The sequence below is a fragment of the Fulvivirga sp. M361 genome (genome assembly GCF_007097395.1).
Lineage (GTDB): Bacteria > Bacteroidota > Bacteroidia > Cytophagales > Cyclobacteriaceae > Fulvivirga.
Window position 1 is genome coordinate 1 of sequence record NZ_VKDC01000031.1, and the last position, 57671, is coordinate 57671.

At 40.8% G+C, this 57671-nt stretch carries 45 protein-coding genes (1 of these 45 running past the window's edge); 15 read left to right on the forward strand and 30 right to left on the reverse strand.

The annotated features are described in order from the left end of the window. Positions 1–859 precede the first annotated feature (859 nt). The 5 genes from FNH22_RS24370 to FNH22_RS24390 all read left to right on the forward strand — a co-directional run bounded on the left by FNH22_RS24370 (position 860) and on the right by FNH22_RS24390 (position 6419). On the forward strand, positions 860–1483 hold the full coding sequence (locus FNH22_RS24370; RefSeq protein ID WP_370513196.1) for a cell division protein: 624 nt from the start codon (positions 860–862) through the stop codon (positions 1481–1483). 797 nt (positions 1484–2280) lie between these two features. Then, complete coding sequence (locus FNH22_RS24375) at positions 2281–2679, forward strand: hypothetical protein (protein ID WP_143401117.1); 399 nt, start codon at positions 2281–2283, stop codon at positions 2677–2679. Between the two features lie 1195 nt (positions 2680–3874). Continuing rightward, the gene (locus FNH22_RS24380) at positions 3875–4087 is read left to right on the forward strand and encodes a hypothetical protein (protein WP_143401118.1); all 213 of its coding nucleotides are present in this window, start codon (positions 3875–3877) and stop codon (positions 4085–4087) included. Continuing rightward, on the forward strand, positions 4084–5493 hold the full coding sequence (locus tag FNH22_RS24385) for a hypothetical protein (RefSeq protein WP_143401119.1): 1410 nt from the start codon (positions 4084–4086) through the stop codon (positions 5491–5493). The genes FNH22_RS24380 and FNH22_RS24385 overlap by 4 nt, the downstream gene beginning before the upstream one ends. Further along, complete coding sequence (locus FNH22_RS24390; RefSeq protein ID WP_143401120.1) at positions 5490–6419, forward strand: hypothetical protein; 930 nt, start codon at positions 5490–5492, stop codon at positions 6417–6419. The genes FNH22_RS24385 and FNH22_RS24390 overlap by 4 nt, the downstream gene beginning before the upstream one ends. 260 nt (positions 6420–6679) lie before the next feature. On the opposite strand, the gene FNH22_RS24395 is transcribed toward FNH22_RS24390, so the two are convergent. Next, positions 6680–7702: an OmpH family outer membrane protein gene (locus FNH22_RS24395; RefSeq protein WP_143401121.1), complete on the reverse strand. Its 1023-nt coding sequence runs from the start codon at positions 7700–7702 to the stop codon at positions 6680–6682. Between the two features lie 761 nt (positions 7703–8463). Between FNH22_RS24395 and FNH22_RS24400 the strand changes: the two genes are divergently transcribed. After that, positions 8464–9333, forward strand: a complete 870-nt coding sequence (locus FNH22_RS24400) for a DUF2971 domain-containing protein (protein ID WP_143401122.1) — start codon at positions 8464–8466, stop codon at positions 9331–9333. Between the two features lie 68 nt (positions 9334–9401). On the opposite strand, the gene FNH22_RS24405 is transcribed toward FNH22_RS24400, so the two are convergent. Next, positions 9402–9608, reverse strand: coding sequence for a helix-turn-helix transcriptional regulator (locus FNH22_RS24405; protein WP_143401123.1), 207 nt, complete (start codon positions 9606–9608; stop codon positions 9402–9404). A gap of 297 nt (positions 9609–9905) precedes the next feature. Between FNH22_RS24405 and FNH22_RS24410 the strand changes: the two genes are divergently transcribed. Beyond that, the gene (locus FNH22_RS24410) at positions 9906–10118 is read left to right on the forward strand and encodes a SymE family type I addiction module toxin (RefSeq protein WP_143401124.1); all 213 of its coding nucleotides are present in this window, start codon (positions 9906–9908) and stop codon (positions 10116–10118) included. 45 nt (positions 10119–10163) lie between these two features. Next, a complete protein-coding gene (locus FNH22_RS24415) occupies positions 10164–10601 on the forward strand; it encodes a hypothetical protein (RefSeq protein WP_143401125.1) in 438 nt (145 codons plus the stop codon). 20 nt (positions 10602–10621) lie between these two features. Here the strand turns inward: FNH22_RS24415 and FNH22_RS24420 are convergent, their stop codons facing one another. Both FNH22_RS24420 and FNH22_RS24425 read right to left on the reverse strand, forming a co-directional pair. Then, positions 10622–10816, reverse strand: coding sequence for a hypothetical protein (locus FNH22_RS24420; RefSeq protein WP_143401126.1), 195 nt, complete (start codon positions 10814–10816; stop codon positions 10622–10624). 491 nt (positions 10817–11307) lie between these two features. Next, on the reverse strand, positions 11308–11943 hold the full coding sequence (locus tag FNH22_RS24425) for a hypothetical protein (RefSeq protein ID WP_143401127.1): 636 nt from the start codon (positions 11941–11943) through the stop codon (positions 11308–11310). 146 nt (positions 11944–12089) lie between these two features. Here FNH22_RS24425 and FNH22_RS24430 point away from each other — a divergent pair, with 146 nt between their 5' ends. Beyond that, the gene (locus FNH22_RS24430) at positions 12090–12299 is read left to right on the forward strand and encodes a hypothetical protein (RefSeq protein WP_143401128.1); all 210 of its coding nucleotides are present in this window, start codon (positions 12090–12092) and stop codon (positions 12297–12299) included. 448 nt (positions 12300–12747) lie between these two features. Here FNH22_RS24430 and FNH22_RS24435 read toward each other — a convergent pair whose 3' ends face one another. The 4 genes from FNH22_RS24435 to FNH22_RS24450 all read right to left on the reverse strand — a co-directional run bounded on the left by FNH22_RS24435 (position 12748) and on the right by FNH22_RS24450 (position 14988). Continuing rightward, positions 12748–13119, reverse strand: a complete 372-nt coding sequence (locus tag FNH22_RS24435; protein ID WP_143401129.1) for a type II toxin-antitoxin system HigA family antitoxin — start codon at positions 13117–13119, stop codon at positions 12748–12750. A 2-nt stretch (positions 13120–13121) separates the two neighbouring features. Then, entirely contained in the window at positions 13122–13418 is a 297-nt protein-coding gene (locus FNH22_RS24440; protein WP_143401130.1) for a type II toxin-antitoxin system HigB family toxin, read from the reverse strand. A gap of 103 nt (positions 13419–13521) precedes the next feature. Further along, entirely contained in the window at positions 13522–13704 is a 183-nt protein-coding gene (locus tag FNH22_RS24445; RefSeq protein WP_143401131.1) for a hypothetical protein, read from the reverse strand. Positions 13705–14037: 333 nt separating this feature from the next. Beyond that, positions 14038–14988: a HEPN domain-containing protein gene (locus FNH22_RS24450; RefSeq protein WP_143401132.1), complete on the reverse strand. Its 951-nt coding sequence runs from the start codon at positions 14986–14988 to the stop codon at positions 14038–14040. A 1267-nt stretch (positions 14989–16255) separates the two neighbouring features. Between FNH22_RS24450 and FNH22_RS24455 the strand changes: the two genes are divergently transcribed. Further along, positions 16256–17896 carry an arylsulfatase gene (locus FNH22_RS24455; protein ID WP_143401133.1) on the forward strand — a complete coding sequence of 547 codons (1641 nt, stop codon included), beginning with the start codon at positions 16256–16258 and terminating at the stop codon, positions 17894–17896. A 36-nt stretch (positions 17897–17932) separates the two neighbouring features. On the opposite strand, the gene FNH22_RS24460 is transcribed toward FNH22_RS24455, so the two are convergent. The 9 genes from FNH22_RS24460 to FNH22_RS24500 all read right to left on the reverse strand — a co-directional run bounded on the left by FNH22_RS24460 (position 17933) and on the right by FNH22_RS24500 (position 32361). Beyond that, a complete protein-coding gene (locus FNH22_RS24460; protein WP_221420346.1) occupies positions 17933–20635 on the reverse strand; it encodes an ABC transporter permease in 2703 nt (900 codons plus the stop codon). Then, positions 20593–20928, reverse strand: a complete 336-nt coding sequence (locus FNH22_RS24465; protein ID WP_143401134.1) for a PadR family transcriptional regulator — start codon at positions 20926–20928, stop codon at positions 20593–20595. Before FNH22_RS24465 ends, FNH22_RS24460 begins: the two co-directional genes overlap by 43 nt. 231 nt (positions 20929–21159) lie before the next feature. Continuing rightward, on the reverse strand, positions 21160–21891 hold the full coding sequence (locus FNH22_RS24470) for a sulfite exporter TauE/SafE family protein (protein ID WP_221420348.1): 732 nt from the start codon (positions 21889–21891) through the stop codon (positions 21160–21162). A gap of 70 nt (positions 21892–21961) precedes the next feature. Next, on the reverse strand, positions 21962–23065 hold the full coding sequence (locus tag FNH22_RS24475) for a Gfo/Idh/MocA family protein (RefSeq protein WP_143401136.1): 1104 nt from the start codon (positions 23063–23065) through the stop codon (positions 21962–21964). Positions 23066–23122: 57 nt separating this feature from the next. Continuing rightward, positions 23123–23467, reverse strand: a complete 345-nt coding sequence (locus FNH22_RS24480) for a rhodanese-like domain-containing protein (protein WP_143401137.1) — start codon at positions 23465–23467, stop codon at positions 23123–23125. A gap of 217 nt (positions 23468–23684) precedes the next feature. Beyond that, positions 23685–24101 (reverse strand): hypothetical protein, encoded by a 417-nt coding sequence (locus FNH22_RS24485; RefSeq protein ID WP_143401138.1) that lies wholly within the window; start codon positions 24099–24101, stop codon positions 23685–23687. A gap of 552 nt (positions 24102–24653) precedes the next feature. Next, on the reverse strand, positions 24654–26372 hold the full coding sequence (locus FNH22_RS24490; RefSeq protein WP_143401139.1) for a sodium:solute symporter: 1719 nt from the start codon (positions 26370–26372) through the stop codon (positions 24654–24656). A 124-nt stretch (positions 26373–26496) separates the two neighbouring features. After that, on the reverse strand, positions 26497–29010 hold the full coding sequence (locus FNH22_RS24495) for a PIG-L family deacetylase (protein WP_143401140.1): 2514 nt from the start codon (positions 29008–29010) through the stop codon (positions 26497–26499). A 369-nt stretch (positions 29011–29379) separates the two neighbouring features. Beyond that, the gene (locus FNH22_RS24500; RefSeq protein ID WP_143401141.1) at positions 29380–32361 is read right to left on the reverse strand and encodes a DNA polymerase III subunit alpha; all 2982 of its coding nucleotides are present in this window, start codon (positions 32359–32361) and stop codon (positions 29380–29382) included. A gap of 353 nt (positions 32362–32714) precedes the next feature. Between FNH22_RS24500 and FNH22_RS24505 the strand changes: the two genes are divergently transcribed. Then, positions 32715–33542 carry a universal stress protein gene (locus FNH22_RS24505; RefSeq protein ID WP_185154386.1) on the forward strand — a complete coding sequence of 276 codons (828 nt, stop codon included), beginning with the start codon at positions 32715–32717 and terminating at the stop codon, positions 33540–33542. Between the two features lie 326 nt (positions 33543–33868). Here FNH22_RS24505 and FNH22_RS24510 read toward each other — a convergent pair whose 3' ends face one another. Both FNH22_RS24510 and FNH22_RS24515 read right to left on the reverse strand, forming a co-directional pair. Next, the gene (locus tag FNH22_RS24510; protein ID WP_143401143.1) at positions 33869–35095 is read right to left on the reverse strand and encodes a DUF3999 family protein; all 1227 of its coding nucleotides are present in this window, start codon (positions 35093–35095) and stop codon (positions 33869–33871) included. Then, positions 35082–37385, reverse strand: a complete 2304-nt coding sequence (locus tag FNH22_RS24515; protein WP_143401144.1) for a DUF2339 domain-containing protein — start codon at positions 37383–37385, stop codon at positions 35082–35084. Before FNH22_RS24515 ends, FNH22_RS24510 begins: the two co-directional genes overlap by 14 nt. 218 nt (positions 37386–37603) lie before the next feature. On the opposite strand from FNH22_RS24515, the gene FNH22_RS24520 reads away from it, so the two are divergent. Further along, entirely contained in the window at positions 37604–37903 is a 300-nt protein-coding gene (locus tag FNH22_RS24520) for a hypothetical protein (RefSeq protein WP_143401145.1), read from the forward strand. Between the two features lie 43 nt (positions 37904–37946). Here the strand turns inward: FNH22_RS24520 and FNH22_RS24525 are convergent, their stop codons facing one another. The 3 genes from FNH22_RS24525 to FNH22_RS24535 form a co-directional block, all read right to left on the reverse strand. Beyond that, the gene (locus FNH22_RS24525) at positions 37947–38963 is read right to left on the reverse strand and encodes a LacI family DNA-binding transcriptional regulator (protein WP_185154387.1); all 1017 of its coding nucleotides are present in this window, start codon (positions 38961–38963) and stop codon (positions 37947–37949) included. Between the two features lie 211 nt (positions 38964–39174). Continuing rightward, on the reverse strand, positions 39175–40326 hold the full coding sequence (gene galK, locus FNH22_RS24530; protein WP_143401147.1) for a galactokinase: 1152 nt from the start codon (positions 40324–40326) through the stop codon (positions 39175–39177). A 1-nt stretch (position 40327) separates the two neighbouring features. Beyond that, complete coding sequence (locus tag FNH22_RS24535; protein WP_143401148.1) at positions 40328–42166, reverse strand: sodium/sugar symporter; 1839 nt, start codon at positions 42164–42166, stop codon at positions 40328–40330. 220 nt (positions 42167–42386) lie between these two features. Between FNH22_RS24535 and FNH22_RS24540 the strand changes: the two genes are divergently transcribed. Next, positions 42387–43088, forward strand: coding sequence for an NUDIX domain-containing protein (locus FNH22_RS24540; RefSeq protein ID WP_143401149.1), 702 nt, complete (start codon positions 42387–42389; stop codon positions 43086–43088). 143 nt (positions 43089–43231) lie between these two features. Further along, positions 43232–46183, forward strand: coding sequence for a gliding motility-associated C-terminal domain-containing protein (locus FNH22_RS24545; RefSeq protein ID WP_143401150.1), 2952 nt, complete (start codon positions 43232–43234; stop codon positions 46181–46183). 23 nt (positions 46184–46206) lie between these two features. On the opposite strand, the gene FNH22_RS24550 is transcribed toward FNH22_RS24545, so the two are convergent. Beyond that, positions 46207–47214 (reverse strand): homocysteine S-methyltransferase family protein, encoded by a 1008-nt coding sequence (locus FNH22_RS24550; RefSeq protein WP_143401151.1) that lies wholly within the window; start codon positions 47212–47214, stop codon positions 46207–46209. 183 nt (positions 47215–47397) lie between these two features. Between FNH22_RS24550 and FNH22_RS24555 the strand changes: the two genes are divergently transcribed. Beyond that, complete coding sequence (locus FNH22_RS24555) at positions 47398–48291, forward strand: Ppx/GppA phosphatase family protein (protein ID WP_143401152.1); 894 nt, start codon at positions 47398–47400, stop codon at positions 48289–48291. A 27-nt stretch (positions 48292–48318) separates the two neighbouring features. On the opposite strand, the gene FNH22_RS24560 is transcribed toward FNH22_RS24555, so the two are convergent. The 7 genes from FNH22_RS24560 to FNH22_RS24590 all read right to left on the reverse strand — a co-directional run. Continuing rightward, positions 48319–49302, reverse strand: a complete 984-nt coding sequence (locus FNH22_RS24560; protein WP_143401153.1) for an ABC transporter ATP-binding protein — start codon at positions 49300–49302, stop codon at positions 48319–48321. 220 nt (positions 49303–49522) lie between these two features. Beyond that, on the reverse strand, positions 49523–51484 hold the full coding sequence (gene gyrB, locus FNH22_RS24565) for a DNA topoisomerase (ATP-hydrolyzing) subunit B (RefSeq protein WP_143401154.1): 1962 nt from the start codon (positions 51482–51484) through the stop codon (positions 49523–49525). Positions 51485–51724: 240 nt separating this feature from the next. Continuing rightward, positions 51725–53236 carry a DUF4301 family protein gene (locus tag FNH22_RS24570; RefSeq protein WP_143401155.1) on the reverse strand — a complete coding sequence of 504 codons (1512 nt, stop codon included), beginning with the start codon at positions 53234–53236 and terminating at the stop codon, positions 51725–51727. 167 nt (positions 53237–53403) lie between these two features. Further along, positions 53404–53769, reverse strand: a complete 366-nt coding sequence (locus FNH22_RS24575) for a CoA-binding protein (protein ID WP_143401156.1) — start codon at positions 53767–53769, stop codon at positions 53404–53406. A 41-nt stretch (positions 53770–53810) separates the two neighbouring features. Continuing rightward, positions 53811–55397, reverse strand: a complete 1587-nt coding sequence (locus tag FNH22_RS24580) for an NAD(P)/FAD-dependent oxidoreductase (RefSeq protein WP_143401157.1) — start codon at positions 55395–55397, stop codon at positions 53811–53813. Positions 55398–55415: 18 nt separating this feature from the next. Next, positions 55416–57221: a toxin-antitoxin system YwqK family antitoxin gene (locus FNH22_RS24585; RefSeq protein ID WP_143401158.1), complete on the reverse strand. Its 1806-nt coding sequence runs from the start codon at positions 57219–57221 to the stop codon at positions 55416–55418. Positions 57222–57333: 112 nt separating this feature from the next. Next, positions 57334–57671 carry the 3' portion of a tryptophan 2,3-dioxygenase family protein gene (locus tag FNH22_RS24590; protein WP_143401159.1) on the reverse strand. The gene runs 634 nt beyond the window's last position, so only the last 338 of its 972 coding nucleotides appear in the window; its start codon lies off the right edge, out of view — the gene reads right to left on this strand; its stop codon occupies positions 57334–57336.

Here is a 57671-nt window from a genome sequence, read left to right on the forward strand (position 1 = left end):
ATGACCAGGGTGCAGTCCCACAAACGCAAGGACCTCTATCAACTTTTACCCAACAACTGGAAAAATACCCGCTAAGTTAAGATGCCATCACCAAAATCAACAGATGGGTTCTTCGGATGGATACTGAGGAATGGCGTGCGAAACGACCAATAAACTTCATAAAGAGTAGACATAATAAACAAAGTATAAGTGAACCCCCGGCAACCACACCGGGGAAAGCCGAATCACCCGGATGGACTGAGGCAAATGCAAGGGGCCAAGCCGGTTTAAGGTGCGAAGGCAGGAGGGAGGCTAAAAAGGCTTGGATTCATTTCACCCTTGTATTTCCCGAATCAACAGCCGGAACTTTGCTTGATCTCGTGTGGGAGTTCTAATGAAAAAGATCAAGGCTTGTAACTAGGTATGACCAAAAAAGATCCCTCATGAAGGAGGGAACGTGCGAAAACCAAACTCTAGCCAGCAAAACTGGATATGAAAGAAATAGCACCAGCCATGGTACACGCGATAGTGGTACTTTATGGCAAACCGAGGGCGAACGATGGCATAGACATAGCCACCGCCCACACGAAAGCAGAAAATACAATCTGAATCTCTCATAATGCAAGGATTAAAGCCCCCTAAAAAGGGAGCTGAGAGATACATAACTCATACCAAAGCACCCGGATGTGAAAATCCCTAATACCACCCAAAGAGGTGCTACGGACGCTGAATGAACAATGCGGATACCGCACCCCAAAACACCACCAGCCGAGCAAACGAACACGAAACAAATAGCTACAAAACATAATACATAAAGAGTAAAGTGACACCCCGGCAACCGCACCGGGGAAAGCCGGATCACCCGGTTGGACTGAGGCAAATGCAAGGGGCCAAGCCGGTTTACGGCGCGATGGCAGGAGGGAGGCTAAAAAGGCTTGGATTCATTTTACCCTTGTATTTCCCGAACCAACAACCGGAACTTTGCTTTGACCTGTGTGTGGGAATGACAGATAAATGTACTTTTGGAAGCCAAGTGCCAGTCATTGTTCTACATACTGAAATACATGCACCTATTGATCGATGTTTCGATTTATCAAGAAGTATTGATCTACACAAGATTTCTACTGAACATACCAATGAGGAAGCAATTGATGGCGTTACATCTGGTTTGATCAGCTTAAATGAATCTGTGACGTGGAAAGCCAAGCATTTTGGAGTTTATCAGACTCTAACTACACAAATCACTGAATTTGACAATCCTAAATTCTTTGTTGATGAGATGACAAAAGGAGCATTTAATGGCTTTAGGCATGAACACCATTTTAAGACCGTCGAAAATGGCACACTGATGACTGATAGGTTCGATTATCAATCACCTTTAGGAGTTCTTGGCAAACTAGTTGATATGATTGTGTTAAAACAATACATGACTGATCTCTTGATCAAAAGGAACCTGACTATAAAAGAATTTGCCGAATCAGATAAATGGACGCTAGTTTTGTGAATGATACCAACATTATGTTAAATAGAACCTCATGAGCGTAGGGCCGCCAAAATACCGGGCGTGGGTAGGCTTGAGGGCAGATAGTGATTATTTTGGCAAGATTTTTTGCTTACTTTTTTATCGACTGAAAAAAGTAAGAGCCTGCCCGGCTCAAGGGCACTGCGAACACGATTAAAAGACAACTAGCCAGTGAGCACTTCTTGACAGTTCAGCAAAGCAACTCAACAGATCACGGATATCCGCTGCGTTACTTCCGATGACGACCTGTGATTAAGATTATGCTTAAAGAATAAAGCGCAGGCAACAAGTGTTTTAACGGCAAATCGTAAGCCCTGAGAATCGCATATTTAAAGTCAACCCGTACAATCGTACAGAATACTGGAAAATAGAACGTTATGGATTTGACGTTAAATCTCTTGTTGTTCAGGGTTTGCCGCATCACGCCTTAGCGTGACAAAGCGCGTTGGGGAAAAACTTTATATAGCCGTATGGTCAGGGCAAGCTGTGGGGTAAGCCTCGCGCGCTGGCCAGGCGGCTATTTAATATAACAACTAATAAAGAGTAAAGTGACACCCCGGCAACCGCACCGGGGAAAGCCGGATCACCCGGTTGGACTGAGGCAAATGCAAGGGGCCAAGCCGGTTTACGGCGCGATGGCAGGAGGGAGGCTAAAAAGGCTTGGATTCATTTTACCCTTGTATTTCCCGAACCAACAACCGGAACTTTGCTTTGACCTGTGTGTGGGAATATATTTGATTAACGATTACATTTAGCTGCCCGACTAAAGAGTAAAAATTATGAGTACGTTTTTTGATCAAATTGAAGAGCTTAATAGGATTCCCGAATTCAATCTTAAGTATGTTCAGACAGTTCTAAAGCTAATAATCAGCAAAGTATTGGATTTGGATGAGGTTGATGTAGGTGTATTCAATGATGGACACGGGACTTTTGGGTCACTTATAACTTTCACTGTAGATGATTTTGAAACCGTTGTGATTGATCTACGATGTTCTTCAAATAGTTATTATCTCACAATAAATGATAATTCGGAGAATCCAGGAACTGGAACTTTTAGGTACTGTCTATCAGATAATCCTGCTTTGATTGAAACTATACCTGAAGGGTTGAGGGAATTTATGGAAATGGTTGCGTTCGAAAGAGAGGAAACTGTTCTAAGACCAAAAACTTTGCAATAGTAACATTATGTTAAATAGAATCTCCCATAAGCGCAGGCCCGCCAAAATACCGGGCGTGGGTAGGCTGGTGGGTTGATAGTGATTATTTTGGCTAGGGTTTTTGAATACTTTTGGGCCAATGCCAAAAGTATTTGCCTGCCCGGCACGAGGGCACTGCGAACACAATTATAACACAGCTGACCTGTGAGCACTTCTTGACCGTTCAGCAAAGCGACTCAACAGATCCCGGATATCCGCTGTGCTACTTCCGGGATGACGATCTGTGAGTAAGATTATGCTTAAAGAATAAAGCGCAGGTAACAAGTGTCTTAGCGGCAAATCGTAAAGCCATGAGAATCGCGTATTTTGAATCAACCCGTACAATCTACAGAATACTGGAAAATAGAACGCTAAGCATTTGACGATAAATCTCTTGTTCAGGGTTGGCCCATCACGCCCAAGCGTGACAAAGCGCGTTGGAAAAAACTTTATATAGCCGTATGGTCAGGGCAAGCTGTGGGGTAAGCCTAGCGCGCTGGCCAGGCGGCTATTTAGACATAACAACAAATTATATAACAGGATTGGACGCAAACTTTATTAGAAGGACAATTGGCTGGACGATCTCGCCAAGCGGAAATGTCAACTTGAAAAACGAAACCTTTATTTAACATAATATCGAATTATATTTAACAAGTAGCGTTGGCCAATGGGTGAAATCTCTTGAGATGATTTTCGAGAATTATCCCAGCGATACGAAATCTCCTTAACATAAGATCTGTACCGATATACAACTCTACAGCGCACAGGCTGCCCACAGTTATATATCTGATCTTATATTAAATACTCGTTCCTCGTATTACAGAGATTTCTGGATGTTTGTTATATAATGTATTCGTGTTATGTTAAATAGCTTTGGCGCTTTTCGTAGGGTTATTTTTTCCTAACCCGGAGAAAAGCCATGGGTTGGCATAAAGTTTTTGGAGCAAGGGAATTCTGCCAGCAGGAGGGAAGGGCTGAAACACTCTTTTAGCATTTTTGGATTGCGCCGTGGGCTAGAGGGAATGGTAAATGGGTGTGGAAGCTTTGGGCTGATTAGGCCAACTTATTCGATTGATTCACTTCGAAAAATACCCAAGGTTGGGTATGGTGTCAGTTTCAAAAATCCAATACCTTCAGTCATGATTCAATCTAATATTTATTAACTAAACTAATTTTTATGTCTGTTTTTATTGTAATCATTGATAAAACCGAAAACCCATGGAGAGTCCTTGATAAGGATTTTGAAGAATGCCCTACTGATAAAGTATTCTATGATGATATCTATGATATGGATCCTGTTGAAATTCTAAATGAATGTGATCCTGTTGAAATCGAAAGTAACGCAACTGGTGCTGAAAGTCATGGGACACCTATTGAAATTGAGGAATGATGAGAGCATTGGTTATCACAACTTTCCTTCTATTTTTCCTATCAAATTTGGCCGGTCAATCCAAACTAACAAGAAGTTTTAAAAGCATAAAAGATGTTGTGAAGCTTGACACCAGAGCCGATATAGATAGCGTCGTACAAATAGGCCTTTTTTCAGCCCCTAAGGCTTCATCATATAGTGTGGTCTCTACCTCTGTTAAAAAGGGCATTTATGAACTTTCTGAAAAAGGACAGAAAGCATTTATAGAAGCGGCTAATTCAAAAGTAGCCGATGAAAAGAAATTAGTCGAGACATTAGGTAAGACAATAGTTTCAATTCCATCACCTAAACCATTTCATGTTGAAAAAACCAAGTTTATTAAGAAGCTGGAAATAGATGTTCGTGACATGCTTAGAGGCACTAAAAGAGTTGGAAGAATCGAGGAGCTTTATATTAAACTGAAATTGGATGACACTTCAAATATTACGTTTTTAGGATTCAACAATATAGCAACAAAATATGAGGTAGTAGACTTTGGCAAAATCGGCTTAACCAGAAGTCAGAATTTCACGATTAATGCAGGTCTTGAGGTAGCAGGAACTGGTTCTACTTCCAACACAACGACATCCACGGCAGCTAAGAAAACTGTAATTGATGGTGATACAGTTGATATCTCAGATGGAGTGACCGGTGTTGGCACCACTGGCTCTTCAAATACTTCTAATCTTGGTGCCTCCTATGCATTGGGGAGAACTATCACAGAAGAACGTGATGTAAAGCGCAGACGAATTGTACTAAAAGGTACGATAAATAAATATGAGGCTATTATTTATCAAGAAGGGGCTCCCTCTGTTAACCTGAATGATAAAATCAGTATTGAACTTCTATTTGAAACTGTGAATAACGAATCCGAATTCATTTTGAATTTCTCGGGTCTGTACAATTCTGATGGAACCGTAAGAAAGGGAGCAGACACAATTCAGTATAAGATATCCTATGGTTATTTAACTACTCCTACACAAAAAGTCGATTCTATTTCATTAGAGTATGAGTTCATTTATCGTGAAGTCGCGAATAATAAGGGTAAAAAGTCTTTGGGTGAATGGGACGATGAAGTAGTTTTTCTAAAGACAACCAACAGGGATTCAACAAGAACGAAGTATAAGTTCATTTCAAAAGGAGAACTAAAGGCAGATTCATGGAGAATTAAAGATGGCTCAAGTAATTACTTATACGCCAAATACTTTGGAAGGACTTACCAACTGAAGTTTACAAGCTTAAAGGATGCAACCAGTTTTCTTATGTGGTTGTATCAAACGCAGTACACCTCATTTAATGGAACTAGACTTTTGAAAGGAACTAGGAAATCAACAGCATCTCCACTCGTCCCATCAGACATTCCCAACTTCATAGTTAAAAAAGAATGAAACACCTAATTTTCATCGCATTATGCCTTCTAGGTACATTTTCCATTTTAGCTGCTGGTAAGTGTGATGGTTTGAAAATAGTAAATTATGATTCCCCTGATACATTGAAAATTGAAGGTGAAACAATTGTTTTTGAAATCGGATGCCTAGATTCGCTCCTAGAGAAGAATAAAATTGATTTTAAATCAATCCGTCTGTCTATTGGAGAAGTTTCGTTATCTCAAATCATTCCATTTAGATTGAATAATGATGATAAAGACTTATTGAAATTCAATCTCCAACAAAGCAACCTTACAAGAGAAGAGCTAATAGCCCTGTACAAGCTTCCTAGTCAATATTGTAAAAAGGCTTCAAAGAAATTAGCTTGGCTAAAGTCAGAATATCTATCTCTGACAATCGGAAAAGAAAGTCAACTTATTTATCAAACCCCACGAACTCTTGTATTAAACAATCAGAGATACTGGGCATACAGCGTACCAAGAAGTGCAGCTTTCTGGGCAGGCTGCTTAATTATTTTCGGCACGATGTACCTTCTAATTACATTGAATAGTCCACTCTTAAAGGATCCTAAAAGCCGTCTTGCAATTACAAATAGTTCTTTTAGTTTAGGTTTGTCACAGTTTACATTCTGGGTTCTAATCGTAATGGTCTCATTCATATTCCTTAGTACTCAATTTGAGGATGTCAAGGTGCTTAATGAAACGGCAGTGGTATTTCTTACTATTAGCAGCACCACTACAATTGTATCAAGATCCGTTTCTAATAGCCAGATGAAGCAGGATTCATCGCCTAATAAACAAAATACAGTTGATTATAGAACAAGCTTTGGATCCTTCTTCAAAGATATATCTAGCGATGATAATGGAATTAGTATTCATCGCCTTCAGACCATATTTTTCAATATCGCATTCGCCCTCTTTTTTTGAGATCAGTTTATTTTAATTATTCATTCCCAGTTTTTACTACTGAAGAATTTCTACTTCTAGGTGTTAGTAATGGAACATATACTTTTCTCAAAAATTCTGAACAGCAATGAATAAAATTACCTCAAGTTCTTCTTGTACGTATTAAAATCCGATGATATGACGATCTGCCATAGGGGAAGCTTTAAACACATTTCGAACTTGAAAATTAAAGTTTTCCAAAAAGCTATTCCTGAACTGAGTAAGTATTCGTTGGTAAACATTCAATTATAGAAAACCACATCTGAGTTATCACAGAAGTTTAATCCCCATTTAGGTTTCATCAGCTCGATGTGTTCTTGTTTCACTCTCTCAAATGTGGATGCTCCAGAATAAGTATCGATCACTATCCAGTACTTCGGAGAGTCGGCTGACATTGAACTGACAATAAAAATGTCTGTTAGCCATGTCATATGTTGAGAATCCATATAATTACGAAGAAAAGACGAGTATGACTTCAAAATGTCTGATTCCTCGTAACTACAAACAAGGATAATGTTCTCATTTGTAACATCGCGTTCGCCTTTTTTCGTCAATTCATGGATAAGAGCTTTATCGTTATCAGGAATAGTATCGGCTGTTACCTCATCAATTCGCAATAATATTTCTTGAACATAACTTAATTTGAGGCCATAGAACGTGTTTATTTTCTCATCAACTTGAACGATCCTTTTAGATAGAAGATCATTGGTTCTAATCAACGAATCAAATCCTTGAATAACATCATTCCTTTCCATATAATTTGAAAGACTATCTTGGTTCACCTTATTCATGAGATTCCTTTCCAGATCTTGTAAACGAATGTTATTATCATTCATAATAGCTATCATGGAATCTATTCGATTGTTGACTAAACTCAGCTTGGAAGATAGGATTCCGAAACTTGCATTAAATTGTTGATCTAATCGCCTAAATGTTCGCCCCATTTCATCAATGCCATCTGAGTTCTTTTCAATTTGTCCAATTTGCGTTTCACTCAATTCTTCTAAATTCCTCGTTAAATCTTCTTTGACTTTTTGTATTCGTTTTTTCGATTCATCCTGAAAATTCTGCAGATCTTGTTGTGAATCCTTCATTTGATTATCCAAGTAGCTAATTGTTGAATGATACTCGTCCATCAGAACATAACCTATTGCCAGTATCGCTGAAAATGAAACAATGAGAGCAATTGCTAGTATAATAGCATATCTAGAATTTCTTTTCTTGATTTTCAATAATTCTTTATCCGGATAATTTTCTTCGTTCATGATGTGGTTATCTTGTCTGTTTTTATTCCTTTAGCTAGACCAAAACAAGGTGCATTGTTCAACGAAATCTCAGCTTTAACAATGTCCTGTTTTTTAAAATGATATTTGGAAACACTGGTTGCGTTCAGGCAACTCCAACATCGTATGAAGACAACTAGGGAGATCAAAAAAGAGGTGGGTAAGAAGCTAAGAGGAATCAGCTTATAATCTAGACTGCTGAAACTAAACAATACGACTGAGGTTAAGAAACTAATTATCATGAAACAACCTAAAATCTTAATGAGTCTCTTGGTATTATTTTCGACCTCATTGACATATTCGAGATCAAAATCTGATTTAGTTTCGGACATTATAGGATTAATTTGGTAGAATTATTTCATAAAGGTCACCTTTGAAAGTCTTCTTAATTACGAAATTAACTGATCTGATACTACTTAAAAATACCCAAGGTTGGGTATTTATTCATGGGTAAAGATGGCTTGTGCTGTGAGTCAAAGTAAAGAGTTCAGTTAATTTCATTGTGTTATGTTAAATGGCTTAGGAGCTTTTTGCAGGGTTATTTTTTTCTAACCCGGAGAAAAGCCGGGGGTGGGTATAAAGTTTTTGGAGCCGAGGAATTCTACCAACGGGAGGGAAGGGCTGGAACACTCTTTTGGCATTTTTGGATTGTGTGGTGGGTTAGAGAGAATGGCAAATGGGTGTGGGAATATTACGTAATCCTTATTAGTTTTATAAAGTCTAGTAAGAGCATCAAATCGAGTATGGGAATTCACAATATTCCAGATTTATATAGAAGTGATGATATAATTTATCATTACACTAATACTAAGGTTGCCTTATTGCACATTCTGCCAGATAAGACGCTTCGGTTAAGTCCTCGAAATACATCAAATGACCCAATTGAGAATACGGGCTTATTTTATTCTTTCTCGGGTGGAAAGGATGTTGATGGCACTGTATATGAATCTGTCGCATATGAGATTAAAAATGAAGTGAAAAGTGAAGTGGATAGAGCCAAGCAGCTTTGTCTATGCAAAAATCATAAAATGGAGAATGAACAAGGTATCAGATATCTTCCATTTGAAAAGTACGGATTTGCAAAACCTAGAATGTGGGATCAATATGGTGATCATTACCAAGGCGTGTGTTTGGCATTATCAAAGACCGAATTGATTAAATATGCAGACTCTAAGTCTATTATGCCTAGGGACATTGAATATATTACCTATAATGATTTTGAAACTAGGCATCGTTCACTTGACATCACTAGATTAAAATCCATCGGTCGTGACGCTTATCAAAATGAATATGCTGAATTTATAAGAACTAGACTTTGTCAAAAACACAAAGATTATGTAGGAGAAAATGAATTTAGATTCATCTCCTTTGCTAAAGGCTCTTATGAATATATCAATATTCAGAATGCACTAAAAGGCGTTATTATGACAGATTTGGGCTTGAATCGAAAACTATTTCATGCTATGCAAGATGAACTTAGTCCATATGAAGATGTCCATTTCAGTATTATGTCTTTCTCTGAGTCAGGTGTTTCAATTAAAGATACAATCAATCATTTTGAACCAAGTGAGTCTGTAAAGAAAGTCTTTGAAGAATTGCAACGTAACAATTAGAATCCCAATATTATACACTGATGGGGTGTGATAAGTTACCTATCAAAACGCTACGCTCTATCAGGAACCTAACCTCCCGTACTCACCAACAACTCCCTGATATCCACCTCTAAAATCTCCGCCATTCGCCTCAAATCCTTCAAATGAGGCTGAGACTTATTATTGCAAATAGCGGTCATTGCAGTGGTGCTAATGCCCATCTGCTCGGCTAACCATTTCTGCGATTTCCCTTGAATGACGAGTACTTCCTTAACTCTGTTGATTCGATCTTCCATAACGCTATAATACCCGAAAATAGGCATTAAAATGATTGAAAACGCAAGTTTGACTTAGATATTCATAAGCTGTACTTACGTTTATATAAGAAATAATTTAATTTTCTCTTGACTTTATTGAAGTTGAACTTATCTTTGTATAAGATTTACTTCCATAAACAAATTTACTATGCCAAAGTCAATAACACTACCAGCTCACCACCAAGTCAATCAAAAAATGGTGGAAAGGCTATCCAATTTCATCACAGCACTCGAAAAAGAACTAAAAGAAAATATCGAACCTCTAAATTGAAAGTTATGCCCGCACCCAAAAAACAATCAAATAGAAGACCGGAAATCCGAAGTTTGAAAATCCAACCCAAAAGAAGGATTAACAAGTACAGTGAAATAGACGTACCGGAGATCAAACTCTGTGGTAGCTGGTTGGAGAAATTAGGTTTTGTTTATGGTCAAAGAGTACTAATCACAACGATGGATCGACTGTTAGTTATTCGGTTAGAGGAAGAATAGAATGTAAAGTATCAAATTTCTAATTTTAGAGGAAAGACCTAGCAGATGTCAGATATAAGGAAACCAGTTAAACAATTTGTTGAGCAGGAACTAACCAAAGCCAGTTTGGAGGTTTTTAGCAGTGAAAGAGAGAGTAGGGGAGTTGACTTCATTGCAAAGACTCCCTCTAGAAAATACCACGAACTCTTTTTACAACCTATCAATCTGGACTTTACCAGAAGTGTTAAAATACCGAAAGGTGATTTAGGTGAACCAAAAGACAACCTTTGGATTGCGCTGGTATTTGTTATGAAAGAGATCGAGCCTGTTCTGCATCTTATTCCTTCGAAGGTTCTGGAAAACCCTGATAACTACATTTTCTTCAATCATGAGCAAGATGAACGGTTTAGCCACCTTTCGAATTGGGAAATTAAAGTATTCCAGAAAAGTATAGGTGAACTCAGTAAGTATTCGCTAACTAACATGGCCTCAAGGCTTGATTAAGGTATGACCAAAAAAATCCCTCATGAAAGAGGGAGAGAAGAAAAGCCTAACTCAAGCCACAAAAAACGAATGCACAGGCGATGATACCAACCATAACGAACGCTGTAGCTCACCCTGAACGCCAGCCGCTGACGGAAGAGACCATACACCCAGCCCTGCTTCACTTTGAAACGAAACAGGTACTCATCATCAAATAAGAAATTTGTATCTGGCATAATGGTAAGAATTAAAGACCCCTAAAAAGGGAGCTGTGAAACACATAACTCATACCAAAGCACACGAATGTGAAAATCCCTGACACCACCCAAAGAGGCACTACGGACACTGAAAGAACAACGCGGATACCGCACCCCAAAACACCACCAACCAAACAAACGAACACGAAACAAATAAGAACTATACATAATACATAAAGAGTAAAGTGACACCCCGGCAACCGCACCAGGGAAAGCCGAATCACCCGGATGGACTGAGGCAAATGCAAGGGGCCAAGCCGGTTTACGGTGCGGTGGCAGGAGGGAAGCTAAAAAGGCCTGGATTCATTTCACCCTTGTATTTATTCGGAATGTGTATGATTTCCAAAGGCCCTCATGAACCTCGTTCCTCGGTTTCCCGAACCAACAACCGGAACTTTGCTTTGACCTGTGTGTGGGAATTAATATTATCCTCTAAATACCACTTTCGAGAAAATGAAGAGCAATTCACCTTATTTTTTTATTGGGCAATCCATATAGATAAGTCCATCCAAAAAACGGTTAATGATGGTTAGAAATTCATACAAAAAATCTTTGCTGGAAATATGGAAATAGGCAAAACCATAGTACTCTGTAAATTGTATTTTGGGCAGAGAATATATTTTGTCAAATATTTCTTTCTCGGATTTTAGATCCACTTTATTAGTATGATCATGTACAATTTTATGCCTAAGAAATGAGTAATTCAGAATTTTTTTCCAGTCACTTTGAAGATGTCTAAAGTCAATTTGATCATTCTTGCACAAATAGTTTTTATACTTTTGAATATTTCCCTTTCCCTGATTGGGGTTAAGAAGCTGGCATAGAAGACGCATTTTTGTTTCTAAATATGTGAATGACGATATGAAAACAGCGTTATTCATTATTTCCATAGCTGAATTTTTAGCAGCATATTCAAAAGGATCACCCAAATGATGATATTCTTCATCGCCATCATCAAAAATTACCTTGGCACTAGGAGCTTCTTTAATTTCAACTTTGAAATCATATACATGCTGTATAATCATTGAAATGGCTTCAGAATCAATTGAGATTTTTGATATGTCCTGAATATCCCATTCCTTAAATCGTATTTTTCTCAATCCCATTCATAAATTTTATTTCGCGAAATTAACTATTATTAATATAGACAGTTGTATTGAGTGATTTTAACATTATGTTAAATAGCACCCCACGAGCGTAGGCCCGCCAAAATACCGGGCGTGGGGAGGCATGCGGGTAGATAGTGATTATTTTGGCTAGGGTTTTTGAATACTTTTGGGCCAATGCCAAAAGTATTTGCCTGCCCGGCACGAGGGCACTGCAGCCTGTCCCGGACGCGATCCGGGAAACACGATTAAAAGATGGCCAACCAGTGAGCATTTCATTACCGTTCAGCAAAGCGACTCAACAGATCCCGGATATCCGCTACGCTACTTCCGGGATGACGTTTTGGACGTTTTGAAAGTAAGATTATGCTTAGAAGAATAAAGCACAGGCAACAAGTGTTTTAGCGACAAATCGTAAGCCCTGAGAATCGTGTATTTCGAATCAACCCGCACAATCGATCGTACAGAATACGGAAAAATAGAACGCCAGGGATTTGACGATAAATCTCTTGTTTCAGGGTTCGGCCATTCACGCCTTAGCGTGACAAAGCGCGTTGGGAAAAACTTTATATAGCCGTATGGTCAGGGCAAGCTGTGGGGTAAGCCTAGCGCGCTGGCCAGGCGGCTATTTAATATAACAACTAATAGCTTTGGCTTGGGTTGGCATTAATAGTTTAGGGAAGGCCTATTTCATTAATCAGTAGCAATCACATCATTTCTTAGCCTTAACGAGCGCTCTTTTGCCATTATTGGATTGCAGGGCAGGAGTAAGGGAATGTCAAATGTGTGCGGTTAATACAGGTATTATCCCATTTTATACTCCTTGACTAAGACATCAAATGACAAACCCAATTTAGGACCAATTGCTCTTATCACAGGAAGTGTCAGCGGCCTTCGTCTATTTAAAATATTTGAAATAGTCCCTCGGCTTTTCGTTCCAATAAAACTCATTAAGTCTTTTTGATGTAAATCCATTTCAGCCATTCTAATTTTAATTGCTTCTATCGGATCTGGCGCCTCAATCGGGTAATGTTCAGATTCGTACTTATCAATTAATGTAATTAGTATCTCAGCCAAATCATTTTCTGGTGTACCCTTTGGAGCATCAAAAACATTTTCAAGATCTACTAAAGCACGCTTATAATCACTTTCTGTCCTAATTGGCTTTATGTTCATAATTATATAGTTAAAGCATTAATTCGATCATATTCCGAATGAGTGCCTATGAAACGTATCCAACCCCATTGCATTTCATAGTTGAATTTGACAATTAATCGGTATTTGTTTCCGCAGATGTTAAAAACTATTCTGTTATCACCCACAACACTGGCATTTTTGTACTGAGCTTTTACTTCGTTACTATTTTTCCAGTCAGCTTTCATAGCTACTTTGTACCATGTTTTTAGTGTCTCATCACTATCAGGGTGTTTCTCCCAAAACTCTCTTATGATTTTTCTTGAGACAATGTTTGTCATCGAACGTAAAATTAATCCAAATGTTTTCATTTTGAAAACATCAGTAGCATTAATTACAATAATTTTTAATTTTCAATCCTAAAAGCCTATTTAAATAACAGTATTATCCCAACACGAAGTGTTGCATAATGTCCTGCGTTATAGCCTGTCCCGATGTAACGAAGTGGATATCGGGATTACTTAGCTTCGGGTTGGGCGTTGGTCCTGTCCCGGCCGTAGTGCCGGGGTTTAATAGTTGCGTGGTTGGACTTTCTTCCTTTTTAATCTCCTCTTCCTTCCTTAACATACACTGAGCACTCTTTTGACACTCCTAGCTACCAGGAGCCACTGTACCGCAAGTAGGACGTTGGCATTATGGGTGGGAGAGTGGTAAATGTGTGCGGTTTCTAGGGAGTTTTTTGTGATAACTCAAATGAAAGATGGTGGAAAAGTCAATTGACCGAAATTTAAGATGTGTTGGAAGGAGGGGGGCTAAAAAGGCTTGGATTCATTTTACCCTTGTATTTATTTCGGAATGTGTATGATTTCCAAAGGCCCTCATGAACCTCGTTCCTCGGTTTCCCGAACCAACAACCGGAACTTTGCTTTGACCTGTGTGTGGGAATATTAGATTCAAATGTTATTTTAGAATCTCTTTATCGATCATTTTTCTAAAATCTGAAACAGAAATTCCTGAATGATCTATAATGTATTGACTCAAAGCCAAACGAATTAATTTGTATAAATACCAAATGGCTTCTTCGAGGCTAAAAGATTCACCTAAAATCGAAAGATCTTTTTTGGATAGAGAGGCTCCATGAACGAGCTTACTTCTAACTCCATACATTTTTTTCACAAATTCAAAAACAAATTCCCTTTCCGCCGGAATATCAATAAACTTGGCCATTCGAAGAGAAATGCGGTACGAGAGCTCACCTCCTGTATCCCCAAACATGGCTTCAATAGAAATAAATAAATCTATTACTTTATCTTCCAGATTTAACCGACTGAAAGAATAATTAAAGCGATTTAGTGCTATATCTAAGGCTTTATCAGCATTATGTTCAGAGAATCTTTTCCATAGTTTTCTAAGTTTAAATGCGTCCTTCTTAATTAAGTGGTAGGGGTCATGAACGAAGTAATCTTCTCCTGTTTTATAGGTAGTTATGCCAACAGAATTATAATTAGCTGAAGTATCATCGAACCAATAGTTTCTAATATTCCAGATGTCAACACAAGCTAATCTCGTTATTCTGAGAAGAGCTAATAAATCATTTCTCAATTTCGAGGAAATACCATGCATTACGCTTGGTAGTTCTTGAAAGTTGTGCACAACTATATATTCATATTCAAGCAGTTTCTTTACGAGGAAGTATTCATTTTCAACGTTATGAATCCCATAGAGATCTTGTCGTTCATTTAAAGATACTTTCTCTATAGTCGTGTTCTCATTTAATTTGATAGTCTGAAGGTCTGAATTAAAGCCAAGTAAAGGATACTTTGCAATCTTTTTAATGGGTTCGTTTTTCTTATTTCTTAATTTTCGGCTCTTTTCTACTAATGACAAGTACCATTTTTCCGTTTCATCCATGCCCTAAGTTAATTTTTAGAATGGTTAAAATGAATAAGAAGATCACATTATGTTAAATAGAACTCTAATGAGCGTTGGCCCGCCAAAATACCGGGCGTGGGGAGGCTTGCGGGTAGATAGTGATTATTTTGGCTAGGGTTTTTGAATACTTTTGGGCCAATGCCAAAAGTATTTGCCTGCCCGGCACGAGGGCACTGCAGCCTGTCCCGGACGCGATCCGGGAAACACAATTAAAAGACAGCCAACCGGTGAGCACTTCAAAGCCGTTCAGCAAAGCAAGATCCAGTGTTCTAATAAGGAGATTGCTTCTTCGCTCGCACACTCGCTCATCGCAATAACGCCAAGATTCTGCTTAAAGAATAAAGCGCAGGCAACAAGTGTTTCAGCGGCAAATCATAAGCCCTAAGAATCGCGTATTTGAAACTTACCCGTACAATCGTACAGGATACTGAAAAATAGAACGCCAGGGATTTGACGATAAATCTCTTGTTTCAGGGTTTGGCCCATCACGCCACAAGCGTGACAAAGCGCGTTGGGAAAAAACTTTATATAGCCGTAGGGTCAGGGCAAGCTGTGGGGTAAGCCTCGCGCGCTGGCCAGGCGGCTATTTAGACATAACAACAAATTATATAACAGTCTGATTATTAATGAATTAAATATAATTAAGGAAACCTTTTTGGCAAACGATCTTGCTAAACGGAAATGTCAACTTGAAAGATGAAACCTTTATTAATATAATATTATTATGTAATCAAATTAGGTTCCGCGCGGTGGAGAATTTGCTAGGGCTGGCTGTTAGGATATCGTTCGCCCTCTGGATGAAACTTCATCAATGCGAGACCGGAATTTGCTTTAACATAAAATCTTTACCGATATACAACTGCCAACGCACAGGCCCGCCCGAAGTTATATATCTGATTTTATATTAACCATCCGCTGCGCGTCTGGCCGCAAATTCCTAGCGTTTGTTATATAATTTATATTATGTTAAATAGAATTTCCACACCTTCTCTCTACTCCATTAATCAATCTACACCCAAACACCCCTCTCCGCTCAAATCTCTTGCCTCTCAAGCGCTATACAAAACATCCCAAGTCAACACCATGTGTCAGTCAAGTCACATTTTATTGTCGCTAAAGAGTTATTCCCCATCAATATTTAACCCAAAACTATCCTGAAAATTTATGGAAGAGAAAATACAACTCTTGCTTTCAAGTGCTTTATTGAATAGCATTACGACAGTCATACCATAAAACTAATACCTCAATGAAAAGTACTGGGATCTATAAAAACTATACTACCTTACTTCTATTCGTCACGGGAATATTAACACTTCCTCTCACCGATACCTTTTCCCAGGCAAAACAAACTGAGAACTTACCAAATGTCATAGTTATTTTAGCAGATGACATCGGCTACGGTGATCTGGGGTCTTATGGTGGTCTTATACCCACACCTAACATTGATCAGCTGGCCAATGAAGGCATGCGATTTACAGATGCCCACTCTCCCGCTGCCCTTTGTGCCCCCTCTCGCTTCAGTATGCTCACGGGCAGTTATCCTTACCGATCACATAAAGCTGGCGGTGCATGGAATACAAATACTCCTTCAATATTCAGCGACTTAAACAACCACACCAAGGTTGGTCATCATATAACCGTAGCAGAAGTTATGCAGCAAGCCGGGTATAGAACGGCCTTTTTTGGCAAGTCACACTTGGGTGGAGACATCCGGGATAAAAATGGAGAAATTATCAGACAACAAGATAATATCCATCTCATGGATTTCAGCAAAGGGGTTCACAATTCAATCAATGAATACGGTTTTGATTACTCGTATTCCTTACCCAGCGGCATTCAACATGCGCCATTTGCCTTTTTCGAAAATGGGATTTATACACCTTTCGATCCGACCAGACCCGCTGACAATCGTAGCACTAAAATGTGGGCAAACGGCCGATACGAAATGGGGAAAAACGGTATATCTGAAATTGTTGAACATCCAAAAGAAACAGGCATTGGTGACGTAGACTATAATTCCAGCCAAACAGGCATCATGCTGGTGAATAAAGCTTTCAATTTCATCGACAATCACTTAGCCAAAAACAGAATTGAACAACAAGACCGGCCATTTCTGCTTTACTTTGCATCTCAAGCCATCCATGTTCCTCACACCCCGCCAAAAGATTTTGATGGAGACCCCACAGAACTGGATGATCCCGTGGAAGATATGACTGGCGGAAGCACAAGTGATGTTGTTTATGAATTAGATGTGCAGGTAGGTAAGTTATTGAAAAAGCTGAAAGAAGAAGGGTTATCAGAAAATACCATTGTTATCTTTACCAGCGACAACGGAGCGCTATGGCCAAAGGTCTGTGATTATGGCGTTGAAGGCCATGATAATAATGGCCCGTTAACAGGCTATAAAGCTTCAATATATGAAGGAGGTCATCGTGTACCTTTTATTGTCAAATGGCCGGGGACTGTTAAACCATTATCCGTTTCCCATGAACCGATACTGATCCATGATTGGGTGGCTACTATATATGAATTGACTGAGCAAAATATGGCGGAAGATCAAGCGATGGATTGTACCTCACTCATGCCACTACTAACAGGAAGGCATAAGAAAGATACACCGTTGCATCCTTTTTTACTCTACCAGGCTGGCCATTCCAAAGATGGTGCCATAAGGGAAGGAAGCTGGGTATTGACTGTTGACAGGAATAACAAAGCCACAGAGTTGTACAACCTGGACCATGACCTGCAGCAGGAAAAAAACCTCATTGATGATCCTGTTCATCAGGAGATGATAAAGCGTCTGCATGAAAAATTCCTGGAATACAACGACCATAACGATAAAACCAGAGAGCCAAGAACTACCCGGGCATATCGTGTAACCCCTTAAAAACCTCCTTTCACCTCACCCTCTGTGAGAACAGTATTACTCACTCCTCAAAGTATCCACCGGATTGGAAACAGCCGCCTTCATAATTTCAGCCCCCACTGTCATAATAGCAAACACCAACGCGAGTAACCCACCGATAATAAATGTCAACGGCTGCATAGTGGTTTTATAAGGAAAAGCTTCCAGCCACTCTTGCATACCATAATAACTCACCGGCGCAGCCAATGCGATCCCTATGATCACAAGTATGGCAAATCGCTTTGTGAACATGTACATAACACTATTCACCGACGCTCCCAACACCTTACGAATACCGATCTCTTTAGTGCTTTGTTCAATGGTGAACGAAGATAAACCATAGAGTCCCAGCATAGCGATGAAGATGGCAAGCCCTGAAAAATATGTGATGAGCTCTCCCAGTTTTTCCTCCGCCTGGTACTGTTCATTGAAGCGTTCTCCAATGGTGTAATAGTCAAACAAATATCCGGGACGTAAATGGGTCCATTCTTCTTCCAGGTAGCTCAGCGTTTGTTGTTCATAGCCTTCCTTTACTTTAACGATAATGTTATTACCTCTGCCCTGCGTAACTACAAATACTATAGGAGCAATATTCTGGTGTAGCGATTCAAAGTGAAAATTATCTGTCACACCTATTACATATCCTTTACGGCCTCCATAATTAAACTTTTTACCTATCGCCTCTTCCGGTGTTCGCCAACCCAGCCCATCTACCGCTGCTTTATTCAAAATAAACGCTTCACTCGAATCACTGGAGAGCTCAGGATCAAAATTCCTTCCTGCCAAAAACTGTACGCTTAGTGTATTCAAGTAGTTATGGTCTACATGAACATCGGCTATTCTAAAGCCTATTTGTTTCATTTCACCGTCCACCTCAGCGGTCCCTCCCTGTGAATCCAGTAACCTTCCCGAAGGCACCCGACTTGTAAGTGTGACCTCTGCAATACCCGGTTGCTTGGCCAGGCGATCTTTAACTACCTGGAAGTTATTATATATTTCGTCATTGGATGGTAGCACCACCATGTTCTCTTTATCAAACCCTAGCGCTTTGGTCTTCATATAGTCGATCTGATCTCCTATTATTCCTACCCCGATGATCAAACAGATCGATATAAAAAACTGAAATACGACAAGTGCGGATCGCAGATTTACTTTTTTGCCTGCTCCTGTCAGTTTGCTTCCTTTCAGCACTTTAGCAGGTTGAAAAGCCGACAGAAAAAATGCGGGATAACTACCCGCTATCAGCCCTACTATCAGGGTCACTGCTAACACCAACATGGCTAAGAAAGACAGATCCATCGTTTGTAATACCAACTCTTTATCAGCGAAATTATTAAACCAAGGCAATACCATGATTACCAATCCAATAGCTAGCAGTGATGAAATTAAAGCTACAAGTATGGATTCTGCTACAAACTGCCAGATCAATGATGAGCGGTTAGCCCCCATTACTTTCCTCACCCCCACCTCTTTAGCTCTTTTCATAGACCGGGCAGTGGACAAGTTCATAAAATTGATACAGGCTATGACGAGTATAAACAAGGCTATGATGATATAGGCGTAGATATATTTTATGTCACCATTGGCCTCAATTTCCGAATCGAGGTGAGAATGCAAATGAATATCGGCCAAAGGCATTAAGTGCAATTTGTTGGTGGTGGAAGCCGGCTGCCCATTACTGTTTTCTCCCAGGTGTTTATCTATAAAGCCAGGGAGCTGCGTTTCAAAATTAGTCACATTGTACCCTTCAGGAAACAACAGGAATGTAGAGTAGTTATTACTTCCCCAACGGCGCATCATTACTTCACGCCCCATAAAGTTTTCCACCGTCACGAATGACGCCAGCATATCATACCTGAAATGAGAGTTTTGAGGTGTGTCCTCGATGATGCCGGTGATTTTCATTTCTTGTGACATACCAAAGTTGTTGTAAGTGATCATCTTTCCCAATGGATCCTCTTCTTCGAAATATTTACGCGCTGAACTTTCGGAGAGAACAATAGTATTAGGTTCTGTTAAAGCCGTTTTTCGATCTCCCTTTAACAGCTTCCACGAGAAAATTTCAAATACATTCCCTTCTGCAAAGAATAACCGCTCCTCTTCAAACTTTTTATCACCATTTTGCATCAGAGGACCACCTCCTGTCAGAAGCCGTACGACCTGTTCAACTTCACCTTCAAAATCGTTTGCTATCAAGGGGCCAAAAGGAGGAGCTACATGCCCCAGGTGAAGGTTTGATTCACCATTCTCGTTTAACCATTCACGTGACAAGCGATATATCCTGTCTGATTTTTCATGATATCGGTCGTAGCTCAGTTCATGATGAATATAAATGGAAATAAGAATGGTAGCAGCCATACCTATAGCAAGCCCCAGTATGTTGATGAAAGAATACATCTTTTGGGTCAGCATGGTGCGAATGGCTATTTTGAAGTAATTAGAAATCATGTCTATGTTGTTTGAGTTTATCGTATGGTTTTTGACTTTTCTTATGACCGAAGGACGCAACATAAGTATCACTTCCTTCCTGTAGAGATTGCATGCCTTTTTTGTGCCGTAAATTTTAATGTTTTTATAGTATGACTCTTCCAGGTCCCCCTGTAGTTCTTCATAGTACTCATCGGCACAAAACCACGCAAAGTATTTCGTTAATAGCTCAGGAGGCCCGTTACGTTGCTTCATATAGTAATATTCAGGGCCCAGCCGGGTACTTTCTGCCATAGTTGCTGCCGTAGCAGTCTTACTTCACGTAACGTATCTTTTCCAAGGTTAGTGACCAGGTACAGCCGCTTCCTTCTTCCGCCACGTTCGCGGGTAGCTTCACCCATTTTAGAAGTTAAAAAACCCTTTTCCACCAGACGTGTCAGTGCAGTATGTAACGCTCCCCTACTGATGACACGTTTCATTTCATGCTGGATCTCTTCCTGGATACGTACCCCATAAGCCTCTTCACCAAGAATAAGTACCGATAGTAATACTACCTCTTGAAATTCACCTAAATAAGTACCTTTCATAATTTTGTTCGTAACGTAAAGACTATATCTTTCTTAAATGGATGCATTAAGATAATTATTTATTTGTTTCTTAAATGAAAACTTTAGTAAAAGCTATAACAAAAGATGCTAAAAGGTCATAGATGAGAAGATAGAATCGCGATAATTTAAGGATTAATATCCCGAGGAATTAAAAACAAAAAAGTCGACAAAACGCTGTAATGAATCAAACTTTACCAGAGTAAACTTTTTTCACCTAAAAAGAATAAGGATAGCTCCTAACGCAGTCAGCAATAATATCATTTGACGATAGTTGTGTTCCCTGATCAGTTTTACCAATCGGATACCAATGAAAAACCCGACTAAAACGGCGGGATATATCCTAAGACTAACCAGTAATGAGTCGTAGGTGATCGTATGCCATACCCAAATATGAAAGGGTAGTTTGAAAAGGTTGATCATGAAAAACAGCCAGGCGGCAGTGCCAATAAATTGGTCTTTCGGCAAACGCATCGCCAGGAAGTATATGTTCGAAAATGCACCGGCCAGGTTTCCTACCATAGTGGCGAATCCTGCAGAAAGGCCCATAACAATACCAAAACTTCTCGATTGCGGTATTCTCTTACTACTCTTCTCCCACCAGACCATAATAACAACGCTGATCAGGATCACCACTGCCATCCCGTGCCGGAACATCTCATCCGACAACACTCCACCACCCCAAACACCCAACAATACACCTGCCGCCATCCAGGGCATCAGTTTTAGCAGGTGGCTCCATTGGGCATGGCGATGGTAATACCAAACAGCAATAATATCAGCACCTATCAATATAGGTAACATAATACCTGTAGAGGACTTCGCGCCATAAGCTATTGCCAGTAATGCTACTGCCAACATGGCTATCCCTTTAATACCGGATTTGGATACCCCGATAATGATTCCCGCTAATGACGCGAGTATTATAACGTGCCAGTGATGAATGCTGTTATGATTTTAATGGAATGCAATGATAGTAAATGATAGGCTGATGCACCGAGACACCGAAAGCTTTTTAAGAAAGTACCACACGTTTCTTTTCCGCAGCAGAACGGTAAATAGCCTCTACTATTCTGATATCTTTTAAACCCTCTTCTCCCGGCACCAGTACGGTCTGATCATTCAAAATGGACAAAGCATCATCGTCCATTTGTTTTGCCTGCTGATTAGGAATAGATCTATTAAGGAGAATACTGTCACTGGTTTTGCCTCGTATACCTCCGTAGGACTGAAATGGCGCTAATCCATACCACCCTTCCACACAATTTACATGAAGTTCATTCATTCCTATACCCAGGCTGGTCACACAGCTGGCTTGCGTTCCCCCGGGAAATTCCAGTTCAAAAAAGGTAGTTTCATCTACTTCATCATATACCTCAGGCCGGTTCGTTTCATGACGGGCTGTAACGGCAAGGGGCTCCATACCTGTTACGTATCGGGTGGCATTTAAGGGGTAGACTCCCATGTCATACATTGCACCGCCTCCTAAGGCTTTATCTTGTTTCCAATGATTAGTTCTACCGTCGTAATATCCGGCCTCTGCTTTCACGGTAAGAATATTACCATAAGGCTTTTCTTTTGCCCACTTTATAATCGTTTGAGTATTAGGTTCATGTTGCATACGATAACCTATACTCAGTTTTACCCGATTATCACGACAGGCTTTTATTACGGCCTGACACTCAGCAACGGTTCTGGCCATAGGTTTTTCACACCATACATGCTTACCTGCTACTGCTGCCTTAATAGCATATTTACTGTGTAAGCCTGTAGGTAATACAATGTATAACACATCTATATCAGGATTATTAGCCACATCAGACATGTTATCATAGTTATATACATTCTTATCCAATATACCATAACGCCGCTGCCAAACAGGTATTTTCTCAGGACTACCTGTTACAATCCCCGTGAGCTTGCAATATTTTGTGAGTTGTAGTGCCGGGGCCAGCAAATCTGTACTGTAGTAACCCAACCCTACGAGGGCCACGCCCAGTGTTTTCTTCGGCTGCGGTAATAAGATATTGGCAAATGACGAACTACTGCGTCCTAACAATACAAAAGAGCTGACAGCTTTCAATGCCCCGACCATAAACCGGCGTCTGTTCTTGTTCATTTCTATTGAGTTAAAGGAATACTTGATGTCTTCCAGGCATTGTAACCGCCTTTCAGGTCATATATCTTTACAAAGCCAAGTGATTTCAACACCTCTGAGGCTTTGGCGCTTTCTCCACCCTATGCGACAGTATAGTGCAACAGGTGTTTCCCGATCAAAATATTTCATTTTCTTCGTGAAGCTCTTATCGGCAAAATTAATATTCACCGCACCTTTAATAAAGCCTGCCTTATATTCACCTGGGGTTCGAACATCTACGAGTAATACATCCTCGTGTTGAATAATTTCGAAAAAGTCAGCCGTTGGCAAAATTTTATGTTCCGCAGTCACTTTTTCTTCCACCTTCCCACAAGCCATCATTATGAGATATAAAAAACAAAATGCCCAGTGAATTGCCTTCATAAATATTACAGCTATACAATAAAGCTAAGGGTATTTATCTTAAATTATCAGGAAAAATACACAGACAACATTTTACTGAGGATAAAAACCAGCATCTATGCCCCATACTCTTCAAAAGAGTCAAAAATGAATTTCCAATGAAAAACAAAATTAGACAAAAAAAGGAGCCCGGTAGTTCACCGGGCTCCTTTCTTCACATTGATTAATGTAAGATGTCTTATTCTTTTGATTTGACTATGGCGTTATTCACTTTCGCCTGAAGATCACTCAATTGAGCTGAATTGTCTTTTTCTTTAATTTTCATCATACTCTTAATGTAATGATCAGCTGCTTTTTTGTAGAGCTTGCTTGACATATAATAATCACCTGCTACCTCATGTCCTAAAGCACTCTCTTTGATTGTCAATGATTTGTCCAACCATGTTTTAGCCTCTGTCAGGTTAACCTGCTTTCTAATACACATATCAGCTGCTTTCGCATAGGACTCCCAATCGTCCGGAGAACAATCTGTAATAATGGATCTTGCTTTTTCAACGGTTTTATCTACACGATTGTCTGCATAAGTATTTACAGAAGCTGCGAAGATCATAATAGCCATTGCCAGGATTGAAGATGTTTTTGCTAAATTTTTCATGTTGTTATTTGTTTGACCTAAAATTGTTTGTCATCCTTATGACCAATTTGATGCCAAAAATTTCATTAAATATAATTATCTGATTATCAATTAGTTATGATTTTAACAGTGTTCATAATATCCTCTTTGGGTGAATAGTAGTGCACATTATTTGTACGATATCGTTCAGATAACCTTATACAGTGTATTTCGTAATGTGTTAATCCCGTGTCATTTATCACCTGATATTTCTCCGGATTACCCCCCGGTTCCTCTCTTTTTTATTCAAATAAACTTCAGCTGGAAGATACAAAAATGGCAATTTCACATTTGATCATCAGTAAGTTACAGACTGATCCCCATGATTATCTAAATAGATATTTATAAGATAAATACCCTAATGTGACTTCATGGAAGTGATTGGAAGCACAAGAACAGTTTCAATAACATTCGGCAGGGTTTTTAATCACCTTATCGAAATAAAATCGGTCAATTTCCAGTCAACAAGCTATTGTCCGAATATCATTATCACAGCACAGGGGCGGGTTTTGCTTTTTTAGCTGTGATAACGATTTAATCCGTCCTGCGCCTCTGACCGATACCCTGGATAACAAAACCCAGCAAGACCACCAACACACAGCCAAACGCATTATACCATAAATACCCCATGGTAAGCACACCTGCAGCATCTATCGTATTTAAATAATGCACATAAATAACAACAGCCTGGCCAAGCAGAGCGGCCAGGAATACAGCATTGCTTTTTACAAATGGAAAGAAAAAGGCCACAATAAAAATCCCTAATATAATCGGGTAAAATAATGAGCCAATCAGGTTCACCGCTTGAATAAGGTTCTCAAACAAGGATAAGTAAGAAGCGAAAATAATCGCCAAAACACCCCAGCCTAGCGTAAAGAGTTTAGAAGAATTCAGATAATGCTTGTCAGAAGCTTCCGGTTTGATTTTCCGTTTGTAAAAATCAATGGTAGTAGTTGACCCTAAAGCGTTTAACTCACTCGACGTAGATGACATAGCGGCCGAAAAGATCACAGCAAATAACAAACCTACAATTCCTATAGGAAGTGTATTCATCACAAAATGCATAAAAATATAGTCTTTATCGTTTGCCTCACTATCGGGAAGGGCAGCTTTAACGATATATTTGACCTCATCACTAACCGCTTTTGATCTTTCATTAAGGTTATTTAGTTTCTTCTGGGCAAGGGCTATATTTTTTTCATCATTGCCCTGCAGCGCATGGACCAGATCACCTACTGCCGTTCTTTTCTCTTCAAATACTTCTGTATAATAAGACTCTACTGTTTCAATTACTTCAGCGTACTCTGTTTGCTCAACATTTTCCATCACTGTTTCATTGAAAAATACAGGGGGCTGGTTAAACTGGTAATAGACAAACACCATAACGCCAATAATGAGAATAATGAATTGCATGGGCACTTTAAGTAATCCATTCATCATCAATCCTAACCTACTTTCTGACAGTGATTTACCGGAAAGATAGCGTTGTACCTGCGACTGGTCTGTACCAAAGTAAGAGAGAAACAAAAATACGGCCCCCGTCATGCCGGACCAGAAGTTATAACGATCGCTGAGGTCAAATTCAAAATTCACCACATTCAGTTTATCCATTTTACCGGCTATATGAAGCGCCTCCGAAATGCCAACCCCCTCCGGAAGTGACAAAACAACCAGGACTCCCGCTACAATCATCCCTCCCATCATAACAGCCATTTGCTGCTTTTGGGTTTGTGTTACTGCATTAGTACCTCCTGACACAGTGTAAATGATTACAAGTACACCTATAATAATATTGGTTTCAAACAACCTTAACCCTAAAAGAGAAGATAGTATAATAGAGGGAGCATAAATGGTAATCCCAGCGGCCAAACCTCTCTGGATCAAGAAGATAAAAGCCGCCAACATCCTTGTTTTCACATCAAACCTGGATTCCAGGTATTCATAGGCCGTGTAAACCTTTAGCTTATAGTAAATAGGTAGAAAAAACACTGAAATGATGATCATGGCAACAGGCAGTCCAAAGTAAAACTGGATGAAGCGCATGCCATCGGTATAGGCTTGCCCGGGGGTAGAAAGAAAGGTAATGGCACTGGCTTGTGTTGCCATAATGGATAACCCAATAGCCCACCATTTATTATCATCACCTCCTCTTAGGTAGCTATCCATTGTTTTAGCGCCACGCGTTTTCCAAACCCCGTATGCTACTATACCTACCAGTGTACTGAATAAAACAATCCAGTCAATACTACTCATGAAAAATACTGTGTGAATGCGTAAAACAAGATAATGAAGAGCAATAAATTGGCAATAAGCAGTACATAGATATTTTTCCAGCTTCCCAGGACCGGTGGCTTTTCACTTTGCTTATCATCCATCATTAGTTCTGATTATGTCCGTACTTGATTTGTTCAGGCTTTTCGTTACCCAGTGAAACCATGTTTACAAAAAGGCGAAAGGCCCCGGGTACACCCGCCGGCAGCTCTCTGAACCAGGAATAACCGCTATAGATGTAGTAACCTTCCCCATACTTTGTTACAAGCAGCCCTCCATCACGCGCATCTTCTCCCGTATCGTTGCTGGACAATATCGCCTCATATCGTTCATCCCATTCTCCGGGAAAATACAACCCTCTTTCCTGCACCCATCCGTCAAAATCCTTTTGAGTGATCTTATTAGGTTCATTCATCACAGGGTGTTCAGGGTTCAAAATACGTATCGTCGCATCCTCTTCGGCTACTCTGGCACGAGAAAGCTTTAACGGATAAGGAGCAAAATTATCTGTTTTCAAACGTCGGCTGGTATTATACTGCGTGATCATGGTGCCACCTTTCTTTACATATGCTAAAAGATCATCCATATAAAAGCTGATACGGTCATTCGTATTCAAAGCACGTATCCCAAGGATTACAGCATCCAGCTTCTCCAGGTTTTCCGGTGTGATATCTTCTTCACTCATTTCCCATACCTCGTAGCCTATTTCCCTCAATGCGGCAGGCACAGCATCTCCCGCCCCCTGGATATAACCTACCAGGTCTCCTTTACGCTCTATGTCAATTTTCACCAATCGCGTAGTAGCCTTAGGTAACAACATTTGCGTTGGAATATGATCGTATTCAACCACTTGAAGACTATTATCATAAGTTTGCCCCTCCAATGAAACCACAGCTTTTAAGTCACCCGTACTTTGTTGCGAAGGTGGAAATACGCTGAAACTGTATTTCTTTTCCTCTCCCTTCCGTTCTAACTGTACTTCATGCCTGGCAGGGGTACACTTCCATCCGGATGGCAACTGCAGGTATAGTTCTCCTGCCAGTTTTTCCTTTCCCGACTTCACTTTTAACACTACTTCTTTGGCCTCTTCCGATGGAAAAATATAGACAAGGTCATCTATATTAACAAAGACGGGAGGAGTGATATTAAAAGGACGGTACAGTTCGCCATCTACAGGGTCATTCCACTTATAAACCACCGGTACCTGGAATGTAATTGCATTTCCGTAAATATCCATTTCAAAGGTAGTCATCAATGCAGGTGTATTTTCAGGTGTTCCTCGTAAGGCCAGTTCCTCTACCCTATACATGCCAAGGCTCCCTTTTTCTTTAAGCCAATAAGGTTGAGAGTCCGTAAAACTCTCAGGAATGATCACCTCCTTTTTGAACTGCATACGTACGTTATTAGCCAGTAGGGTATTCACAGTTGAATCTGCAAGGTCAGCAAAATGAATAGATTTCAATTTTATCCCATTACTTGACCGGTTAATGGCTTCCACATTCAATACTATTTTCTCACCGGGGGCGGCGGTATGATCATTTGCCGTTACCTCCAGGTAAAGTCCCATCACATCTTTGAGTAGTACATCTACCTCCTGTAGTTTGATGGCTTTCCAATGCCCGTCTTGAAGTGTTGTGATCTTTTCTTTTATCGTTAACAGTAGTGGTACAATAGCGGCAGGGTTTGAAGGATCATATTGGTCAATCGCTGACAGCACCGCTTTTTCAATGTCTCCACCACCTTTCACTTTTTTCCATGATGTATCAATGCCTTCAAACAGGTCTTTCTTAGCCTGGTTCCCTACCCGGAATTCCAGAAATTCTTTTGACTCTCCTCGAGAACCGGTAGAACCAAATCCCTGGCTCTTATGCTGGCTGCGGCTACGTGCAGCTATTTCAGTGTAGGATTCACCTAACAGGGCATTGTATTGTCCGACATCTACTGTAAGCACTCCGGGTTCATCCCCTGTCATATCAGGGTTCCACCATCTGCCGGTATTTGTATAGAGCCGTTTTGGCTTCCATGTGTCTACATGCTTAAGCTGATCCGGGTATTTGTCCGGATCTCCGGCCAGTTTAAAAGCTTCTTCTGCAAAGATAGCGGAGGTAGTGTGGTGTCCGTGCCCTGCTCTGGAGTCAGGTGGAAAGCGTGTGATAATTACATCTGGCTTGAACTTGCGAAAAACCCATACTACATCAGAAAGTACTTCTTCCCGGTTCCATATTTTTTGCGTTTCTTCTGTTGATTTAGAATATCCAAAATCATTCGCACGACTAAAAAACTGCTGGCCTCCATCCATTCTGCGAGCAGCCAGTAGTTCCTGCGTACGGATAACCCCCAGTCCTTCGCGTATCTCCGGCCCTACCAGGTTTTGGCCCCCATCCCCTCGTGTCAATGAAAGATAAGCCGTACGCGCCAACCGTCCATTAGCGAGATAAGCGATCAGACGTGTGTTTTCATCGTCGGGGTGAGCAGCTACATATAGTGCTGTCCCCAGGAAATTTAATTTTTTTAGTTTGAGAAGGATATGTGCGGCATCCGGCTTTGAAGGGCGTTGGGCTTTGGTTTCACTAAAAGCAAATAGTGCAAGCAGCGCAACGAAATAAAATCTTTGCTTCATTTTATAATTTAGGGTTGTCTATGTCGCTAACGACTGCAAAGATTAAAGGTTTGCGAATAATTACCAGTAGTTGATCAGGTTTTTACAGGAATGGCACATTACAAGCTATGCTTAACAGGAAGAGGGCTGAGGCACTAGTGTCCTATCACATTTGCATTATCTTTATTTTCAATCATCATTTACAATGAACACAATGGTTAACCGATAATAAGATCGGCTGTAGGCAACAAACGGTTGGCAAAATTTTATGACGTACTATATACTTACTGTTTTTTGCTTATTGCCAACTCATCGAATAATGCTGGTTCCTGCAAATACTATGCATAATCTACATCGGATATGTTATTTAACCATTGACGCAACACCGGATCACCGGTGACTTAATGTTTGGGTGAGACTTTCTTCACTATATCGGGGGTCTGTCATATACAGTTCTTTTTCCATAGCAGTAACTTCTATGGTATGGTAGCCAAACTCTTCCACTACTTTACCGGTAATGGTATACACTCCTTTACCTCTGAAAGGGTATTGAATAGCTTCAGGCGGAAAATGGACAGTATCAATAAAGTGCCCTTCCAGATCAAGGAACGTACCGAAATACATTCGTTGCCCTTTTGAAGTATTTGTATTTTTTATGACAATCAGGTAGCCTACTATGGTTACTATATTCCCCAGGTATGCTGGCAATTGGCCAACACACAGTGTACTCTTTAAAGGTTTTTTCAGCAATTCAAAAGGACTACAAAGAGGAAAGCCCAGTAGTGTCATTTCATCAAAGGCATCTTCTATTTCTTCAAAAGAGAGTTTAGGCAGCGTAAGCCGTTTCACAGGGATATCAAATAAATGAGGAGTGGCATCACTCGTTTTGCCATTTCCCAATAAAAAATGTGCTCTCCAGAGTAATTCTTTCTTATGATTCCCCGTAAATGCAAACCCTCCTACTCTGATCAGTAATATTAACTGTTCTAATGAGATACTCACCCTGTTTACAAAGTCTTCAAGTCCCTGAAACACCCCATCGCGTGTCCTTACCGTCTCAAACTGTTCAATGATCTTGTGTTCCAGTTCCTTGATCAGGTTAAACCCCAGGTAAATATGGGTTCCGGAGATGCATGTTTGGGCACTACTCTTGTTTACACAAGGGGGGACAATAGTGCCCCCATGCATCCTGGCTTCATGTACGTAAAGTTCTGTACGGTAAAACCCTCCAAAATTATTGATCGTTGCCACCATATATTCCAGAGGGTAATAAGCTTTGAGAAACAGACTTTGATAGCTTTCTACGGCATAAGAAGCTGAATGCCCTTTGGAGAAAGCATACCCGGCAAAACTTTCTATCTGCCGCCATATTTCTGCCGCTAACTCATCCGGGTATCCTTTCTTGCGACAGTTTTCAAAATATTTTCTTCTTACTTTCCGGAACTCTTCCCGTGAACGGAACTTTCCGGACATTCCCCTGCGTAGTACATCTGCTTCAGCCAGGGTAAGATCAGCAAAATAATGGGCTACTTTAATCACATCTTCCTGGTACACCATTACTCCAAACGTGTCCGGCATGATGTTCAACATTACCGGATGAGCATCTTTTCTACGCTCAGGTTGTCTGAATCGCAAAATATACTCCCGCATCATACCGGACTTAGCTACACCGGGCCGGATGATGGAACTGGCGGCCACCAGCCCCATGTAATCATCTGCTCGGAGCTTTTTCAATAACATACGCATGGCCGGTGATTCTACATAAAAGCATCCAATAGCTTTGGCTTCTTTTAGCAGGTGTTTTATAGCAGGATCGCACTTAAACCGTTTCATATCATGAATATCAATCGGAAGCGCTTCCGGATTGTTTTCCGGAATGATGGCTAACGTGTCTTTGATCTTTCCCAATCCCCGCTGGCTAAGAATATCAAACTTGTACAATCCTACATCTTCGGCTATGATCATATCAAAATGAGTAGTAGGATATCCTTTCGGAGGCAAATCTGTGGCAGTGTAATAATGTAATGGTTTTTCTGAGATCAAGATGCCTCCTGCATGGATACTTAGGTGGCTGGGAAACCCATGGATAAGCTGCGCATATCGTAGCACCAGTTGGCTGTATTTATCATTTTTCGAAGCATTTCCTCCGGCAAGGCGGTCTATTTCATGAGGCGGCAGGCCAAATACTTTTCCCAGCTCACGTACCACAGCTCTAAACTGGAACGTACTATAAGTAGCCAGTAAAGCAACATGATCAAAGCGTTCAAAAATATACCGGGTGATATCTTCACGATCGCGCCAGGAAAAATCAATATCAAAGTCAGGAGGATTTTTTCGGTAAAGATTAATAAAACGCTCAAAGTAAAGATCAAGTTCTATGGGGTCAACATCAGTGATTTTCAGCAGGTAAGCTACAATGCTATTAGCACCACTCCCACGTCCTACATAAAAATATCCCTGGCTACGGGCATAGTTTATGATGTCCCAGTTGATCAGGAAATAAGATATAAACCCTTTTTCTCTAATGATCTCTAACTCCTTCTTTAACCTATCAAGGATAGCATTACCCGGATCTCCATAGCGATAGCTCATCCCATCATCGCACAGTTTACAGATCAGCCGATAGTCTTCTTCTTCAGAGTCTGTATATGTTTTTTTGTTCTTATGTGGGTATTCATCCCCAAACTCAAAATCAATACTGCAAGAATGTAAAAGTTGTCGGGTGTTTTCGATGATCTCCGGGTAACCCTCATAGATAGCTGCCAATTCCGGAACTGGTAGCATCCGATGTTCAACATTCCCTTCCTCACTTTTTGATAATTTGCTGAGTAAGGTGTTGTTATCAATAGCCCTTAACAGCCGATGTGCATTGAAATCTCGCTTATTACGAAATGTTACCGTCTGGAGTACCACCAGCTTTTCCAGCCGATCTTTCCATTTGGAGAATTTAAGTTTATTCAGGTCGTGGGGAGTAACACCTAAAAACTCATTATCTCTCAATATGACATCTTTGTTATAAGCAATGTGAAAGGGGTAAATAATATAGGAGTGATGGAAAGCAGGCGCTTTAGTTGTTATAGGATGTTTTGCGTGTAGATGACGGGATAGGTAGTCATTCAGTTCTTTAAAACCTTCATTATTTTGAGCAATACCCACAAACTGCTGTCTTGTGCCCTCTCTGAAATCAATTCCAAGGACCGGCCGAATATTGTGTTTTTCAGCCAGTCTTACAAAACTCAGACAAGCAGCAGTAGAGTTTATATCTGTAAGTACCAGAGTACCTAACTCATACTTCATTGCCTCTGCCAATAGCTCTTTGACGGATAACGTGCCATATTTGAAGCTATAGTATGTGTGGGTGTTGAGATACATTCCTGATGTTCAATAGTAATAATATCAGAAATCAAAAATACTAATATTTTTAGTTTTTAATAATTTAATTAGCTTAAATTTTAAATATGCTGCTAAGAATAATTCTAACATTTATCTTGTTAAACTCAACTCCAGTCCATCTTTCTTAAATATTACATCATTGATAATCAACATAATACCTCATTTTTCTTATACGTTCTTCTTTTCTATTGATATAAATCACATTCACTCTTGACCCCTATCATGGTTACTATCTATCTGAGCGTATAATTTCATTAAAAAGTCAAAAGTTCGACGTGCTAATGCTGTTAATATGGCACAGAACAGATGAAAACCTTAACCAGAATAGTAAGATGTCGCCTAAAAAAATATTAATACCCATAGATTTTTCAGATTGCTCTATCAATGCACTTGACTATGCCACAGGATTAGCTGAAGCAATGAAAAGTGAACTAGTATTAATGCACACCCTCAATACATCTATGATGCATAATGATGTAGGATCAGGAAGTATAGTCAATGAACTGGCGCATGGCATAGAAGAAGATGTAACCATACGTTTCGCCCAGATTAAGAAAAAGGTACCCTCATTGGCTAATGTACCTTACACCACTGTTGTCAAAAGAAGTTTTGTGAATGATGCTATATCTGCTGTAGTAAATTCACATGACATAGACCTGATCATTATGGGAACAAAGGGCGCGCACGGCCTGGAAGAAATGATCATAGGCAGTAACACCTATTCAGTCATCAGAAACAGTGGCATCCCCGTACTGGCCATCCCCGAAAAAGCTTCTTTCAAAAGCCCAAGGCAAATTGCTTTTGCCAGTGATTACAAAAATACTGTTCCGGAAGATCTCACATTATTAATGAACTTTTGCTTCATTTTTGCTTCTAAGATCCATGTATTACATGTTTCAGAAGAAAATGATATCTCAGGACCTAAATTGGAGCAGGCACAACGATTTGAGCAATATCTAAAAAAAATACCCCATGTCTATCAAGTCCTGAAGCATAAGAATCTGGAAGAAGGTGTGGAGGAATATGCGCAAGAGCATCACATTGATATGATCGTAGTAATGCCAAGAAAACACAACCTGTTCGAATTGATTTTCAACAAAACGCTAAGCAGGAAAATCATACTACACACTCGGCTACCCTTACTGGCTTTACCAGGTTGAGTAATTACAGGGTAGTCACATACTGTGTAATACATCATCGAATAGTATTATGAAATGACTACCTGTACTTCCTTACCCAAGAGAGTCATCTGTCAAACTTTTCTGAAAAAATAAAGGCGAGCTAAACTCGCCTTTAGGTTGGTCAGTGTTGACTTACCAGTAGAAAGTCCAAACTACTGACAGCCACGTTTGGATTACTTCGCTATTTACCCAATGGCGAAATACATTATAAATATAGACCGTCCGAATCAAACAAAACATGACAAAAGTCAGGTTCAACGGAAAGCACTCCAATCCGCATAAAAATTTAAACAGGAATAAAACCGTTATTTTGATTTAAGCATTCTCATAGAAAACAACACCAGTAATGCTATAATTACGAGCATTACAGCCCACAACCAAATTGGGTTTTCAAACAATGGCGAAGGTGGTTGGGCGACAGCTTTCATAATTTTTTTTTCTTCCCCCAACGACAGCTTTGTTATGTCTGAAGGTATATTGGACCTAAAATTTTCAATATCATAGCTACCCTTACGTGCTTTTCTATTACCATACACCAAATAATATTCGCCAGGCCCGTTAAACCTGGCCAGAAGTTTTTTCACCTCTCCCCCAGCTTCAATACTTGTGATAGTAAGTGGCTGGTTATCAAAGTTCGTTACAGATACTTGCAATTTTTGGGTGGTTTGAGCGGGAAAAAAGAACTTCCTCTCCCCTAACGAACTTAATGTACCCTGGTAAACAGAACGGTACCGGTATTTCCATCCTTTTTCTGTATGTATACTATCTTCCAAATACTTAACAATAAAAGGCCGGTAGTAATCTATGTCATCCTCCACGTCAAATTTCAAATAGGAAATACGGCCAGGGTTAGCCAGGTCAAGGGTCAAAAGTGTTTGTTTTTTGTCCTTGTCGATGACCGTATTCAGTATTATTTCGTCATATAAGTCATATGCTTTTTTCAAAGCCTCGTTTTTAGCTAAAACTGCACTTTCCAGTTCGGGTTCCCGCTTACCAGGTATAAACAGTCTGAAATAACGAAACCTCGCTTCAGGGAAACGAAGCTCGGTAAATCGGTAATCGGTGACATTATTTTTGATGGATAAAATGCGATAGTCATCCAGAATAGTATACCATTCGTCCAGACCATTACCACCTTCCAGCTTAACCTTCCAATCAAAATTAGTAAGTTGGAACCTCAGGCTTAAGTGGTTTATTACAGTGTCGCCCTTTAGACTGAACGTATAATAAAATCCGGCAGCATTACTTGTTTTATTGATAATATCAAAAGCTACTTCTTTTTTCTCTGTCTTGGGACGATCTATTAGAAAAGGTATTTCAAACGTGTCCTTTTCATTTATCCCAATAATCCTGATGTCTTCCAGATCGTTCGTCACCTTACCATAGATATCTTTTGGCAGCTTAATGGCATGCCATTGCCCCGTAACATCGGTGAGGGGCCTGATATATTGATAATCGTGCCATTGTGCTCTGGATAATGTAATAGAACACATAAAAATTAAAAGTAGTACAATAAGGTTACTCGCTCTCATTAAAGATCAGGTGTTTGTATTTATTATATAAGAAGGAAATAACCAAAAGTAAAATACCCAGTGAAACGAATACGATGGTTTTGGAGATAGTGTCCAAACCGGCAATATCGTAAAAGAACAGCTTCAATAAAGTGATGCCAAATAAGGTGATCGAGGCAAGACGGAGATGGCGTTTCTTTTTGGCAATCCCCATAATGATGAGCCCTACACAAAACACACCCCAAAGTATACTTAAAGCCAAACGATAGGTTTCCTGGTAACCGAAAATATCCATCAGGTTCAACAGCTCACTGCTCAATATCCATAAGAACGAGACCGTCATAAACAACTCCAGTATCCTTGTATAAAGTGGTTTATTGAAAAACCTCTTTACCTGTAGGAAACTTATCGCTAGCAGTACGCCTAAAAATAAGAGTGAGAGGTAACGGATACCAATGTTCATAGCACTAATAATATAATATTCGCTGAGTGTTTGCTCAAGGTAGCTTGTTCTTAATTCACTGAGCAGGTATAGTCCTGTGAAAAGGAAACCAGTGATGATCAATGCTGAGATAATCAACGTAATAGCGGCTAAAATCCGATGATTGAATCGCTTTAAATTCATGAAACTCAAAACAGCCATGAAAAGCATAGAATAATTCATATTCCATAGGTTTCCAATGTCCAGAAGATCATTATTATAGTGGTTTTCTATTTCAGAAAGCAAGTAACGCTCCTGCCAGTAGTTAGACAGTTCCAACCGAAAAGTATTGTAAATGATAATGAGTAAAATAGAAGGTATAGCATAATTCACTACTTTTAACCAGGCATTAATACCTGATTCCTGATGAGGCTTATGCTTTTCCTGAGTATTTATATAATAAATAAAACCAAAACAAGCCGCTATGAGCAATGAAGTAGCAAATGCCAGATTGAAAACAGGCATAGCTATCTCACTACTTTCATCCAGGTAGAACCCGACCATATGATTATCCCAATCCTGCAATAAGCTAAAGAAACTCAACGCCATCAGAGCATAGGACAGCTGCTCATAAAAGGATTGTCTTTTTGTTCTGCCCACCCAAAATAAGGATGCTGCCTGCCCCGCCCACAGCAAAGTGACCCAATTGCCATCCAATTGTACCGGAATGGCCAGTGTAACAAAAGTAAGTACAAGGCCTACTACAAAGTAAAAAAGCTGTTTATCGGCCAACTCGCGTTTATACAGCAATACACCTATTCCAAAATGAAGAATAGCATTGAACAGGGTAAATACTCCAAGCAACTGGCTGCCTGTTTCATGTTCAGACAGAAAATAATATCCAAACCCATAATAGATGGAAGCATTTCCCAATAGCAGCACAATATCAAACCGTTGAAACTTTTCCGATTTCAGTATTTTGTAAGCCATTAATATCAGGTAGAACAAGACAAAAAAGAGCGTCGAAAAGATCAACCCTGTGCCAAGATTGTCTACAGTATAATTACCAGCAGTCCATATGAAAAATATAAGCCAGGTAATGGAAAAGGAAGAATAGTACAGCCCCTTCCAATATTTTTGAAAAGCGACAAATAACACTCCCCCGTTAATAACGGCCATATACATAAATAGAACTACAAAATTACCCTCACCGGTACTCAATAAAAAAGGAACTGCATAGGCCCCTACCAAACCTAAATGCGCAATTATTTGACGATTATAATTGATAGCAGCCAGCACGGTAAAGATGGTAAAGACAACCATTAAGGCAAATGTTACGGGTTGTGGAAGTAATTCATAGGTGGCATAGGCCAAAAAAGTAATGAAATACAAAATAGTCATTGCTCCACTTAGCAGAACTGCACTGAACTTACTGTATTTCTCCTTTAATTTAAATGCCGTGGCAAGAAGCCCAAGCCCCACCAGGTACCCCAAATTAATCCTGGTCAGCGGGCTGATCAATTCATTATCAATGGCATACTTAGCTCCGATACCTACCCCCAGTATAAGGATGAGTATACCTATTTTGCTGATTAAGTTTTCTCCAATAAATTTCTCAAAATCCGCTTTAAGCTTTGAAGGTTCCGCCTTTTTTGGTTTTTGACTGATATTGTGAGCAACAGGTTGAGGCGTTTTCCTGGCTGCCACTATGGGTGGCTCTGGTTCTGAGGGGACATTGGGAAGAGGAACAGGTTTCCCGGACGGTTCATTCACCAATGCCCTTATCTCTCTTCTAAGCTGTTCAATTTCCAGAGAAAAAGTAGCGTGCTTTTCCTCCAGAATATTCAGTCTCTTTATTAATTGATCAATGGGTTTTGCCTCTTTTGACATTCAATAGCAATAAATTTTACAAATAATCAAAGTATATACTACCTGATTGCAAGGCCTGTCCTGACAGTATAACAAAGCCGGTATGGGTTAAGATAAGTACGTTTATTGACATTATAATTAGATGTAATAAATTTCTCTAGATTTCACTTTCTTTATCGTTGATTAAAACATTTTAAGAGGCTAATAATTATATCTTTACACCTCGTTGAATAGTGTATATGGAAGTGATCATTACTGCTCATATGTTTTATTGTTCCACTGAAAGGTCTATCATAGCCTTCTCAAAAGATGCTACTGGTGCAAATTTACCCAGAGATACCTGCAGTGACTGGATGCACTGGAAAAGTATCACCTTGGCAGGAGATCTGGAAAAAAAGTCCGGAGACCTCAAAGTCACCGATAATAAGATCCTTAAAGGACTGATGGAACATGATTTTTTCATTGCAGAAGAAAGAAACATACACACCGTCCATAGTTTATATCAAAGTGGAAGTACGGATAGCGATAGTGAATCGTAGAAATTCACTTCGCATCAATAGATCGTAATTTCTGACTATTAGGCTATCTGGCGGTAGACCCTCTCTCTATCAATGAAGATTTGACGAGTTCAATGCGTGGGTCGTTTCCCAAAGAAACGTCCCTGTGAATCTCCCCCATGATCCGTTCCGCAGCTTTATAGCCAATAAGATATGGATTGTGTCCTATGGTAGTCAATTGAGGCTCTACAATTTCGGCAATAGGATAGTTACCGAATCCGGAAACGCACACCTGGCCAGGAACCGCAATCCCTAAGGATTTTAGTGTTAAAATAGCTTCTACCGCCAATTCATCATTTACCGCATATATTCCGTCTATATCGGAATACTGTGACATAAGTTCTTTTACAGCTTCTCTGGCTTTTTCTTTATCAAAATCACATACCCGCATAAGGGATTTATCAAAGGCCATCCCATTATTTTTTAAAGCGTCACAATAGCCTGCCAAGCGGTTTCGGCTATTATTTATTAAACTTTCCGGCCCGGCAAGATAAGCTATTTTCTTACAGCCCTTTTTGATCATGTGCTCAGTCACCCTTACAGAACCTTCATAATCTTCTGCTTCCACTTTAAACACATCCAACTTGTCCATCGTTCGGTCAAACAATACAAGCGGTATCTTCTGACTCAACAAGTCGGTGAGGTGCTCATGTTTCTGTGAATCCATAGAAACAGATAATAAGATACCATCGACACGTCCTGCTGATAATGCTCTCGCATATCGTTCCTCTTCTACTACCGACTCATTGGTTTGGCAGACCAAAACCTGATACTGACGTTTGGAAGCAGCATCCTGAATGCCACTTAATGTGGCAGAAAAAAAGTAATTAGAAATACTAGGTACAATTACACCAATACAAAATGTCTTATGCTTTCGTAAGCCGGCGGCAACCTGGTTGATTTGGAAATTCATTTTCTTAGCCATTTGCCGAATAGCTTTCTTGGTATCCTCATTAATTTGGGGATGGTCATGTAAAGCTCTTGACACAGTGGATGGTGAACATCCCAATGCATGGGCTATGTCTTTGATTGTCGTCGCCACTTTTATCGATGGTCTGGTTAAGAATATAATAATCATACATGCCCTGTCATAACAGCGACAATGTAACCTTTGAATGTACTTATTTTATTAATATTCTATGTGATCGCCTTAAGTCTTTTTTTAGCGATGGACAATGAACATCTGAAAGGCCACATATTAATATCTAATAAAGGCTAATGATCATTATGCAACAGTATACTTGATCACAGTATTATTTAACTTTTCCGGTTCCTTGTGATATTTTAACTTTATACACTTCCGGGGCTTTATTGAATTGGTTCTTGTATCCGTTTTTCACTTGATTGATCACATCTGAGGTTTGGTCCTGATCGATCAGGTTAATGGTACACCCGCCAAATCCACCTCCCATCATTCTTGCGCCTAATACGCCGGGCATCGACTGTGTGAGGTCCACCAGCAGGTCCAGTTCATCGCAGCTCACTTCATATAAGGTGCTTAAGCCCTTATGAGTGGCATACATCAATTCTCCCAAATATTTTACATCACCCGCTGACAACGCCTTTGAAGCCTGTCTCACACGTTCTATCTCTGTGATTATATACTCACAACGCGCCCTGACACTAGATGCCATAAGCCCTGAAACAGCTTCAAGCATTTCCATGGTACAATCTCTAAGCAAAGATACGTTGGGATAATGTTGGGCCATAAGTGCTACACCTTCTTCACATTCGCTCCTTCTCACATTATATTCGGAAGATCCCAAGGCATGTTTTACCTGGGTATCAAACAGTACCAATTCACAGCCGTTTAAGTCAGCCGGTGCATATTCGTAACTGAGGTTCCGGCAATCCAACTTGATCACCTGGTCCTTTTTTGAAAAGACATTGGCAAACTGGTCCATGATACCACAGTTCACTCCAACGAATTCATTTTCTGCACGCTGTCCTGCAAGTGCCAGCTCCATGGGGGGTACTTTCAGATCAAACATCTCGCTCATGGCAAACCCAATACCACACTCAAGGGCTGCAGAGGATGACATTCCTGCTCCTAAAGGAATATTCCCTCCAAAAACACAATCAAAGCCTGCTACTGGAAGTGACATCTTTTGAAACTGGTCCATAACACCTGCTATATATTTTGCCCACTCCACGGTGACCTCTGAAACTTTCGAAATCGAAAAGCTGACTTCCTCGTCTAAATCCAGGGCAAAGACCCGAACAACATCCGTATGATTTGGAGCTACCGCCAACACCATTTCCTTATCAACGGCAGCAGGCATTACAAAGCCGCCGTTATAGTCAGTATGTTCTCCTATTATATTTATTCTTCCCGGCGACCTTACCAGGATAGGTTGAGCATTAAACTTATTTTTAAATACCCTTTCGTAATTGTTATAATCCATTTTACCAAAACACCCAGTACAGGGCTACTAATATTCCACATATTAAAATGGTCCCTGTAACAAAAGAACCACTTAATTCAAACCAACTATCATCCATTGACTCAGACTCTCCAGCGGATTCCGTCTTAGTCTGGAACTTGAGCAGAGAAACAAGCATAGCGCCCATGACGGCTAATGTAATAATACCCCGTATGGCATAAGACCAACCCAACAAGCCCAGGCCATGATAGATAGGAACTCCTATAGTGGCCATGATGATACCTATCATGCCATAACGCAACCAAGGTTTATTAATATTAACCACTTTTGAAGGGTCCGGTTTCTTGTCCATCAGGCTAACTCCCATCATTATAAACAGCAGCAGGCAGAATACAATACCCATACGATCTAAAAATGGGAGATCATCAATCAATCCAAAAGCCCAGGCCAAAGGAATGGCTAATACCGCAACAATCAATGCAGCATTTGATGTAGTTCGCTTCCAAAAGATCCCCATCATAAATATGGCGACAACAGCCGGTGAAATGTATCCGGAGAAATCCTGAATGAATTGAAATACCTGATCAAAACTGGATAACTGCGGCGCCGTGAACATGGCCAGTACCAATGCCACTACACCTACCACACGCCCGGTAACCACCAATTTAGATTCACTTGCCTCTTTGTTGATGTAATTTCTATAAATATCCATGGTAAATATGGTGGCCGTACTATTGATCATAGAAGCCAATGAAGAAACTATCGCTGCTGTAAGCGCCGCAAATGAAAGCCCTTTTAGTCCTACAGGAAGGATATTAAGTAGCACAGGATATGCTTTATCTGATTTAATAATTCCTTTCGCACTATCTGTCATGGCTGCAGTAAATTCACCACTTCCCCCCTCGCGGGTTACCAGCACATACATAGCAATACCAGGTATTACTACGATCAATGGCATTAACAATTTAAGGAATCCGGCAAAAACCAATCCGTTTCGTGCATGGTGAATATCTTTCGCGGCTAATGCACGTTGGGTGATGTATTGATTAAACCCCCAGTAGCCAATGTTGGCGATCCACATCCCACCGAAAAGAACGGTCAATCCCGGGAGGTCGAGGTACGCATCTTTTTTGCCGCCATCTCCGTCAGGTATCATAAACTCTCCTTTTTCAAAGATCATCGTAAAATGATCCACAGCCTCTTTTCGTAAATCTGTCAGTCCACGAATAAAGTCACCTTCACCTACCAGCTCTAATGATAAATACGCCGTAAACAGCCCGCCTATTACAAGAAATATCACTTGCACCACATCTGTCCAGGCCACCGCCTTCAGTCCGCCATAAAGAGAATATACTACGGCAAAAACGGCCAGTCCGATCATGCCTGTTACAAAATCTATCCCCAAAATAGATTCCAGATTTAACGCTCCCAGGTACAGCACGGACGACAGATTCACAAAAACATATAACAACAACCAGAACACGGCTAAACTGGTTCTTACCCTACTGTCAAATCGTTTCTCCAGAAATTGAGGCATGGTATAGATCTGCTTCTCCAGAAAAACAGGTAAGAAGAAAATCCCTACTAAGATGAGCGTTGCGGCCGCCATCCATTCGTAGGTGCTTATGGCAAGCCCCATGGCAAAACCGGAGCCTTGCATACCCACAAATTGCTCAGCAGAAATATTAGATGCAATAAGTGAAGCACCTATGGCCCACCAGGGTAATGACTTACTGGCCAGAAAATAATCTTTTGAATCTTTTTTATGGCCTTTCTTCTCGCGGGAGACCAGTAAACCAATGGCTACAATTAAAAGACAATAACCAATAAAAATAGCGATGTCAATCGTACCAAAGTTCATAATTGAATGATTAGGTGTAACATAAGAGTGTGATGTCGGATACTTAGAAAGTAACTTTAATAAATCGAACAGTAATTAACAATAAACCCTGAATTATCCCACATTAAGTGCTAAAACAATTCATGACACCCTAAAGTAATAATTTAAACGTATATTTTACGTTTAAATTGGAATTTTTTAGTTTACACCTTATATTCAATCTCAACTTTACTTGAGCTTAATGAAAAAAGAGCGGTTTTTATATAAGGAGCAGACTTCAATTCTCATAGCAGTAGATTGTATCGTGTTTGGTTTCGATCAAAATGAGCTTAAGCTTCTAATTTTTAAACGAGAAGTTGAACCGCTTGCCGGAAAGTGGTCATTAATAGGAAGTTTTATCAAACCTGATGAATCTATTAATGAGGCTGCTCAACGAGTGCTTTCTGAATTAACGGACCTTCAAAACACCTACATGGAACAGTTATATTGCTTTGGAGATATTAACCGTGATGCCGGTGGCCGGGTAATTTCAGTAGCCTACTGGAACCTGATGAAAATTGATCCTCTTAATGACCGGATCCAGGTAAGGAATCACACCGCAAAATGGGTTACGTTGGACAAGGTACCCGAATTGGTCCTGGACCATAAAGAAATGGTATCTCGCGCTATACAGACATTAAAGGAGCGCGCACAACATCAGCCGGTAGTCTTTGAATTAGTTCCTGAGGAATTTACGCTACCGCAATTGCTCAAGGCATATGAAGCTGTTTTCCAAAAAAGGATTGATGACCGCAACTTTCGAAAGAAAATATTAGGCTCAGGACTATTAAAAGCTACGGATAAAAAAGATAAAACCACTTCCAGAAAAGGCTCTTTTATGTATAAGCTGGATCGTAATACCTGTAAGAAACTACTGAAAGAAGGATACAACTTTGAAATATAGTGATTGGTCTGGTTAATTAATGCTTGGGCGGTTATTCTATTTCAATTTTAGCAGGACCTACCACTTTCGTGGATTGGAACTAATTACAAAAAAAAACGTTTTGATTTTTAGTATCTTAAAAAAACGTTAACCTCCTCCTGCGAATGACACGATCGAAGGTGATTAGATTTTCTTTTTTTATCCTTTTCGGATTTTTGTCTTTACAACAGGCACAGGCTACTCACCTCAGGGCTGGTGAGATAGTGGTTCGAAGATTAGGGGGTTTGGAGGTAGAAGTGACTATCATTGTGTTCACTGATTCGGAGCCGGGCATTACTGCTCTTTTCGGTGATGGCCAGCTCTCTTTTGGCGAAGTGGGCGATCGCGACGAGTTCAGGCTGCCGTCACAGCTGGCCAACGGGTTTGCTTACACGGCTACCCCGGAGGGCACCATCCTCAGCCAAGAACCTATTGATGTGAGCAATCTGGGAGAAAATGTCTCTCAGATCACATATACAGTGAAATGGCTCTATGGGTCAGTAGGTAATTACCTTATTACCTACACCGAAGCAAACAGAAATGACGACATTCAGAATATTCCTGATGATATCCCTTTCCATATTGAAACGGAAGTTGTGTTTGATAATTCGATCGGTATTAACAATTCCCCTGTTTTTTTGATCCCTCCCATTGACAGAGCATGTTCAGGCGTTGCTTTTTTCCATAATGCAGGTGCTTTTAGTCCTGATGTAGCCGCAGGGCATCGTGATAGCCTGGCGTATGAACTGGTCGTACCTAAAATGTCTTTAAATGCCAACGCAGCAGGTCATATTGAGGTCATAAACCCGGGTTTCTATTCCAACTTCAACCAGGGAAACGAGGATCGCAACGGTCCACCGGACATCACCATTGACCCTATTACAGGGGAGATCAAATGGGACTCTCCCGGGTTCGTTGGTGAATATACGATAGCTTTTGTGGTGAAAAAATATCGGTTTGTCACGGTTGGAACGTTTTCGGAATGGGTCCCGACCGGGTTTGTCAGAAGAGATATGCAGATCGAAGTAGAAGACTGTGACAATGAACGACCGGAAGTACAGGCACCGGAAGATATCTGCGTTGTAGCCGGTACTACATTGAATGAACTCATCACAAGCTCTGATCCTGATGGGGACGATGTAATGATAGAAGCGGCTTCCGAACTTTTTGAAAACGGTTCCGGGGCGTCGGTAGACCGTGACGGGTTACGGCAACCTAACCCGGGGTTTATGAACTTTCTCTGGACCACTGAGTGCCTTGATGTAAGAAGAGCACCTTACAGTGTCATCTTTAAAACTTCTGATTTCCCGGATAATGGGCCCAGTTTAGTAAGTTTTGATGATTGGAACATTACAGTCATTGGTCCTGAGCCGGAATGGAATTCTATTCAACCCATGGGGCAAGGACTGCAGTTACAGTGGGACAGCTACGAATGTCAAAGTGCCGACGCCATACAGATATGGCGCCGGGTGGATTCTAACCCTTATACACCTGATGAGTGTGAAATTGGGATCAGGGAAGATGCTGGTTACGAACTACTTACCACCGTACCACAGTCAGCTACCTCCTATGAGGACAATGATCTGATTCCCGGGGCTAAATTATGCTATCGCCTCGTAGCCACTTTCTCTGACGAGTCTGGCGAGTTCCCTGGCCAAGTATCCGATGAAATTTGCTTTGAGTTCGTACCGGCAGAAACCCCTGTGATCACTCATGTATCAGTGCAACGAACAGATGACACAGACGGTGAAATGGTAGTAGCCTGGCATGCACCCCTGGATTCAGGTACATTGACTCCACCCTTCACCTATCGCATTGAACGGGCAGATGGCTTCAGCGGAGATGTAAACCTGGTCACAGTAGGTGAGATCGAGGTACCCGATAGTGATCCGACTATCGACAGTATAGGCTTTGTGGACACAGGCTTAAACACACTCGACAATGTCTATAATTATCGCGTTACATTAATTGACCCCGGAAGTACTACAGATGACCTTGTTTCTGAAGTAGCTTCCAGTGTCCGTTTGGAGGCAACACCGGAAATAGGCCAAATACGCCTGACATGGAGTGCTGATGTCCCCTGGTCTAATGTCGTTATAAATCCTCCGAACATATTCCACGAAATTTTCAGGAGGCGTGAAAATGAACCAGAAAGTCAGATGCAGCGTATCGCGACCATAGATACCAGTCAATCAGGATTTGAATATCTTGATAATAACAACCTGGAACCCGACCAGGTCTATTGCTACCGGGTACTAACAAAAGGCACCTATGGAAACCCTGAAATACAGACGGGTTTAAGACCGCTTTTAAACTTTTCCCAGGTTACCTGCTCGCAACCTGCCGATGATACCCCTCCTTGTGCCCCGATATTAACAGTCGATGGCCCGGATTGTGATGATTTTCTGGCTAGAAACACCTGTAGTTTTAATGATTTCTCCAATGAATTGACCTGGACTACGGACTTCAGTGGGGATGCCTGCCAAAACGACATCAGGTATTACGTGATATATTACGCTCAAACCACTGAAAGTGAGTTTAGGGCCATTGACTCTGTAGCTACGGAAAGCTTTATTCACGAAGACCTCCCCTCTTTTAAAGGGTGCTATAAAATACAGGCCGTGGACCGTTCCGGCAATAGAGGTGAATTCAGTAATACGATATGCGTGGATAACTGTCCCTACTATGAACTACCCAACGTATTCACACCGAATGGCGACCAGTGCAATGAGCTGTTCCAGGCCTATAATGACATAGGCACGCTTGGTGCAGACGGTCAGTTTACAGGAGACTGTGGTCGTATTGAAGTGGAAAAATGTGCTCGTTTTGTACTGGGTGTAGAATTTCAAGTATTCAATCGCTGGGGAAGACCAGTGTTCTCTTACTCCGCCAGATCAAGGACTGAACCGGCCATCGCAGGTCTGAGTCCGATCCTTATCAACTGGGACGGACGCGGTGACAATGGCAATTTATTAGCCTCTGGCACGTATTACTACCTGGCTAAAGTCACCTTTGATACGGTTGATCCTCAAAATGCTGTTCAGGATATTAAGGGTTGGGTACAGCTAATACGATGATATTATCTGCTACTTGTTAAGAGTTAAACCTCCAGGGATTCACTCTTCAAAGCCCTCGGGGCATATTTCTTAGCTGTTTCAGCAATAGCCGTAATATGTTCCGGTGTAGTACCACAACACCCTCCAATGATATTGATAAGACCTTCTTTCAGAAATACCTCAATTTGTTCTGCCATATCATCCGGAGTTTGATCGTATTGTCCGAATTCATTGGGCAGTCCTGCATTGGGATGCGCACTCACAAAGAAACCGGCTTCTTTATTCAGTACCTGAAGGTAGGGCCTTAACTCTTTGGCTCCAAGTGCACAGTTCAGCCCAATACTGAGCAATGGCATGTGTTCCAACGATATCAAAAATGCCTGGGTGGTTTGTCCTGAAAGCGTACGACCACTGGCATCGGTTATGGTACCGGATACCATTATAGGCAATTTCATCCCCTTCTCTTCAAGCAATTCATCAATGGCAAACAATGCTGCTTTGGCATTTAAGGTATCAAATACGGTTTCCACCAGGAACATATCCACACCACCTTCCAGCAACGCCGTTGCCTGTTCTTTGTAGGCTGTTACCAGCTCTTCAAAGCTAATGGCCCTATAGCCAGGGTTATTCACGTCTGGTGACAGAGAGGCTGTTCGGTTGGTAGGCCCTATGGAACCCGCTACAAAACGAGGCTTATGAGGCTCTTTGGTCGTAAACTCATCAGCTGCCTCCCGGGCTATTTTAGCAGACTCATAATTTATATCGTAAACTGCATCTTCCAGATGATAATCGGCCTGGGCAATAGTGGTGCCACTAAACGTATTTGTTTCGGCAATATCTGCGCCTGCCTCAAAATAAGCCGCATGAATGTCCTTAATAATATCCGGGCGTGTAATGGAAAGTAGGTCATTATTTCCTTTTAACGGATGCTTATGGTCCTTAAACCGTTCCCCTCGAAAATCTTTTTCTTCTAATGTATAACGTTGGATCATGGTGCCCATAGCTCCGTCCAATACCAGTATTTTCTCCTTAAGTATATCTTCTATTTCCATCTTTCAATGATTTTAAGTCTTATCTTACCCTGTCTCAATTGATCTTCAGATATGTTTACTGCTCCTATTAATCCCTTCATGACCAACCAATATTAAATACGAACATAAAATTGAAAAGAATAATCTTAAAACGAGGCAACATTTTTTATTTATTGTTATCTCTGCACCTAAAAATAGGTTCCATTGAAATTAGCAGCAATAGACATAGGCTCTAATGCCATTCGGCTACAGGTTACAACTGCCATCCACTCAGATGATAAATTAAACTTCAAAAAACTTGAATATGTACGTTTTCCTTTGCGGTTGGGTAAAGACGTATTCAGCACAGGTTCAATAAGCGATACCAAGGCAGAAAAGTTCAAAAAACTCATGCATGCCTTTAAACTGCTGATCGACCTTTACGAAGTAGACGATTATATGGCCTGTGCCACTTCAGCAATGCGCGAGGCTGATAATGGTCGTAGTATCGTAAAGGAAGTACTCAATGATATCGGACTTACCATTGATATTATCGGTGGAGCTAAAGAGGCACGTTTGATCCATACAGCCATCAGCAAGTTCCTGGATAATAGTCGAAACTACCTGCACATAGACGTAGGTGGCGGAAGTACGGAATTGAATATATTTTCTGATGGAAAGAAATCTGTCGCCCGGTCTTTTAAGATAGGTTCCGTAAGAAGACTGGAACACCATGATTCCCCGGACATATGGAATGAAATGGAAGCATGGGTTTTGGAAAAGTCAAAAGAGTATGAAGGACGGATCACTGCAGTAGGCACCGGTGGGAACATTAATAAAATATTTGATCTAAGTCAAAAGCCGGTCCATGAAAAAATGACGTTGGATGAAGTTATTGACGTGCAGAAAAAGGTAAAAGCACTGTCTTATGAAGAGCGCATCGCCAGGTTACAACTTAATCCGGACAGAGCTGATGTGATCATTCCGGCATCTGAAATATACCTGGAAGTCATGAAATGGGCCAAAGCAGATAGCATCATTGTTCCGGATGTAGGACTAAAAGATGGTATGATGCAAGCGTTGTATGACCGGAATACAGGACCTGACTCTCAAAACTAATACTCACCTTCTGCTGTCCTTTACCTATTAAAGTACTAATAAAACAAATACATTTTCACCAGCATTAAACGCTCCGACCTCGGTGCGAGCAATGACGGTCTCTCCCTCCAGTTGAACCTCTACATCATCAAAACTGCCATAGTAGGCCCTTTGTAGTACCTTGCCTTTTACAGAGTTCTCTACTTGACTTTTTGAGACTTTCAACTGCTCAGGCCGCACAATGATCTGGTCTCCTCTCTTTTTGCGAACATCTATACCGTTGACAGACCATCTGTCCGTAATTATACGGTTAAACCGGCCAAATAAACCGGCTACATAAGGACCCCTCGGCATTTGATACAAATATTCCGGGCTTCCGGATTGTATCTCCTGGCCATTTTTCAACACAATGATCCTATCTGCCCATGAAAGTGTATCTCTTGGATCATGAGAAACTAAAACACAAGTGACCCCTAAATCATCTACCACATTGTCGATGACTGCTTTGATAGTTTCTTTATGCATAGCGTCAAGATTAGAGAAAGGTTCATCCAACAGTAATAATTGTGGAGAACGTGTTAGCAGCCAGGCAAGGAAAACACGCTGCTTCTCCCCTCCAGACAAACTTCGGGTATCTCTTTGTAACAAATGACTGATCTTGCAGGCTTCATATATTTTAGACGCATCTTCAGATGAAATCCAATACAGATCAGTCAGAATTTTTTCTACTCTTGTGAACTTAGGCAACTCAAAGTGTTGCGATAAATAGCCTATAGCTTCATGACCGGGAATCAGTTTTTCTCCCGGACCTTCAAGGTGCTGATCGTTAAAGCGTATCTCGCCGTTGCTTAATGATTCCAAGCCCGCCATAGCACGCAAGAGGGTGGACTTACCTGATCCGGTTTCACCCACTATAGCTACTTTTTCACATAAACCTATTGCCAAACTAAGGGATTCAACAACAAGGTTATTTTCCTCATATTGAAGAGAAACATTTAATAATTCAATAAGTGGTGCATTACCCTCTGCCATGCATTTTATTTCTTATTGAAAATGTAATTGATTTTTTCATATTAAAATACTATTTATCAATTAGTTACAATTGAAAAATAAAGCGATACTTTAATAAAGGATTGAAAAAAATCCCCTAGTGATTTTCGTCTGTTTCCGGAGTATTTAGCTGTATAAAAATGAAAGCCGTTCAACAATTGAACGGCTTTTGAATGCATATTTTAAGAGGTAGTCATCTACCCTATACGTCTACCTTAGCATATTTTGCATTACGTTCAATGAACTCTCTTCTCGGCGCTACTTCATCCCCCATGAGCATTGAAAAAAGATGATCAGCCTCCGCGGCAGAGTCTATCGTAACCTGCTTTAAGCTGCGCATTTCAGGATCCATTGTGGTTGTCCAAAGTTGTTCAGGGTTCATTTCTCCCAGACCTTTATACCGTTGTACGCCTACAGTATCCTCTTTTCCTGACTCACCTGCCAGCTCCATAACCAACCTTTCACGTTCTTCTTCCGTCCAGCAGTATACTTCTTTCTTCCCTTTTTTCAATAAATACAAGGGAGGAAGCGCTATGTACAGGTACCCGCTTTCTATGAGTGCATGCATGTAACGGAAAAAGAAGGTTAAAATCAGCGTACGAATGTGACTACCATCTACATCGGCATCCGTCATGATCACTATTTTATGATAGCGTAATTTTTCCATGTTCAGTGCCTTTTCATCTTCTTCCGTACCAAAGCTCACTCCCAGTGCGGTGATCATATTCTTGATCTCCTCGTTTTCATAGATCCTGTGTTCCTGGGCCTTTTCCACATTCAATATCTTTCCTCTTAGTGGTAAGATAGCCTGAAAATTACGGTCTCTTCCCTGCTTCGCAGAGCCACCTGCGGAATCACCCTCCACGAGATATAGCTCACACACAGCGGGGTCATTATTAGAGCAATCTGCAAGTTTACCGGGTAGTCCGGTTCCGCTGAGCACGTTTTTACGTTGTACCATCTCACGGGCCTTCCGGGCAGCATGCCGGGCCTGTGCAGCGAGAATTACCTTCTGAACAATGGTTCTCGCTTCTTTGGGGTGTTCTTCAAGGTAATTGTTAAGCATCTCCCCTACCATGGTGTCCACCGCACCCATGACTTCAGAGTTACCTAATTTGGTTTTTGTTTGTCCCTCAAACTGAGGTTCAGCAACCTTTACTGAAATAACAGCTGTAAGTCCTTCCCGGAAATCATCCCCGCTAATATCTATTTTCACTTTGTCCAACTGACCGGATTTATCCGCATATGATTTTAGCGTCCGGGTCAGAGCGCGGCGGAAGCCGGCTACATGTGTTCCTCCTTCTATCGTATTGATATTATTCACATAGGAAACTACATTTTCAGAATAAGAGGTATTGTAGCTCATGGCTACTTCAACAGGGATTTCGCCCTGATCTCTTTTTATAAAAATAGCTTCGGGAATTAACCTTTCCCGGGTACTATCCAGGTATTCCACAAATTCTTTCAGTCCGCCTTCGGAAAAGAAGTCATCACTTCTGGGGTGTCCGTCCTCGTCTTTCTCACGACTGTCCTCAAGGTGGATCTTGATACCTGCATTTAGAAAAGAAAGCTCTCTCAGCCTGGAAGCTACCGTTTCATAGACGTATTCGGTTACCGTGAATATTTCATTATCCGGCTTAAAGTCAATAGTGGTACCCGTTATATCGGTCGTACCTACTTCCTTTACATCATACTTTGGCTTACCTCTTTCGTAAGTTTGCTCAAACACTTTACCATTTCTGTGAACCGTAGCTTTAAGTATGGTAGAAAGGGCATTGACACAGGAAACACCTACCCCGTGCAATCCTCCCGATACTTTGTAGGTATCTTTGTCAAATTTACCACCGGCATGAAGTACCGTCATCACCACTTCCAGTGCAGATTTTTTCTCTTTAGCGTGGAAGTCAGTCGGTATACCCCGGCCATTGTCAGAAACAGTAATGGAGTTGTCCTCATTAATCGTAACGGATATTGCATCGCAGTGCCCTGCCAGGGCTTCGTCAATTGAATTATCCACTACTTCCCATATGAGGTGATGCAAACCTTTAACGCCGACATCTCCAATGTACATAGCAGGTCTTTTTCTCACGGCTTCCAGACCTTCCAACACCTGAATATTACCTGCTGAATAATCGTTGTTTCGTTGTTCTTCTTTTTCGCTCATAATTAAGTTTCAAATAGCTTCAAATTTACACTATTTCGCGGTCTTTTTCATGTTAAAAACAGGGTTTATTACGAACCGTAACAGACTGAATAATACTCGTTAAAATACTATTGTTTAAAACTATAATCTAATTATAGTTATGTGTTTTAACAGATAACTCCTCCTGCTGACACACACCACAATTATTCACAAAATGTACTTATACATTTCGGAGTATAAAACTCAATAAATAAGGGTCATTTAAGCGCCTTGATGTTCGGCTCTGAGCAAGTCATTAATTGTTTTTACCGGGTTAAACGTGATCAACGGCACTTCTACAAACAGCGTGATCCAGCCTGCCATAGAACCGTTCCACAAGCCCGGGAGCTCAAGTGCTTTCAAACGACGACCACTTTTGGACTTTTCCGTGATAAACCCGGTTTTAGGATCACGGTATTGAAGCAGGTCGAACTTATCATTTTTGTAGTTCTTAACGGAACAAACCAGATCGGTAGGGCTGAAATGCGTAGAATGTTTCAAATGAGACATGGCCATTTCATCATCTGGGTCAATTTGCGATGTCTCGGCTATCTGAAGGGAGAGTCTTCCACCCTCTCCTGCTACCCAAAACGGACCGCCGCCAGGCTCTCCGGTATTCTCCACTATTCCACAAGCACGGATCGGACGGTTCAGGGCATTATGAAGCAGGGTAGCTTTACTGGCCAGATCCCTGGTAGGATAGTCCTTGGGCAGATCAACCATTAACTCGGCAGTGAGGTAGTTTTCAATTACCTTTACCAGGCTCTCATCTGCACCTGCGTCCAGCTGACTTAAATAGTCGAATACCTGATTTCTGACCGAAAGTAAAAGACCGGCAAGTGCTTTCTTAAAACGGATTGTTTCTTCTTTGAGATGGTCCGGAACTACATTGTCAATATTTTTGATAAATATTATATCCGCATTTATATCATTAAGGTTTTCCAGCAATGCTCCATGTCCGGCCGGTCTAAACAATATTTGGCCATCATCATTATAGAAAGGCTCATTGTTCATGGTAACAGCAATGGTATCGGTAGACTTTTTTTGTTGTGAAAAGCTGACTTCAAAGGTGTTGTCAGAAAAATCACTCTTAGCTTCTTCTACATGCGCTTCAAATGCTTTTTGATGCTCCGGAGATACGGTAAAGTGTAAACGTATCTTATCTTCCGAACCCCGTGCGTATTCCACCCCTTCCTTAAAATGCTCCTGAACCGGGGTCCGTACGAAACTTCCATAGTTATGAAATTGTAATAAGGCCTTGGGAAGCTGTCCGTAGTTCAACCCATCCTCAGTTAACAACGCCTTAACAATGCTATGGTACCTTCCTTCTGACCTCGCTTCAGCCAATGAATCACCATTTTCTTCCATAGCCTTTTCCAGGGATTTCACAAAAGCAAAATGATCTAATCCATTAATAAACTTTTGGATAAAGTCGGAAGAAGCCCCTTTACTTTCATCTTCCTCCAGGTATTCAAAAAGCAACTTGAACATACGACTGGCTGCGCCACTGGCGGGCACGAACTTCAATGCCTGTAGCGTAGGTAAGCTTTTTTCATACAGACTCATAAAACCCTGTATATCAGTAGATTCCAACTTTCTTATTCCATCACCAATAGAAGCAGAACGTACAATGCTAAGAAATGGAAAACCGGTCTTAAAATATTCCAGTTGTTCTTTTACTGTAGCGACATCTGCGCCTGCTTTTTTCAATTCTTCTATAAATGATGCTTCCATTTTATTGAGTTATTTAACGATGAATCTTTTTATTAGATAATGACTTGAATTTCGACGTCAAATATAGCCTTCAAAGAGAACGAAGCAATAGTATTTTAATGACTTTGATCCCAACAAGTGAAAATTAGTGTATACGGTAAGTAGCGGGGTTAAAACCGATCCGGGAACTAATACGCACCCAATCTCAAAAGCACCAGGGTACAAGCTTCTTCCGTGTCTATGCCATGTTGATTTGCCAACACCCTGAACGTTTCATTTTCGGTACCCGGGTTAAAAATGATGCGCTCAGGTTTTAAGCTCAAAATATAATCGTACCATGGGGCCTGATTCTGCGGCCCAAGGTAGAGTGTAACCGTATCGACACCCTTTACTTCAGGCTTTTGCCTTATATCCATAATTTCCACTCCTGAAACTTCACCCTTTTTAATGCCTAACGGCACAATTTCATGACCTTTAGCGGTAAGCATGTCAGCGGCAAAGTAGGCGTAACGTGATGGGTTGGTTGTGGCCCCTATAATGGCAGTTTTTTTCATAGCTGGGAAATTTACAAAAGACAGAACATCAGATTCGGCATCTATGGCACAATTACTTTGTTGAAGTACTTCATGGCCAAGGCTTCCGCACAACGCTCTCCATCCATGGCAGCAGATACAATGCCCCCGGCATACCCTGCTCCTTCTCCACAGGGATAAAATCTTTGAAAGTCAACATGTTCGAGGGTTTCTTTGTTCCTTGGGATACGTACCGGTGACGAAGTTCTGCTCTCTACGCCTACGATCTGGGCCTCGTTAGAAAAGTAGCCTTTCATTTTTCTGCCAAATGCCTCAAAACCTAATTTCAATCTTTCTGCAACGAAAGGCGGCAATATGTCATCCATAGCAACGGACGTCAGGCCCGGCTGATAAGATGTCGGTGGGAGATTAGAAGATACCTTTGCTCTTGTAAAGTCAACAAGGCGTTGAGCAGGAGCTAGTTGCCCACCACCAGCCATCATACATGCTTTTTTTTCTATGGCTGACTGAAAATGCATGGCAGCCAGCGGGCCGTATTCAGTATAGTCCGGGATATCTGTCATTTCTACTGCTACCACTATTCCGGAATTAGCATATTTAGAGTTTCTGCGGGAAGGGCTCATGCCATTCACCACCACTTCACCAGGTGCAGTAGCAGAAGGTACGATAAACCCTCCGGGGCACATACAAAATGAAAAGACCCCTCTCGCTTGCCCTTCATACATTACCTGGTGAACCAGGGAATAGGATGAGGCAGGCAAATACTCACCACGGCCATTATCACAATGGTATTGGATGTTGTCAATAAGCTCTTGCGGGTGCTCTACACGAACCCCCAGAGCAAAAGGCTTAGCTTCAATAGTAATTTTCTTCTTAGGCAACAATTCAAATATGTCACGGGCCGAGTGACCGGTAGCTAAAATTACCGCTTCACCCTTCAGCTTTTCTCCACATTCGAGTATTACCCCTGAAATCTCATCACCGGTTACCACAAAGTCTGTCACTTTTGTATCAAAATGTACTTCACCTCCTGCCGCAAGAATACTCTCTCTCATGGCGGCCACTATACCCGGCAGCTTATTCGTACCAATATGCGGATGTGCTTCGTAAAGTATGTCTTCCCTGGCACCATGTGATACCAATACCTCCAGTATGCCTAATATATCGCCTCTCTTCTTTGACCTTGTATATAACTTACCATCCGAATAGGTACCAGCGCCACCTTCACCAAAACAGTAGTTGGATTCAGGATTAACAATATGATGCTTATTAATGGCAGCAAGATCTCGTCGCCGGGAACGCACATCTTTTCCTCTTTCCAGTATTATGGGCTTAATCCCTAGTGCTATAAGACGTAGCGCAGCAAACAAGCCAGCGGGTCCGGCGCCAACTATAATGACCGAATTAGCCCGGGTTACATCCCGGGTAGGCTGCCTATAACGGATAAGTGAAGGTGCCGGACTATTTTTTTCATAAATCTCTACCTGTACATTAACCTTTACCGCTTTTCTCCTGGCATCAATGGACCGTTTTACAATTCTATAACTATCAGAAATATCGACCTTGAACTTTTGACGAACCAGTGTATCAAAGCGGGATTCATCAAAGGCATCTTCAGGCCTCAAAGTAAGATCATATCTCTTTTTCAATGGAATGGTGTGTTCATACTATCGGCGTCGTGCCCCAAAAGAAAATGCATACCCCAGGCTCAAACCAAAGTTAAATGTTAAGGGCACCTGGTTTTGATTGAGTTCATCAAATACCTTATTAAAATTCGATTCCACGTCGAAGTTACGATAGCCCGTTCCCAGGCTTACAAAACCATCCACCGTAAACCCCTTACTTCTTGTATTTTGCATTAGCCGATACCCCAGAATAACGGAATACTCAATCTTCTGTTCCGAAGCGCTGGCACGAATGATACTTGCAGCAGCAGGTTCATTTATGATATTAGCAAAGTGACTTAGATTGGAAAATCGTATTTCATGCCCAAAATACCATAACCCATATTTATTATCCGGATTATAAAACTTCTGTTTCAGTGCCATGTTATAACCTCTGGTAAAAACATCGTTCAAAGCTACGTCGTCGTCCATAGTATAGAATGGGTCTCTGATACCTTCAAACTCAAACTCATGTCCTAACCTTTCCTGTAAATAAAACTCTACCCCGAATGGAGCTCTTCCCAGGAAAGACAGGAAAGGATTAAACTGCATAATAACCCCTTGAAATTCATTGATCTTAGCATCAAAGTATTTAAACTTTCTGGACTTGAACCGATATTCACCTACACCGTATTTTTGAGATGATCGCGCACGACTGTTTTTTACATTAGAGATATCAGGTTGGTCATAAATAGGCATATAATAACCGGAAAGTTCCCCATCATTTTTATAAAGCTCCCACCGGCCGACTTTCTCATCATTTTCCAACATCCCTTTTGTTTGTAAGGTGCCATCAGGGTAATATCCATGATACTCTCCTTTGCCATCTTCAAAATTGCACTCCCCTTCCAACTGTCCCGTTTCGTAGTAATACTTCCAAAGCTTCTGTTTCTTCTCGTTTTGTATCTTCCCTTTCATGCGCACTTTTCCACTTAAATAATACTCCGTGTAGATACCACTACCTTGATCAAAGTTAGTCTCCCCTCTGAGTGTGCCATCATCATTGAACAGTCCCCAATAACCGCTCTTTTTCCCATCAATAAATTCTCCACTGGAGCTTACCTCTCCATTTTCATGGTAATAAGACCACTTACCCTGGGCCTCATCATTGTCAAAAGTTCCGGTAGCGGCCAGTTGTCCGTTTTTATAATAATATTTCCAGTCACCGGTTTTTTTTCCATTCTGGTACAATCCTTCTGCCTGCAGCTGACCATTTTTAAAATAGTAACGCCATAGTCCTACATGATAAACACCGGACTTCGGGCCTTCAGCACGCTTTTCCCTTGTTGCATAATATTCAACGGCCCTGCCTTTGCCATAAGTGTAATCCGTCACACCCTTTTTTTGTCCGTCTTCATAATACAATGTCCATATCCCTTCCCGTTTATTCCCTCTGAAATTACCTTGCTCCTTCAACTCCCCGCTTTCATAATAAATCAGCCATTCGCCACGTCTTTTTTGACGGCTTATCTCCCCTTCCATACTTTTTATGCCACTTTCAAAATAATACTCCCAATACCCATCATTAGAACCTGGCTTAAGATTACCTACCATTTTCAGATTACCGGTCTCATAGTAAAATTCCCATGAGCCTACCGTTTCATTATTAGAGAACCGACCTTTAGACTCTAACTGGCCATTGAGATAATAAGAAAGATATCCTCCTTCAAGTACATTGGAAAAAGTATCTGTGACATGATATACTTCCTTCACCTTTTTCTTATCCTCATCATGATAAGTAAAGCGTTCTATCTGGCCATAAGAGACCATGGTTACTAGAGACAGAGCTATATAGGTAAGTGCTTTCAAAAGAATGGATTTCACACGAAGATAAACAGATAGAAAAACTTAAAGAAATGGGATTTCATTTATATTGTGCCTCTGTTATGTGCTGAAAGTGAGGCCCTGGCAATTGTAAGTATCAATGATCTTCTTTTATTATTTCTTTCATCACCCATCCCTTGCCCCATTCGGCTATTTCCTGTGCCGTCCACAACTCCGGGAAGAAGATCACTTTCTGAAAACGCGGTGGTAAATATTTTTGCCAGTTGGTACCTCCGGTTGCCACAATGTCCGATGGGCTCTTTTGCAAATACTTTACCGCCGATTTGTAATGTGCCAGAGGCCAATACACATTGGCCAGTAGATCATACCTGCGAAGTACTTCCTTCACATCATCATTTTCAACTGTATCTTTGAAATGTGTCTGATATAATTTCAACAGGTTTTTATTTTTAAACTGCTGAACACGCTCTGCAA

Coding starts and splice junctions, on each gene's coding strand:
- FNH22_RS24370 (WP_370513196.1), top strand. CDS start 860: ATGCAAGGGGCCAAGCCGGTTTACGGCGCGATGGCAGGAGGGAGGCTA.
- FNH22_RS24375 (WP_143401117.1), top strand. CDS start 2,281: ATGAGTACGTTTTTTGATCAAATTGAAGAGCTTAATAGGATTCCCGAA.
- FNH22_RS24380 (WP_143401118.1), top strand. CDS start 3,875: ATGTCTGTTTTTATTGTAATCATTGATAAAACCGAAAACCCATGGAGA.
- FNH22_RS24385 (WP_143401119.1), top strand. CDS start 4,084: ATGATGAGAGCATTGGTTATCACAACTTTCCTTCTATTTTTCCTATCA.
- FNH22_RS24390 (WP_143401120.1), top strand. CDS start 5,490: ATGAAACACCTAATTTTCATCGCATTATGCCTTCTAGGTACATTTTCC.
- FNH22_RS24395 (WP_143401121.1), bottom strand. CDS start 7,702: ATGAACGAAGAAAATTATCCGGATAAAGAATTATTGAAAATCAAGAAA.
- FNH22_RS24400 (WP_143401122.1), top strand. CDS start 8,464: ATGGGAATTCACAATATTCCAGATTTATATAGAAGTGATGATATAATT.
- FNH22_RS24405 (WP_143401123.1), bottom strand. CDS start 9,608: ATGGAAGATCGAATCAACAGAGTTAAGGAAGTACTCGTCATTCAAGGG.
- FNH22_RS24410 (WP_143401124.1), top strand. CDS start 9,906: ATGCCCGCACCCAAAAAACAATCAAATAGAAGACCGGAAATCCGAAGT.
- FNH22_RS24415 (WP_143401125.1), top strand. CDS start 10,164: ATGTCAGATATAAGGAAACCAGTTAAACAATTTGTTGAGCAGGAACTA.
- FNH22_RS24420 (WP_143401126.1), bottom strand. CDS start 10,816: ATGCCAGATACAAATTTCTTATTTGATGATGAGTACCTGTTTCGTTTC.
- FNH22_RS24425 (WP_143401127.1), bottom strand. CDS start 11,943: ATGGGATTGAGAAAAATACGATTTAAGGAATGGGATATTCAGGACATA.
- FNH22_RS24435 (WP_143401129.1), bottom strand. CDS start 13,119: ATGAACATAAAGCCAATTAGGACAGAAAGTGATTATAAGCGTGCTTTA.
- FNH22_RS24440 (WP_143401130.1), bottom strand. CDS start 13,418: ATGACAAACATTGTCTCAAGAAAAATCATAAGAGAGTTTTGGGAGAAA.
- FNH22_RS24445 (WP_143401131.1), bottom strand. CDS start 13,704: ATGTTAAGGAAGGAAGAGGAGATTAAAAAGGAAGAAAGTCCAACCACG.
- FNH22_RS24450 (WP_143401132.1), bottom strand. CDS start 14,988: ATGGATGAAACGGAAAAATGGTACTTGTCATTAGTAGAAAAGAGCCGA.
- FNH22_RS24455 (WP_143401133.1), top strand. CDS start 16,256: ATGAAAAGTACTGGGATCTATAAAAACTATACTACCTTACTTCTATTC.
- FNH22_RS24460 (WP_221420346.1), bottom strand. CDS start 20,635: ATGGCAGAAAGTACCCGGCTGGGCCCTGAATATTACTATATGAAGCAA.
- FNH22_RS24465 (WP_143401134.1), bottom strand. CDS start 20,928: ATGAAAGGTACTTATTTAGGTGAATTTCAAGAGGTAGTATTACTATCG.
- FNH22_RS24475 (WP_143401136.1), bottom strand. CDS start 23,065: ATGAACAAGAACAGACGCCGGTTTATGGTCGGGGCATTGAAAGCTGTC.
- FNH22_RS24480 (WP_143401137.1), bottom strand. CDS start 23,467: ATGAAGGCAATTCACTGGGCATTTTGTTTTTTATATCTCATAATGATG.
- FNH22_RS24485 (WP_143401138.1), bottom strand. CDS start 24,101: ATGAAAAATTTAGCAAAAACATCTTCAATCCTGGCAATGGCTATTATG.
- FNH22_RS24490 (WP_143401139.1), bottom strand. CDS start 26,372: ATGAGTAGTATTGACTGGATTGTTTTATTCAGTACACTGGTAGGTATA.
- FNH22_RS24495 (WP_143401140.1), bottom strand. CDS start 29,010: ATGAAGCAAAGATTTTATTTCGTTGCGCTGCTTGCACTATTTGCTTTT.
- FNH22_RS24500 (WP_143401141.1), bottom strand. CDS start 32,361: ATGTATCTCAACACCCACACATACTATAGCTTCAAATATGGCACGTTA.
- FNH22_RS24505 (WP_185154386.1), top strand. CDS start 32,715: ATGTCGCCTAAAAAAATATTAATACCCATAGATTTTTCAGATTGCTCT.
- FNH22_RS24510 (WP_143401143.1), bottom strand. CDS start 35,095: ATGAGAGCGAGTAACCTTATTGTACTACTTTTAATTTTTATGTGTTCT.
- FNH22_RS24515 (WP_143401144.1), bottom strand. CDS start 37,385: ATGTCAAAAGAGGCAAAACCCATTGATCAATTAATAAAGAGACTGAAT.
- FNH22_RS24520 (WP_143401145.1), top strand. CDS start 37,604: ATGGAAGTGATCATTACTGCTCATATGTTTTATTGTTCCACTGAAAGG.
- galK (WP_143401147.1), bottom strand. CDS start 40,326: ATGGATTATAACAATTACGAAAGGGTATTTAAAAATAAGTTTAATGCT.
- FNH22_RS24535 (WP_143401148.1), bottom strand. CDS start 42,166: ATGAACTTTGGTACGATTGACATCGCTATTTTTATTGGTTATTGTCTT.
- FNH22_RS24540 (WP_143401149.1), top strand. CDS start 42,387: ATGAAAAAAGAGCGGTTTTTATATAAGGAGCAGACTTCAATTCTCATA.
- FNH22_RS24545 (WP_143401150.1), top strand. CDS start 43,232: ATGACACGATCGAAGGTGATTAGATTTTCTTTTTTTATCCTTTTCGGA.
- FNH22_RS24550 (WP_143401151.1), bottom strand. CDS start 47,214: ATGGAAATAGAAGATATACTTAAGGAGAAAATACTGGTATTGGACGGA.
- FNH22_RS24560 (WP_143401153.1), bottom strand. CDS start 49,302: ATGGCAGAGGGTAATGCACCACTTATTGAATTATTAAATGTTTCTCTT.
- gyrB (WP_143401154.1), bottom strand. CDS start 51,484: ATGAGCGAAAAAGAAGAACAACGAAACAACGATTATTCAGCAGGTAAT.
- FNH22_RS24570 (WP_143401155.1), bottom strand. CDS start 53,236: ATGGAAGCATCATTTATAGAAGAATTGAAAAAAGCAGGCGCAGATGTC.
- FNH22_RS24575 (WP_143401156.1), bottom strand. CDS start 53,769: ATGAAAAAAACTGCCATTATAGGGGCCACAACCAACCCATCACGTTAC.